Origin of the sequence: Tritonibacter scottomollicae (assembly GCF_003003215.1) — a bacterium.
Taxonomy (GTDB): Bacteria; Pseudomonadota; Alphaproteobacteria; order Rhodobacterales; family Rhodobacteraceae; genus Epibacterium; species Epibacterium scottomollicae.
Window position 1 is genome coordinate 621,402 of sequence record NZ_PVUF01000001.1, and the last position, 55,947, is coordinate 677,348.

56 protein-coding genes and 1 tRNA gene (2 of these 57 running past the window's edge) are annotated in these 55,947 nt (G+C 62.2%); 36 read left to right on the plus strand and 21 right to left on the minus strand.

The window, feature by feature from the left end:
- Positions 1-810: the 3' portion of a phosphoglucosamine mutase gene (gene glmM, locus CLV89_RS02905; RefSeq protein ID WP_106162109.1), read on the plus strand. The gene continues 534 nt to the left of window position 1, outside the view; only the last 810 of its 1,344 coding nucleotides appear in the window; the start codon falls outside the window, past its left edge; it ends in the stop codon at positions 808-810.
- Between the two features lie 218 nt (positions 811-1,028).
- Here glmM and CLV89_RS02910 read toward each other — a convergent pair whose 3' ends face one another.
- Both CLV89_RS02910 and ilvC read right to left on the minus strand, forming a co-directional pair.
- Positions 1,029-1,949 carry a DMT family transporter gene (locus tag CLV89_RS02910; RefSeq protein ID WP_106162110.1) on the minus strand — a complete coding sequence of 307 codons (921 nt, stop codon included), beginning with the start codon at positions 1,947-1,949 and terminating at the stop codon, positions 1,029-1,031.
- Between the two features lie 188 nt (positions 1,950-2,137).
- Positions 2,138-3,160, minus strand: a complete 1,023-nt coding sequence (gene ilvC, locus CLV89_RS02915) for a ketol-acid reductoisomerase (RefSeq protein WP_106162111.1) — start codon at positions 3,158-3,160, stop codon at positions 2,138-2,140.
- A 135-nt stretch (positions 3,161-3,295) separates the two neighbouring features.
- On the opposite strand from ilvC, the gene CLV89_RS02920 reads away from it, so the two are divergent.
- The 3 genes from CLV89_RS02920 to CLV89_RS02930 all read left to right on the plus strand — a co-directional run bounded on the left by CLV89_RS02920 (position 3,296) and on the right by CLV89_RS02930 (position 5,462).
- Complete coding sequence (locus tag CLV89_RS02920) at positions 3,296-3,751, plus strand: Lrp/AsnC family transcriptional regulator (RefSeq protein WP_106162112.1); 456 nt, start codon at positions 3,296-3,298, stop codon at positions 3,749-3,751.
- Positions 3,748-4,206, plus strand: a complete 459-nt coding sequence (locus CLV89_RS02925; protein ID WP_106162113.1) for an Lrp/AsnC family transcriptional regulator — start codon at positions 3,748-3,750, stop codon at positions 4,204-4,206. Before CLV89_RS02920 ends, CLV89_RS02925 begins: the two co-directional genes overlap by 4 nt.
- Positions 4,207-4,337: 131 nt before the next feature.
- On the plus strand, positions 4,338-5,462 hold the full coding sequence (locus CLV89_RS02930) for an aminotransferase class V-fold PLP-dependent enzyme (RefSeq protein WP_106162114.1): 1,125 nt from the start codon (positions 4,338-4,340) through the stop codon (positions 5,460-5,462).
- Positions 5,463-5,534: 72 nt separating this feature from the next.
- Here CLV89_RS02930 and CLV89_RS02935 read toward each other — a convergent pair whose 3' ends face one another.
- From CLV89_RS02935 to CLV89_RS02945, 3 genes are all read right to left on the minus strand, one after another.
- Positions 5,535-6,731, minus strand: a complete 1,197-nt coding sequence (locus tag CLV89_RS02935; protein WP_106162115.1) for a UbiH/UbiF family hydroxylase — start codon at positions 6,729-6,731, stop codon at positions 5,535-5,537.
- Positions 6,732-6,815: 84 nt separating this feature from the next.
- Complete coding sequence (locus CLV89_RS02940; RefSeq protein ID WP_106162116.1) at positions 6,816-7,064, minus strand: hypothetical protein; 249 nt, start codon at positions 7,062-7,064, stop codon at positions 6,816-6,818.
- Positions 7,065-7,147: 83 nt separating this feature from the next.
- Positions 7,148-7,792, minus strand: coding sequence for a pyrimidine 5'-nucleotidase (locus CLV89_RS02945; protein ID WP_106162117.1), 645 nt, complete (start codon positions 7,790-7,792; stop codon positions 7,148-7,150).
- Between the two features lie 123 nt (positions 7,793-7,915).
- Here CLV89_RS02945 and CLV89_RS02950 point away from each other — a divergent pair, with 123 nt between their 5' ends.
- Entirely contained in the window at positions 7,916-8,566 is a 651-nt protein-coding gene (locus CLV89_RS02950) for a GntR family transcriptional regulator (protein ID WP_106162327.1), read from the plus strand.
- Here CLV89_RS02950 and CLV89_RS02955 read toward each other — a convergent pair.
- Positions 8,563-10,335, minus strand: a complete 1,773-nt coding sequence (locus CLV89_RS02955) for a glycosyltransferase (RefSeq protein WP_243394915.1) — start codon at positions 10,333-10,335, stop codon at positions 8,563-8,565. The two genes, CLV89_RS02950 and CLV89_RS02955, sit on opposite strands and share 4 nt — an antisense overlap.
- 147 nt (positions 10,336-10,482) lie before the next feature.
- Positions 10,483-11,643, minus strand: a complete 1,161-nt coding sequence (gene carA / locus CLV89_RS02960; RefSeq protein ID WP_106162119.1) for a glutamine-hydrolyzing carbamoyl-phosphate synthase small subunit — start codon at positions 11,641-11,643, stop codon at positions 10,483-10,485.
- A 186-nt stretch (positions 11,644-11,829) separates the two neighbouring features.
- On the opposite strand from carA, the gene CLV89_RS02965 reads away from it, so the two are divergent.
- Positions 11,830-12,303, plus strand: coding sequence for a GatB/YqeY domain-containing protein (locus tag CLV89_RS02965; protein ID WP_106162120.1), 474 nt, complete (start codon positions 11,830-11,832; stop codon positions 12,301-12,303).
- A gap of 66 nt (positions 12,304-12,369) precedes the next feature.
- On the opposite strand, the gene CLV89_RS02970 is transcribed toward CLV89_RS02965, so the two are convergent.
- Complete coding sequence (locus tag CLV89_RS02970) at positions 12,370-12,894, minus strand: DUF2244 domain-containing protein (protein ID WP_106162121.1); 525 nt, start codon at positions 12,892-12,894, stop codon at positions 12,370-12,372.
- 164 nt (positions 12,895-13,058) lie between these two features.
- Positions 13,059-14,717 (minus strand): cytochrome c oxidase subunit I, encoded by a 1,659-nt coding sequence (locus CLV89_RS02975; RefSeq protein WP_106162122.1) that lies wholly within the window; start codon positions 14,715-14,717, stop codon positions 13,059-13,061.
- A 290-nt stretch (positions 14,718-15,007) separates the two neighbouring features.
- Between CLV89_RS02975 and CLV89_RS02980 the strand changes: the two genes are divergently transcribed.
- Positions 15,008-15,424 carry an HIT family protein gene (locus CLV89_RS02980; RefSeq protein ID WP_106162123.1) on the plus strand — a complete coding sequence of 139 codons (417 nt, stop codon included), beginning with the start codon at positions 15,008-15,010 and terminating at the stop codon, positions 15,422-15,424.
- Between the two features lie 53 nt (positions 15,425-15,477).
- On the opposite strand, the gene CLV89_RS02985 is transcribed toward CLV89_RS02980, so the two are convergent.
- Entirely contained in the window at positions 15,478-16,275 is a 798-nt protein-coding gene (locus CLV89_RS02985; protein ID WP_165798080.1) for a LytTR family DNA-binding domain-containing protein, read from the minus strand.
- 141 nt (positions 16,276-16,416) lie between these two features.
- On the opposite strand from CLV89_RS02985, the gene CLV89_RS02990 reads away from it, so the two are divergent.
- Complete coding sequence (locus CLV89_RS02990) at positions 16,417-16,950, plus strand: DUF2306 domain-containing protein (protein ID WP_165798081.1); 534 nt, start codon at positions 16,417-16,419, stop codon at positions 16,948-16,950.
- A gap of 23 nt (positions 16,951-16,973) precedes the next feature.
- Here CLV89_RS02990 and lipB read toward each other — a convergent pair whose 3' ends face one another.
- The gene (gene lipB / locus CLV89_RS02995) at positions 16,974-17,660 is read right to left on the minus strand and encodes a lipoyl(octanoyl) transferase LipB (protein WP_106162126.1); all 687 of its coding nucleotides are present in this window, start codon (positions 17,658-17,660) and stop codon (positions 16,974-16,976) included.
- A gap of 124 nt (positions 17,661-17,784) precedes the next feature.
- Between lipB and CLV89_RS03000 the strand changes: the two genes are divergently transcribed.
- Positions 17,785-19,407: a peptidoglycan-binding domain-containing protein gene (locus tag CLV89_RS03000; protein WP_106162127.1), complete on the plus strand. Its 1,623-nt coding sequence runs from the start codon at positions 17,785-17,787 to the stop codon at positions 19,405-19,407.
- Positions 19,408-19,561: 154 nt separating this feature from the next.
- Positions 19,562-19,648: transfer RNA gene (locus CLV89_RS03005), tRNA-Leu, on the plus strand.
- Between the two features lie 86 nt (positions 19,649-19,734).
- Here the strand turns inward: CLV89_RS03005 and CLV89_RS03010 are convergent.
- From CLV89_RS03010 to CLV89_RS03020, 3 genes are read right to left on the minus strand one after another with little or no spacing between them, the layout of a single operon-like run.
- Positions 19,735-20,379, minus strand: coding sequence for an ATP-binding cassette domain-containing protein (locus CLV89_RS03010; protein ID WP_106162128.1), 645 nt, complete (start codon positions 20,377-20,379; stop codon positions 19,735-19,737).
- Positions 20,372-22,057 carry an ABC transporter permease gene (locus tag CLV89_RS03015; protein ID WP_106162129.1) on the minus strand — a complete coding sequence of 562 codons (1,686 nt, stop codon included), beginning with the start codon at positions 22,055-22,057 and terminating at the stop codon, positions 20,372-20,374. The genes CLV89_RS03010 and CLV89_RS03015 overlap by 8 nt, the downstream gene beginning before the upstream one ends.
- A gap of 24 nt (positions 22,058-22,081) precedes the next feature.
- Entirely contained in the window at positions 22,082-23,281 is a 1,200-nt protein-coding gene (locus CLV89_RS03020) for an ABC transporter substrate-binding protein (protein WP_106162130.1), read from the minus strand.
- Positions 23,282-23,595: 314 nt separating this feature from the next.
- Here CLV89_RS03020 and nadA point away from each other — a divergent pair, with 314 nt between their 5' ends.
- The 3 genes from nadA to nadC are packed head-to-tail and all read left to right on the plus strand — an operon-like array spanning position 23,596 to position 27,099.
- Positions 23,596-24,651 (plus strand): quinolinate synthase NadA, encoded by a 1,056-nt coding sequence (nadA, locus tag CLV89_RS03025; RefSeq protein ID WP_106162131.1) that lies wholly within the window; start codon positions 23,596-23,598, stop codon positions 24,649-24,651.
- Positions 24,652-24,658: 7 nt separating this feature from the next.
- Complete coding sequence (locus tag CLV89_RS03030) at positions 24,659-26,254, plus strand: L-aspartate oxidase (RefSeq protein WP_106162132.1); 1,596 nt, start codon at positions 24,659-24,661, stop codon at positions 26,252-26,254.
- Entirely contained in the window at positions 26,251-27,099 is an 849-nt protein-coding gene (gene nadC, locus CLV89_RS03035; protein ID WP_106162133.1) for a carboxylating nicotinate-nucleotide diphosphorylase, read from the plus strand. Before CLV89_RS03030 ends, nadC begins: the two co-directional genes overlap by 4 nt.
- A gap of 4 nt (positions 27,100-27,103) precedes the next feature.
- Here nadC and CLV89_RS03040 read toward each other — a convergent pair whose 3' ends face one another.
- Entirely contained in the window at positions 27,104-28,030 is a 927-nt protein-coding gene (locus tag CLV89_RS03040; protein WP_106162134.1) for a LysR family transcriptional regulator, read from the minus strand.
- A gap of 128 nt (positions 28,031-28,158) precedes the next feature.
- Here CLV89_RS03040 and CLV89_RS03045 point away from each other — a divergent pair, with 128 nt between their 5' ends.
- From CLV89_RS03045 to CLV89_RS03120, 16 genes are all read left to right on the plus strand, one after another.
- Positions 28,159-28,632 carry a nuclear transport factor 2 family protein gene (locus CLV89_RS03045; protein ID WP_106162135.1) on the plus strand — a complete coding sequence of 158 codons (474 nt, stop codon included), beginning with the start codon at positions 28,159-28,161 and terminating at the stop codon, positions 28,630-28,632.
- Positions 28,633-28,652: 20 nt separating this feature from the next.
- Entirely contained in the window at positions 28,653-29,306 is a 654-nt protein-coding gene (locus CLV89_RS03050; protein ID WP_106162328.1) for a glutathione S-transferase family protein, read from the plus strand.
- A 48-nt stretch (positions 29,307-29,354) separates the two neighbouring features.
- Complete coding sequence (locus CLV89_RS03055; protein WP_106162136.1) at positions 29,355-30,296, plus strand: pyridoxamine 5'-phosphate oxidase family protein; 942 nt, start codon at positions 29,355-29,357, stop codon at positions 30,294-30,296.
- Between the two features lie 330 nt (positions 30,297-30,626).
- Positions 30,627-32,921, plus strand: a complete 2,295-nt coding sequence (locus CLV89_RS03060) for a bifunctional salicylyl-CoA 5-hydroxylase/oxidoreductase (protein ID WP_106162137.1) — start codon at positions 30,627-30,629, stop codon at positions 32,919-32,921.
- Entirely contained in the window at positions 32,918-33,667 is a 750-nt protein-coding gene (locus tag CLV89_RS03065; protein ID WP_106162138.1) for an SDR family NAD(P)-dependent oxidoreductase, read from the plus strand. Before CLV89_RS03060 ends, CLV89_RS03065 begins: the two co-directional genes overlap by 4 nt.
- Complete coding sequence (locus CLV89_RS03070; protein WP_106162139.1) at positions 33,664-34,158, plus strand: MarR family winged helix-turn-helix transcriptional regulator; 495 nt, start codon at positions 33,664-33,666, stop codon at positions 34,156-34,158. Before CLV89_RS03065 ends, CLV89_RS03070 begins: the two co-directional genes overlap by 4 nt.
- Positions 34,155-34,958: an enoyl-CoA hydratase family protein gene (locus CLV89_RS03075; RefSeq protein ID WP_106162140.1), complete on the plus strand. Its 804-nt coding sequence runs from the start codon at positions 34,155-34,157 to the stop codon at positions 34,956-34,958. Before CLV89_RS03070 ends, CLV89_RS03075 begins: the two co-directional genes overlap by 4 nt.
- Before the next feature lie 64 nt (positions 34,959-35,022).
- Positions 35,023-36,180, plus strand: coding sequence for an acyl-CoA dehydrogenase family protein (locus tag CLV89_RS03080; protein ID WP_106162329.1), 1,158 nt, complete (start codon positions 35,023-35,025; stop codon positions 36,178-36,180).
- On the plus strand, positions 36,177-37,790 hold the full coding sequence (locus CLV89_RS03085; protein ID WP_106162141.1) for an AMP-binding protein: 1,614 nt from the start codon (positions 36,177-36,179) through the stop codon (positions 37,788-37,790). Before CLV89_RS03080 ends, CLV89_RS03085 begins: the two co-directional genes overlap by 4 nt.
- 37 nt (positions 37,791-37,827) lie before the next feature.
- Positions 37,828-38,958, plus strand: a complete 1,131-nt coding sequence (locus tag CLV89_RS03090; RefSeq protein ID WP_106162142.1) for an ABC transporter substrate-binding protein — start codon at positions 37,828-37,830, stop codon at positions 38,956-38,958.
- A 57-nt stretch (positions 38,959-39,015) separates the two neighbouring features.
- Positions 39,016-39,936, plus strand: coding sequence for a branched-chain amino acid ABC transporter permease (locus tag CLV89_RS03095; RefSeq protein WP_009176962.1), 921 nt, complete (start codon positions 39,016-39,018; stop codon positions 39,934-39,936).
- Complete coding sequence (locus CLV89_RS03100) at positions 39,933-40,916, plus strand: branched-chain amino acid ABC transporter permease (protein WP_106162143.1); 984 nt, start codon at positions 39,933-39,935, stop codon at positions 40,914-40,916. The genes CLV89_RS03095 and CLV89_RS03100 overlap by 4 nt, the downstream gene beginning before the upstream one ends.
- The gene (locus CLV89_RS03105) at positions 40,909-41,658 is read left to right on the plus strand and encodes an ABC transporter ATP-binding protein (protein ID WP_106162144.1); all 750 of its coding nucleotides are present in this window, start codon (positions 40,909-40,911) and stop codon (positions 41,656-41,658) included. Before CLV89_RS03100 ends, CLV89_RS03105 begins: the two co-directional genes overlap by 8 nt.
- Positions 41,655-42,341, plus strand: coding sequence for an ABC transporter ATP-binding protein (locus tag CLV89_RS03110; protein WP_106162145.1), 687 nt, complete (start codon positions 41,655-41,657; stop codon positions 42,339-42,341). The genes CLV89_RS03105 and CLV89_RS03110 overlap by 4 nt, the downstream gene beginning before the upstream one ends.
- Before the next feature lie 3 nt (positions 42,342-42,344).
- Complete coding sequence (locus CLV89_RS03115; protein WP_106162146.1) at positions 42,345-42,749, plus strand: acyl-CoA thioesterase; 405 nt, start codon at positions 42,345-42,347, stop codon at positions 42,747-42,749.
- Positions 42,746-43,141 carry a RidA family protein gene (locus tag CLV89_RS03120; protein WP_106162147.1) on the plus strand — a complete coding sequence of 132 codons (396 nt, stop codon included), beginning with the start codon at positions 42,746-42,748 and terminating at the stop codon, positions 43,139-43,141. The genes CLV89_RS03115 and CLV89_RS03120 overlap by 4 nt, the downstream gene beginning before the upstream one ends.
- A 102-nt stretch (positions 43,142-43,243) precedes the next feature.
- Here CLV89_RS03120 and CLV89_RS03125 read toward each other — a convergent pair whose 3' ends face one another.
- Positions 43,244-44,242 (minus strand): NADPH:quinone reductase, encoded by a 999-nt coding sequence (locus CLV89_RS03125; RefSeq protein ID WP_106162148.1) that lies wholly within the window; start codon positions 44,240-44,242, stop codon positions 43,244-43,246.
- 211 nt (positions 44,243-44,453) lie between these two features.
- Here CLV89_RS03125 and CLV89_RS03130 point away from each other — a divergent pair, with 211 nt between their 5' ends.
- Positions 44,454-46,796, plus strand: coding sequence for a putative bifunctional diguanylate cyclase/phosphodiesterase (locus tag CLV89_RS03130; RefSeq protein ID WP_106162330.1), 2,343 nt, complete (start codon positions 44,454-44,456; stop codon positions 46,794-46,796).
- 102 nt (positions 46,797-46,898) lie between these two features.
- On the opposite strand, the gene CLV89_RS03135 is transcribed toward CLV89_RS03130, so the two are convergent.
- From CLV89_RS03135 to CLV89_RS03155, 5 genes are all read right to left on the minus strand, one after another.
- Complete coding sequence (locus CLV89_RS03135; protein WP_106162149.1) at positions 46,899-47,696, minus strand: dimethylarginine dimethylaminohydrolase family protein; 798 nt, start codon at positions 47,694-47,696, stop codon at positions 46,899-46,901.
- A 37-nt stretch (positions 47,697-47,733) separates the two neighbouring features.
- On the minus strand, positions 47,734-48,426 hold the full coding sequence (locus tag CLV89_RS03140) for an ABC transporter permease (RefSeq protein ID WP_106162150.1): 693 nt from the start codon (positions 48,424-48,426) through the stop codon (positions 47,734-47,736).
- 12 nt (positions 48,427-48,438) lie between these two features.
- Positions 48,439-49,152, minus strand: a complete 714-nt coding sequence (locus CLV89_RS03145; RefSeq protein ID WP_106162151.1) for an ABC transporter permease — start codon at positions 49,150-49,152, stop codon at positions 48,439-48,441.
- Positions 49,153-49,224: 72 nt separating this feature from the next.
- Positions 49,225-49,995, minus strand: coding sequence for a transporter substrate-binding domain-containing protein (locus CLV89_RS03150; RefSeq protein ID WP_106162152.1), 771 nt, complete (start codon positions 49,993-49,995; stop codon positions 49,225-49,227).
- A 44-nt stretch (positions 49,996-50,039) separates the two neighbouring features.
- Positions 50,040-50,822 (minus strand): ABC transporter ATP-binding protein, encoded by a 783-nt coding sequence (locus CLV89_RS03155; RefSeq protein ID WP_106162153.1) that lies wholly within the window; start codon positions 50,820-50,822, stop codon positions 50,040-50,042.
- Between the two features lie 213 nt (positions 50,823-51,035).
- Here CLV89_RS03155 and CLV89_RS22560 point away from each other — a divergent pair, with 213 nt between their 5' ends.
- The 6 genes from CLV89_RS22560 to CLV89_RS03185 form a co-directional block, all read left to right on the plus strand.
- Positions 51,036-51,203: a hypothetical protein gene (locus CLV89_RS22560; RefSeq protein ID WP_165798082.1), complete on the plus strand. Its 168-nt coding sequence runs from the start codon at positions 51,036-51,038 to the stop codon at positions 51,201-51,203.
- A 337-nt stretch (positions 51,204-51,540) separates the two neighbouring features.
- Positions 51,541-52,380 carry a tryptophan 2,3-dioxygenase gene (locus CLV89_RS03165; protein ID WP_106162155.1) on the plus strand — a complete coding sequence of 280 codons (840 nt, stop codon included), beginning with the start codon at positions 51,541-51,543 and terminating at the stop codon, positions 52,378-52,380.
- Position 52,381: 1 nt separating this feature from the next.
- Positions 52,382-53,572: a kynureninase gene (gene kynU, locus CLV89_RS03170; RefSeq protein ID WP_106162156.1), complete on the plus strand. Its 1,191-nt coding sequence runs from the start codon at positions 52,382-52,384 to the stop codon at positions 53,570-53,572.
- 212 nt (positions 53,573-53,784) lie between these two features.
- Complete coding sequence (locus CLV89_RS03175) at positions 53,785-53,964, plus strand: ribbon-helix-helix protein, CopG family (RefSeq protein ID WP_106162157.1); 180 nt, start codon at positions 53,785-53,787, stop codon at positions 53,962-53,964.
- Positions 53,961-55,487 (plus strand): CHAD domain-containing protein, encoded by a 1,527-nt coding sequence (locus CLV89_RS03180; RefSeq protein WP_106162158.1) that lies wholly within the window; start codon positions 53,961-53,963, stop codon positions 55,485-55,487. The genes CLV89_RS03175 and CLV89_RS03180 overlap by 4 nt, the downstream gene beginning before the upstream one ends.
- A protein-coding gene (locus tag CLV89_RS03185; protein WP_106162159.1) for a ParA family protein crosses the window boundary here: on the plus strand, positions 55,484-55,947 show its 5' portion. 319 nt of this gene lie beyond the right edge of the window; 464 of the gene's 783 nt are visible here — the first part of the coding sequence; it begins with the start codon at positions 55,484-55,486; its stop codon lies beyond the right edge, outside the window. The genes CLV89_RS03180 and CLV89_RS03185 overlap by 4 nt, the downstream gene beginning before the upstream one ends.

The window sequence follows — 55,947 nt, forward strand, 5'->3', positions numbered from 1 at the left end:
ATCGATTGCGCCAATGGCGCGGCGCACCGGACGGCGCCGGAAATCCTGTGGGAGCTGGGTGCGGATGTGATCCCGGTCGGCGTCTCTCCCGACGGCAAGAATATCAACCGAGGTTGTGGCTCGACACAACCTGGCGTTGCTGCAGAAACTGTTGTGGCGCATGGCGCGCATGTGGGGATTTGCCTGGACGGGGATGCGGATCGGGTGATCCTCATCGATGAGACCGGTACCGTGGCGGATGGCGATCAGCTGATGGCGCTGTTGGCCTCGGCCTGGGCGGCGGACGGACGTCTGACGGGCGGGGCGCTGGTTGCGACGGTGATGTCGAACCTAGGCCTGGAGCGGTTCCTGCAGGATCGCGGTATTGGTCTTGAACGCACAGGCGTCGGGGACCGCTATGTGGTCGAGCGCATGCGGCAGGGTGGTTTCAACCTCGGCGGCGAGCAGTCGGGCCATATCGTGATGAGCGACTATGCCACCACCGGGGATGGTCTGATGGCGGGCTTGCATTTTCTCGCCGAGATGGTGCGGAGTGGTCAGAAAGCGTCCGAACTGGCGCGTCAGTTTGAGCCAGTGCCGCAGTTGCTGAAGAACGTGCGGTTTGAGGCCGGACAAGTTCCTTTGGAAGCCGGGTCTGTTCAGGACGCGATCGCCCGGGCGGAAGGACAGCTGAACGGGCAGGGGCGCTTGCTGATCCGCAAGTCCGGGACCGAACCGCTGATCCGGGTGATGGCAGAGAGCGAAGACCCCGAGTTGTTGAACCGGACCGTCAGCGATGTGGTTTCTGCGGTAGAAGCGGCAACAGTCTGATCCGTTTCTGTTTCCGCCCGGTTTGTCCGGGCGGACCCGCGCGCCGGGCCTATGGCCCGGCGCGCGTTAGGGGCGCTGCCCCCTCGGGCGGACGCCCTCACCCCCGAGATATTTGTGAAAAGATGAAGCGCATGCGGAGGCGCCGTGCGTCAGAGCGGCGCCGTGCCAAACTGGATTGCCTGCATATGTGTTTCAGACAAAATCGGCGAGCGCTTCGGCTATTGCCGTGCTGCCGCGGGCCGGGCCAGGCCGAACAGCCTCTTGAGGGCGCCGAACTGGCTGAGCGCCACACCGGCGAGGATCAGCGCCAGCGCCCAGATCAGCGTTCCGGGCAGCGGTTCGCCGAGGATCAGCGCGCCGAAAAACACCGCGCAGACCGGCACCAGGTAGTTGGTGAGGCTCATGAAAGTCGGGCCGGCGCCGCGGATCAACAGCACACGCAGCAGGTTTGCCCCCGCCGTCGGGATCAGTCCGAGGATCGCGAGCCACATCCAGGTCTCCTGCGAGATGGCGGGCGGCGGGCCCTCGACAAGCCAGGCCGCAGGGATGATCCCCACCGCGCCGATCAGCAGCAGCACCGCCGCCAGTCCCACCGGGTCCACCTCCGGCAGGCGGCGCACCGATATTGAGGAAACCGAGTAGCAGGCGGCCGCCCCGAGGCAGGCCAGACGCCCGGCCCATTCCAGATCGGTGCCGATGCTCTCGAAGGCCTGGCCGCCGATCAGCAGCGCCACGCCGAAAAAGCCGATCACCACGCCGATGAGGCGACGCAGGGTCAGCGGCTCGGAGGCGAAGAAATGCGCCAGCGGCAGCACCATCAGCGGGATTGCCGACATGCTGACCCCGGCAAAGCCCGAGGTTACATGCTGGAGCCCCCAGCTGATCAGAATGAAGGGCAGGGTGGAGCTGAGGATGCCGACCATCACCACAACGGGCCAGTTGCTTGTGCCGGTAAATAGGCGAAAGCCGCGCAGCCCCCAGACCGCCGTCAACAGAACCGCCGCAAAGCCGATGCGCCCGGCGGCAAGCCAGAATGGGGTGATGCCCTGCAACGCCAGTTCCACCACCATGAAAGTGGCGCCCCAGGTCAGGCCGAGGGCTGCGACCATGGCCCAGTAGCGGGGTGCAATTTCGGGCATGACAGCTTCCTTCTGATCGGTAATGGCGCGTGCTGAAGCAGGCGCTGACAGTTGCGCTCCGGCGGGGCTGGCGCGACCCGTTCGCTACGGATGTGACGCAATTGGCCGGACAGCAATAAGGCGCCCCGGTGGTCCGGAGCGCCTTTCCAAGGTCCGGCCTGCGGCTGTGACAGCCGCAGGCGGGAAGCTTAGTTCTTGGACTTGTCGACCATCTTGCCAGCAGAGATCCAGGGCATCATTTCACGCAGCTTGGCACCGGTGGCCTCGATCGCATGCTCGTCATTGGCACGGCGGGATGCCTTGATGGTCGGCTGACCCACGGCGTTCTCCAGCATGAAGTCGCGCACGAACTTGCCCTGCTGGATGTCGGCGAGGACTTCCTTCATGCGGGCTTTGGTTTCGTCGTACTTCAGAATGCGCGGGCCGGTGACGTACTGGCCGTATTCTGCAGTGTTGGAGATCGAGTAATCCATGTTGGCGATGCCGCCTTCATAGATCAGGTCCACGATCAGCTTCACTTCGTGCAGGCACTCGAAGTAGGCCATTTCCGGCGCGTAGCCGGCTTCCACCAGAGTCTCAAAGCCGCAGCGGATCAGCTCGACCAGACCGCCGCAGAGAACGGCTTGCTCGCCGAACAGGTCGGTTTCGCATTCTTCGCGGAAGTTGGTTTCGATGATGCCCGAGCGACCACCACCGATGGCGGAGCAATAGGACAGTGCGGTTTCCAGCGCGGTGCCGGAGGCGTCGTTGTGAACCGCCACGAGGCAGGGCACACCGCCGCCTTTGGTGTATTCGCCGCGCACGGTGTGGCCGGGGCCCTTGGGCGCCATCATGATGACGTCAACGCCTTCTTTCGGCTCGATCAGGCCGAAGTGCACGTTCAGACCGTGGGCAAATGCGATCGCCGCGCCGGGTTTGATGTTGTCGTGCACGTATTTCTTGTAGGTCTCGGCCTGCAGCTCGTCGGGCATGGTGAACATGATCACGTCACACCAAGCCGCGGCTTCGGCGATGCCCATCACGGTCAGGCCTTCGCCTTCGGCTTTCTTGGCGGAGGCGGAGCCTTCGCGCAGGGCCACGACGAGGTTCTTGGCACCGGAATCGCGCAGGTTCAGCGCATGGGCGTGACCTTGCGAGCCATAGCCCAGGATCGCCACTTTCTTTTCCTTGATGAGGTTCACGTCGCAGTCGCGATCATAATACACACGCATCGGATCTATCCTTCGTCGAGTTTCTGTCTGACTGCGATCATAGGTGACGCGATGATGGATGCGAGGCAGCTATGCGCATGAAGTGAAGAGATTTCGCGATGGATATTCGCGTAGAGAGACAATAATGTGGTTTTCATGCTTGATGATCTCGACCGACGCATATTGCGCAACCTTCAGGGCGACCCCGGCCAATCGCTGCCGGATCTTGCCGACCGTCTGGGGCTCACGGCCTCACGCCTGTCGCGGCGGCTGGAGAAGCTGCGCGAGGGTGGCGTGCTGAAAGGCACCCGGGCCGTGATCGACTGGGCGGCGCTTGGGTATGCGGTGGAGGTCTCGTTGCGGGTGACGCTGGACAAGACCAACCCACGCGCCTTTGACGAATTCATCCCGGCGGCGCGCGAAATCCCGGAGGTGCTGGAGATCCAGACGTTCCTCGGTCAGGTTGATGTGCGCCTGAGTGTGATCGCACGGGACATGCCGCATTATCAGGCGATCTATCGCGACCGCATCCTACAGCTGCCCAATATCGCCGATATCGAGGCCTTGATGCATGTGGCGAAGATCAAGACCAGCATGGGGCTGCCGCTATGAACGCGCTGGATCAGATCGATCTCGCGCTGCTCCGAGCGCTGTCGCAGGACGCAGCCCAGACAGCCGGGGCCTTGGGGCGCGCGCTTGGCCTCAGCCAGCCGGCCACATGGCGGCGGATAAAGCGGCTGGAGGCGGCGGGCATTCTGTCGCATCGGGTGCTGGATCTGGACACCGAAAAGCTGGGCTTTGGCGTCACCGTCTTCCTTGGTATCAAGCTGGCCACCAAGGGGCGCGTCAGCCTGGATGATTTCGAACGCGCGGTCTCTGCCATCCCCGAGGTGCAGACGGTGGAACATGTGCTCGGCCTATATGACTATCGCCTAAGGGTGGTGGCGCGTGACATCGCGGATTTTGAACGGGTGCTGCGCCGCCGGATCATGACGCTACCGGGCGTGGGCAACGTGGATGCCAATGTGCTCCTGTCCGAGGAACGGCGTCCCGGCCCGCTGGGCTAGCATCTTTCGGCTTTTGCATCAGATCCTGTAGCAACGCGGTGCTTGAGCCTGCGGGGCGGCTCTGCCATGACAATGGGCAACCGGCTGCGGTCTTGCCGTATGCAGCCTCAGACTCAGTAAGGAGATTTTGCATGGCCCTCTTGGATACGGTCGACCCCGATGGTCTTGATGAGTTTTCCGTGGTCTTCACCGACCGGTCGCTGAACCACATGTCAAAGGAGTTCCAGCAGGTCATGCTGGACATCAACGGCATGCTGAAGGACGTCTATAAGGCCGAGGCCACCGCCCTGATCCCCGGTGGTGGCACCTACGCGATGGAGGCGGTGGCCCGCCAGTTCGCCCGCGATCAGGACGCATTGGTGGTCAGGAACGGCTGGTTTTCCTACCGCTGGAGCCAGATCTTCGAGACCGGCGGGCTGACCAGTTCCGCCACCGTGATGAAAGCGCGCCAGACCGGAAACGGCGCGCAGTCGCCCTTCGCACCCGCCCCCATCGAGGACGTCACCGCCGCGATCCGCGAACAGAAACCGTCGGTTGTCTTTGCGCCGCATGTGGAAACCGCCGCAGGCGTGATCCTGCCCGACGCCTATGTGACGGCCATGGCCGAGGCCGCCCATGAGATCGGCGCGCTGATGGTGCTTGATTGCATCGCCTCCGGCTGCGCCTGGGTCGACATGAAAGCCACCGGCGTCGATGTGCTGATCTCCGCGCCGCAAAAGGGCTGGAGCGCGGCGCCCTCCGCCGGTCTGGTGATGCTCTCCAAACGGGCGCTGGCGCGATTGGAGGAGACCACCTCCGACAGCTTTGCCATCGACCTGAAGAAATGGCGCGCCATCATGCAGGCCTATGAGGACGGCGGTCACGCCTATCATGCCACCATGCCGACCGACGCCCTGCGCGCCTTCCGCGATACCATGGTGGAGACCCGCGACTATGGCTTCAACCGCCTGCGCGAGGCGCAATGGCGGCTTGGCAATGGCGTGCGCGAGATGCTGGAGAAGAAAGGCGTGACCTCGGTCGCCGCCGAGGGGTTCGGCGCACCCGGCGTGGTGGTCAGCTACACCGATGATCCGCAGATCCAGAATGGCAAGAAGTTCGCCGCGCGGGGCATGCAGATCGCGGCCGGGGTGCCGCTGGCCGTGGACGAGCCCGAAGGCTTCATGACCTTCCGGCTTGGTCTCTTTGGTCTCGACAAGCTTTATGACGTGCACGGCACACTGTCGCGGCTGAAAACCGTGCTTGATCAGGTGCTCTGAGGCCTTTCATCTTTTCCGAAATACCTCCGCCGGAGGCACGGGCTTGTCCATCAGGGCAAGCCCGTCTCTACGTCAGCGCACGCCAAGCCCCATCTGCATGAGCATCTTGCGCACCTGCGGCAGGGAATAAAGCGCATTGAGCCCACCGGCCCGCAAATCCCGCAGGGGCCGTGCCTCGATCATCGAGGCACGGTTGAGCAGATCAATGCCGCTGACCCGCAGCTTGATGTCGCCATGGCGGGCCTTGTCATAGGCATCAAGCATCGCCTGATCGCCCAGCCCCTCGGGACGGGCTTCGGCGAGATCGACAAGCGTGCGCAGATCGGTGAGCGACATGTTCAACCCCTGCGCCCCGATCGGCGGCACCACATGCGCGGCTTCGGCCATCAGCGCGATGCGTTCGCCGGCCAGCCGCTCCGCCCGCTGGCTGATGATCGGCCAGAGCGTGCGGCGCGAGGCCAGTTTCAACTGCCCCAATACACCACAGGACCGGGTGTTCATATCGATCTCAAAAGCCGTCTCATCCAATGCGGCCAAACGGTCGGCATTGGCGCTGGTTTCCATCCAGACGATGGCCGAGGACGGGCGTCCGTCGCGATCCGGCAGCGGCACCAGCGTGAAAGGGCCGCCGGTGCGGTGGATTTCGGTGGAGACATTCTGATGCGGCAAATCATGACTGACGGCAAAGGCCAGCGCCTTTTGCCCGTAGCGGGTGGTGTGCACGTTGATCCCGGCCGCCTCCCGCATCGGTGAGGCACGACCGTCGCAGGCCAGCACCAGCTTGCAGCTCACGCGGCTGCCATCGCTCAGCGTGACACGGGCCTCGTTGGTGCGGGTGAACAGGGCGCTTGTGCCGACGCCGGGGCGGAAATCCGCATTGGCCAGCTCACCGATGCGGCCCAGCATTTCGCGCCGCAGCAGCCAGTTGGGCAGGTTCCAGCCAAAGGGCAGGTCGGAGATCTCAGCAGCGTTGAATTCACGCACCACACGCGGCTCCGGTGCCTCGCCGCCTGCGTCAATGATGCGCATGATCTGCAAGGGCGCGGCATGGGGTGCAAGCCGGGACCAGAGCCCGGCGTCGTCCAGCAGCGACTTTGCCGGTTGCAGAAAGGCGGTGGTGCGCAGGTCGGCGCCTACGTCCTCGCGCGCGGTCACCGGCGCCGTTGGATCAACGCAGATCACCGAAAAGCCCCGCGCGGCAAAGGTGGCCGCCGCGGTCAACCCGGCGATACCGCCGCCGGAAATCAGGATGTCACATGTCTCGCTCATCGCCACGGCCCCGCGCTGTTCCATTGACAGGAGACATAGGGCGCGGGGCGGGCGGATGACAAGCGGCTCTGTGCCGCAGGGGGCTTAGCCGCGCGAGATCAGGATCAGGATCACAAACATGATCGGCACCAAGGCGACCGCAGGCAGGTAAAGACCGGGCAGGCCAAACAGCATCACCAGGATGCCCCATAGGCTGAAGAAGGTGGCAAGCGCATAGTAGATGTTGCCCTCGTCGCCATAGCTCACCTCTTTCCAGATCCGGCCAAGGACCGGCAGTCGAAAGACAATGCGCTCAAATGTGGTGAGTTTGGGCGGTAGGGTATAGGCGGTCATGTCAGGCTCCGTCATGCGTATTACCCGCATGATATAGGAGCGATAACATGCGTCTGACATGCGCATTTGGTCGCTGCGACAGGCTACCGCAGGTGGCCGAGGAACGCGGTCAGATCCATCGTGTGGTGATGGATGTGCTCGCCCGCAAAGACCTCGGGGGCCACGTGGACAGTGCGCATGCCCATGGCGTGCGGTGCGCTGAGGTTGCGCGGATCGTCCTCGAACATGGCAGCCTTGCTGGTGTCCACTCCGGCCTGCGCAAACACCCGTTCAAAGGCGCTGCGTTCCGGTTTGGGACGATAGCCCGCGTGTTCGACGCCATAGATGCCATCAAACAACCCCGACAATCCGCGCGCCGCCAGAACCCGTTCTGCATAGGGGGCGGAGCCGTTTGTATAGACGATCTTGCGTCCGGGCAGGGCGGTGATGTGATCCGCCAGCACCTGATCCGGTTCCAGATGGTCGAGCGAGATGTCGTGCACCGCCACCAGGAACGGGTCCGGATCGATGTCATGATCCGCCATCAGCCCCGCCAGCGTGGTGCCGTGGTTGCGCCAGTAATCGCCGCGCATTTTGTCTGCAGCGCCGTGATCGACCCCGAGCGTCTCCATCACATAGGCAATCATCTTCGCCTCGATCTGATCGAACAGCCGGGCGGAGGGGTGATAGAGCGTATTGTCGAGATCGAACACCCAGTGTTCAACGTGAGAGAAAGACTGTTTGACCATGGCCCGAGACCTAGGGCGCTGTGCGCAAATTTGCAATGGTGGAAAGGGCTTTGGCCGCCGCAGGCTTGATCGGCGGCGGGTGGGGGCGTAGACAGTTGCGATGCGAGGGAGGTCATGATCGCAATGAACCAGACGAAGAGCAGCACGCAGAAAGATGCCTACGGGCTGATCCTGGACGCGATCGACGTGGGGGTGTTCAAGCCCGGTGATCGTCTGGTGGAAAGCGATCTGGCGGAGCGTTTCGGGGTCTCGCGCACCCCGATCCGTGAGGCGCTGCAGCGGCTGGAAACCCAGAGCCTGCTGGAGCGCGACGGGCGGTCGCTGATCGTGGCCTCGCTGGATCACAACCAGATGGCAGAGCTGTATGTGGTCCGGCGGGAACTGGAGGGGCTGGCGGCGGCGCTGGCTGCGCGCCATGCCACCGACGAGGAAGTCCAAGTGCTGAGCGACATGGTCGCGGCGGACGATGCCCTTGTTGATCAGCCGGTGGAGTTGTCCAAGGCCAACCGGCGCTTTCATCAGCAAATTCACCTGGCCTCCCACAACCGCTATCTGGTGCAGCAGTTGGATCTGGTGCATCGCTCAATGGCGTTGATGGCAACCACGTCGCTGGCTGCCGAGGGACGTGGACGTATCGCGCAGACCGAGCACAAGGCAATCGTCGCGGCGATCAAGAACCGCGATGAGGCTGCGGCGAGCCAGGCGCTGAAGGATCATATCTCCGTGGCTTTCACCACCCGGCTGAAACAGGATGCGGGCAAGCGGGGCGGCTAGCCCTCACTTGTTCCGCCATGGTCGCCATGAGCGGTCTTGTCCCAGAAAAACGGCGCGGCGAAGACCTCCCACAGCGCCTTGTAGGCGGCGAAACACCCCATCGCGAAGTAGAACGGCATGACCACGGCCCAAAGCGCAAGCAGCGGCCGGCCCGACGCGCGTGCGCCACAGATCCAGACGCAGATATTGAGCGCTTCGAACAGAATCAGGCTGGAGGCCACCGCGATCAGAAAGCCTGGCGCCAGCACCGTTTCGGCGGGATGCGGCAGGCCAAGGGCCACCAGCCAAAAGCTCCACAGCACGGGGGCCAGCAGAAATTGCCCCAGTGTGCCGAGGAAAAACGCCTGAAACCCCAGGAAACGCGCCCAGCCCAGTTGGGATAGCAGCAGGCGCGGGGATCGCATGTGAACCAGGTAGGTCATCATGAACCCTTTCAGCCAGCGGGAGCGTTGCTTGATCCAGGGCACCACGCGGCTGTTGGCCTCCTCAAAGGTCGTGGTGGGGAGCATTTCGGTCCGGTATCCGGCGCGGACCAGTCGCACCCCGAGGTCCGCATCTTCGGTCACATTATGGGCGTCCCAGGCGCCGAGCTGTTCCAGCGCGGCGCGTCGGATGAACACTGTTGTCCCGCCCAGAGGCACCACCAGTTGCAGGCCCGCGATGCCCTGTAGCAGCACCCGGAACCAGCCCGCATATTCCAGCGTGAAGCAGCGTGAGATCCAGTTCCGGTTTGTATTGTAGAAATCGAGCACGCCTTGCAGGCAGACAACATCTGGTGCGGCCTGTTCAAAGGCGCTGGCGACCACATCGAGCTGGTTCGGTTCTGGCGCATCCTCCGCATCCCAGACGCCGATGATATCCCCGCGACAGAAGTTGAGCGCGTAGTTCATCGCCCGCGGCTTGGTGGTGAGGGAGCCATCTCCGGGCACTTCCACCACGCGGAACCAATCGGGCAGGTCGGCACATTTCACCGCCTGTTGTGTCACCGCGTCCCCGTCTTCCAGCACCAGAACAACCTCCATCCGGTTGCGTGGATAGGTGAGGCGACAAAGACGGCGCAGCAGGTGTCGTCCGATTTCGGCCTCACGATAAAGCGGCACCATGACGGAGATCATCGGTACTGAGTGGAGGCTGGTATTCGGTCCGGCGCCTGCAGACTGGCGCAGAGCTGCCCACATCCCTGTCAGGCGCAGCCCAGTGAACAGGAGAAGTGTCAGCATCGCCAGCGCGGCAACACCGGCGAACATCAGCCCCGGCGCAACAAGCGCGCAGAGCAGGAGCAGTGCTGCGACGCCGACGGCGGGTGCCTTGGCCCGCTCTGCATCAAAGCTGCGACAGCTGTGGCGGGCGGGGACGCCAGTCGAGGCTGCCTGCGTCATTTGCCTGCGAAAATATGCAGTCAGGCTGGCCTCGATCCCCGCAGCAGGGGCGGGAACCGGGATGATGTCGTCGAAATGCTCCGACAGCTCATCGCGCAGGATGGCGACGTTACCGGGGTCGGCCACCAGCATCATCACGGTGCGGCCCAACGTGTCGAGTGGAACGACCCGGTGGCGCAGCCAGAAGCTGGCCGAACGCAAGGCGAGTACACCCACATGCGGTTCATGCGATGCGGCAAGGCGAGTCGGTCTCGCGCGGATCTCTTCCAGCCGTGCCAGATTGTTCAGGTGATCGCGGTGAATATCACGGAGGTCCGGATCACGACGCAGGGGCCATCCCGACGTGCGGCGGGACGGGCGGCGAAACAGAACACGGCTGTGCCTGTGCAAGTCCTGTTGATCCTTGCCCATCGTCTACGGCTAGCAGGGCAGGGCGATTGGACAAAGTAAATCGCGCGCAATCAACCGTAAACACAAAGAAAAACACCCGACAGAGAGGCTCTGCCGGGTGGTGCATGTCGTCTCATGCTGTGCTGGTCAGGCCTTCCGCGCGGCCATCGCCTCTGCGAACCGTTCGAACAGATAGAAGCTGTCCTGCGGGCCTGGGCTTGCCTCGGGGTGGTGCTGCACGGAATAGACCGGGCGGTCCTTCATGCGGATGCCGCAGTTGGAGCCATCAAACAGCGAGATATGAGTTTCTTCCACACCGTCGGGCAGGGACTGCGCATCCACCGCAAACCCGTGGTTCATCGAGGTGATTTCAACCTTGCCAGTGCCGCTTTCCTTGACCGGATGGTTGGCGCCGTGATGCCCGTGGTTCATCTTGATGGTCTTGGCGCCAAGTGCCAGCGCCAGCATCTGGTGGCCGAGGCAGATGCCAAACACAGGCAGGTCGGTCTGGTCGAGGATATCCTTGATCATCGGCACAGCGTAGCTGCCGGTGGCGGCCGGATCACCGGGGCCGTTGGACAGGAACACGCCATCGGGCTGATGCGCCAGCACCTCTTCCGAGGTGGCGGTGGCGGGCAATACGGTGACGTCACAGCCAGCAGAGGCCAGACAGCGCAGGATGTTGCGCTTGGCGCCATAGTCAATGGCGACGACTTTGTGCTTGGGGTCTTCCTGCCGGGTATAGCCGTCCGGCCAGGCCCACCGCATCTCGTCCCAGCGGTAGGATTGCGCGCAGGTCACGTCCTTGGCGAGGTCCATACCCTCAAGGCCCGGCCAGCCGCGCGCTTGCGCCACCAGCGCCTCGACATCAAAGATGCCGTCTGGATTGTGCTCCAGTGCCACATGCGGCGCGCCTTGCTGGCGGATCGCGCGGGTCAGGCGGCGGGTGTCGATGCCGCCGATTGCGATGCGCCCGGTGCGGGTGAGCCAGGATTTCAGCTCCTCGGTGGTGCGCCAGTTCGACGCCAGCGTCGGGTCCCATTTCACCACCATTCCGGCGGCCACCGGATCTGCGGTCTCGTCGTCTTCGGGCGTGACGCCGGTGTTGCCGATATGGGGGAAGGTGAAGGTGACGATCTGGCCAGCGTAGGAGGGATCAGTCATGATCTCCTGATAGCCGGTCATGGCGGTGTTGAAACACAGTTCGGCCACGCATCGTCCAGTGGCGCCGAACCCGTGTCCGTAGAACACGGTGCCATCTGCAAGGGCCAGGCAGGCGGTTGGCTTCGGCGAAACGGTATCGACCATGACTCGACTCTCCATGCGGGCAAAATTCGCGCATGAATATGACCCGCGTGGGCCGGGGTCAAGCACTGAACGGGGCAACGGACAATTGGTTTTGCCGACGGATCACGCCACGGAGGCGGCGCTTGAATGTGGTGTTGTCTTTGATTAATACTGTGCCTTCTTGTTCCACATGGACGAAGAGAGCACATGGATACGCGTACCCGGGTCAACGAGGCCCTCAAGCAGGCAATGAAGGACAAGGCGTCGGATCGTCTCTGTACCCTTCGTCTGATCAATGCCGCCATAAAGGACCGCGAGATCGCGGCCCGAGGTGACGGTGAAGAGGGTGGGATCAGCGATGACGAAGTCCTGGCCATCCTTGGCAAGATGACCAAGCAACGGAACGAGAGCGTGCGTGCCTACGAAGAGGGTGGGCGTCTGGACCTCGCAGAGCGCGAGATGGGCGAGATTGCCATCATCGAGGAGTTTCTGCCCAAGCAGTTGTCCGAAGGTGAGATCTCCACCGCAGTCAAGGCTGCCGTGAACGAAACCGGTGCCGATTCCATTCGCGACATGGGCAAGGTGATGGGCGTGTTGAAGTCCAAATATACCGGCCAGATGGATTTTGGTAAGGTCGGTCCGATGGTTAAGGATCAGCTCTGTACAGCTGGCGGTTGCTGAACCGACGCTGACGGGCCGGTCCTGCGGCGCGGATGCTGCTGAGAGATTAAGACCCCCGGTGCTCTGTCAGAGGCCGGGGTTTTCTTTTGGTGCTGTTTGCGTGGATGTCGTCTGGCGCAGCACTCGGCTCAGGTCATCATATAGCGCCTTGCGCTCAGCTTCTGACAGGAACGCACCGATCTCCACTTCGCGACCGGCACCGCGCAGGGTGACGTAGTTTGGAACGGGGCCCTTGTCGGCATGCAGCTCCACCTGTGTCCAGTGGCGGTTGCAGCGCCAGGATTGCTCCTGCCCGCGTCCGTCGCGACGAGTCAGCTCCGCCTCCTGTGGGCCGAGGTGCAGGATCTCCAACACCTGTGCATTGCGTCGATTCTGATCGAGTGCGTATTTCATGCCAAACAGGGCGAGCAGCAGAAATGGAATCAGCCCCCAGAAGACCGCCGACCCCATCAGCGGCAGCAGCGGGACCGTGATCAATGCAGCGGTGACCCCGATAAAGCGAACGTAGCCTTCGGGGTTGAGCGACTGATGTGGCCAGAGGTGCAGCTCGCCATCCTCGTCGCTGGGCGGTTGGATCCAGTTGTATGGCATGGGGCCATATTATCCCGACGCCCCGCCAAGTCGAGAGCGGACTGTGCACAATCCCGAGACACCGCAAAATTCGCGGATCGGTTCGCGTCACCCGCACCTTGGATACAGAAAACGCCCCGAAGCCTGGGCTCCGGGGCGTTTTATTTTCTCAGATCAAGCGTCGCTTAGTGCGAGTGGCTTTTGTCCCAGTCTTCCTGCTTGGGCAGGATCTCGAAGGTGTGCTCCGGCGGTGGGCAGGGCAGGGTCCATTCGAGTGTGTCGGCGTATTCATTCCAGTAGTTGTTCTGGGTGATGCGTGCGCCGCGCAGCAGCGAGTAGATCACCACGCCGAAGAACAGGATGAAGGACGCAAAGGACAGGAACGCGCCATAGGACGAGATCTTGTTCCAGTAGGCAAAGCCTTCGGGATAGTCGATGTAGCGACGCGGCATGCCCTGACGACCCAGGAAGTGCTGGGGGAAGAAGGTCAGGTTCGCGCCGATGAAGAACATCCAGAAGTGAATCTGTGCGCCCAGCTCATTGTACTGACGGCCGGTCATCTTGCCGAAGTAGAAGTAGATGCCCGAGAAGATCGCAAACACGGCGCCCAGCGACATCACGTAGTGGAAGTGTGCCACCACGTAGTAAGTGTCGTGATAGGCGCGGTCCACGGCAGCCTGGGACAGAACCACACCGGTCACACCACCAACGGTGAACAGGAAGAGGAAGCCGAAGGCAAACATCATGGGCGCTTCAAAGGAGATGGAGCCGCCCCACATGGTTGCGATCCAGGAGAACACCTTCACGCCGGTTGGAACCGCAATGACCATCGTGGCCAGCATGAAGTAGGCCTGCTGGTTTAGGCTCATGCCGACGGTGTACATGTGGTGCGCCCAGACGACGAAGCCCAGAACACCGATCGCGATGATCGCCCAGACCATCGGCAGGTAGCCGAACACCGGCTTGCGCGCGAAGGTGGCGATCACGTGGGAGATGATGCCGAAACCCGGCAGGATCACAATGTACACTTCCGGGTGGCCGAAGAACCACAGGATGTGCTGATACAGGATCGGGTCACCACCGCCTGCGGGATCAAAGAAGGTGAACCCGAAGTTGCGGTCCATCAGGAGCATGGTGATGGCGCCGGCCAGAACCGGCAGCGACAGAAGGATCAGCCAGGAGGTGACGAAGATCGACCAGGAGAACAGCGGCACCTTGAACAGGGTCATGCCCGGGGCACGCATGTTCAGGAAGGTTGTGATCATGTTGATCGCGCCGAGGATCGAGGAAGCACCGGAGACGTGCACGGCGAAGATCGCCAGATCCATCGAGAAGCCGCCTTCCTTCACCGAAAGCGGCGGGTAGAGCACCCAGCCCACACCGGAGCCGAGCTGGTTGTTACCACCGGGCGCAAAGACGGAGGAGACCGCCAGTGCGGTACCAGCAACATACATCCAGAAGGACAGGTTGTTCATCCGCGGGAACGCCATGTCCGGCGCACCGATCTGCAACGGCATGAAGTAGTTGCCAAACCCGCCGAACAGCGCCGGGATGACCACAAAGAACATCATCAAGATACCGTGGCCGGTGATCAGCACGTTCCAGAGATGGCCGTTCGGGGTACAGGGGTCGGAGGCAAAGCCTTCCAGACACATGTACTGAACACCGGGATCCATAAGTTCCAGTCGCATGTAGACGGTGAATGCGACGGAAATGAAGCCGGTGAGCGCCGAAACGATCAGGTAAAGGATACCAATATCCTTGTGGTTCGTGCTCATGAACCAGCGGGTAAAGAAACTCCGCTCGTCCTCGTGGCCGTGACCTTGAATGGCTGCGTCTGCCATTTGGGTGCCTCCTGTTAATACCTCTCAGTGACCGCACGGGGATTCCCAGCGGTCCTGATCTCGATTTGTTTTTAGAGCGGCATGCCGTGCCCTTCAATGGCCGAGTTTGATCTGGATCAAGATTAATTGTCGCGCCCCCTTGCGTTTTTTGCGCGTCTCACGGGGTTTGGTGACAAGGCGACAGGCAAGCGATCCGGACGCAGACATGTGGCGCGGCCCAGGTGGCTTGACCACGGCATGGTTGCCTGCAACACCTCTGGAACCTGCCCGGCATACGGAGATTGCCCAAAATGAGCGCTTATGATCCAGAAAATATCTTTGCGAAGATTCTGCGCGGTGAGATTCCGTCGACCCAAGTCTATGAGGACGACGAGACCCTCGCGTTCATGGATATCATGCCACGTGTTGATGGGCATTTGCTGGTGATCCCGAAAACCCCTTGCCGCAATGTGCTCGATGCCAGCCCCGCGCAGTTGGAGGCAGTGATCCGCACGGTTCAGAAACTGGCGCAGGCCAGCAAGGTGGCCTTTGAGGCCGATGGGGTGACGATCCAGCAATTCAATGAGGCCGCTGGCGGGCAGGAGGTCTTTCACCTGCATTTCCACGTGCTGCCCCGCCATGAGGGTGTTGCGCCCCGCGCCCCCGGTCAGATGGGCGACATGGAGGCAATTGCCGCACATGCGGAGAAGATCCGGGCGGCGCTCTGAGCGATCTGTCTCAACCCGGGGACCGCACCCTCACGGCTCTGCGCGGGAGGGGATCAGGACAAGAGCCCACGCTTGCGCAGGTCCGGCAGATAGCGGCGTGAGACCGGAAGGTCGCGCCCATCTGCTGTGGTCAGCCGGGCCGCCGATCCGCTGCGTTCGGCTTTGACCACCGCATTTTCGGCCACCCAATGTGATCGGTGAACCTGCAATCCGGCGCCGGCCTCCTGCATCGCATCGCTGAAGCGCATCAAGAGCATTTCGGTGCCGGATGTGGTGGTCACCTCTACGTAATGATCCTGAACTGTCATCGACAGCAGTGTTCCGCGCTTGTCAAAGGGCAGGCGGGCGAGCAGGGCTGGCCCTTCCACGGTGCTGTCCTTCGGTGTCGACCCTTCGCTGCCGGTGTCGCCTGTCCCAACTGACGGAGACAGCCATGACGCCGCGAGGTTCACGATGATCGAAATTGCCAGCGCGTTCACAGTGAGCGATACCGTGTAGGCGGGCCTGAAGGGGGAGAGGCCGAAGCTGAGCCAATTCAAGGCCAGAACCTCCAGACTAACACAGATGCCGATCACGCCGCCCACACCGGCAATGCCGAGCCATCGGTAGTGCGGCAGGCGATCCGCGCCCGGGTTGAGCAGGCTTGCGATCAGCGTTCCCGTCATCAGCGTCACCTGCACCACAACCGTCCAGTAGATCAGGCGCGGCAATAGGCTGATATCGTCATGGGTGCCAAATGGGGCGGCGAACCCGAGCACAAGACCGGTGGCGGTGGCGCCGACCCATATGCTGCGATTGGTCAGGACCGCGTGCAGTTCACGCTTCGCGAGTTGCCAGGGGCTGTTTTCCACGAAGTTCGGGCTCCGTCTGCGAATGCAATATGGCCCATCGCTACCTTGCGCGGGCAGGGAGGGGGCGGGCCTGTCTGGCAGGTCCATCGTCTTGGACCCTATTGGCCGCTGCGCGGTCAGAAAACAGGAAAGCTGCGCGTCTTGGCAAGTATTTCTCTCTTTTCCGATGCCCCTCTCGTCCTGATGATCCACGTTACCGCGGCGCTGAGCGCGCTGGCGCTGACGCCGATGGTGCTCTGGCGCCAACGCCGGGGGCGTCTGCACAAGGTCTGCGGCTACTTTTGGGTCACGTTCATGGCGGTGACGGCGCTGTCGGCCTTTGGGATTTCCAATATTTCCGGCACCGGCTGGTTCAGCCCCCTGCACGCGTTGGCGGTGCTGACGCTCTGGTCGCTTTGGTATGCGATCCGCGCGATCCGGCGGGGCGATATCGAGGCGCATCGCAAGGCGCTGCGCAATCTGGCGACCGGTGGTCTTGGCGTGCCGATGGTGTTGATTTTCCTGCCGGGGCGGCGATTTTCCAATACCTTCTTCGCCGACACGCCCTGGCTTGGGCTGGTGTTGGCGGGGGCCGTGTTGACCGCAATCGCCATGTGGCGGTTCAGACGCTCAGGCCAGCAGTCAGGCCAGCGCGCGGACCAACGATCAGACCGGGGGCAGGCGACGACCCAGTAGCACAGGCCGCTCTGGGCATCTGCTCAGGCGTTGGCGTTGACGGGGCAGGTTGGCATGGTGTCGGTTTCAAAGGCCACCTCGAACGTCCGACGCAGGGCCACATCGACATCGTCCATTGTGACCGGCAGGCCAAGGTCGACCAGACTGGTGACGCCATGCTCGGTGATGCCGCACGGTACAATGCCGTCGAAATGGCTTAGCTCTGGTTCCACGTTGATCGATATGCCGTGAAAGCTGACCCATTTGCGCAGGCGAATGCCGATGGCTGCGATCTTGTCCTCAGTCACGTTGCCGCGGGCACTCAGCGGCTTGTCCGGGCGTTCCACCCAGACACCAACCCGGCCATCGCGGATGTGGCCAGTGATGTTGAATTCCTCCAGCGCCAGGATCACCCAGCGTTCCAGCTGGCGCACGAAACAGCGCACGTCCTTGCCGCGTTCGGCGACGTTCAGCATCACATAGACCACCCGCTGGCCGGGGCCGTGATAGGTGTACTGGCCGCCGCGCTTGGTGGTGTGCACGGGAAAGCGGTCAGGGTCGGTCAGATCCTCGATCCGGGCCGAGGTGCCAGCGGTATAAAGCGGCGGATGTTCCAGCAACCAGATGCATTCCTCCGCCTCGCCACGGGCGATCGCCTCGGCGCGCGCTTCCATGAACGCGGTTGCCTCTTCGTATGACACCAGCGCGTCCGAGGTTATCCACTGGACCATCTTGTCCGCTCCTCATTCATCTTTTCTTTGTCTTGCTGAAAATACCCGACTCGAAAAGAGCAAAGTGTGTGGTATTCTGGTTTCCACATAAGTGCCCTTGGGGTTGTTTGCGAGGTATTATTCCATGAGATCCAGTTTCCTGCGAGCCATTACTGCGGCTTCACTCCTGACAACCACTGCAGCGGCCCCCGCTGTGGCAGACAACCTTGGCGCGGCGCTGGTCGGCGGCCTGCTTGGGGGCGTCATCGTCAATGAGGTCAACAAGAACAAAAGGCGCACAGTCGTGCGTTCGTCCTCGGTCAGCAGCGCGACGCGCGCGCACAACCGAGAAACCCAGACTGCCCTGAATTACTTTGGTTTTTCGGCGGGCACACCGGATGGCGTCCTGGGCCGTCGTTCTCGCGAGGCGACGCGACAGTATCAGATGTTCATGGGGTTCCCGCAAAGTGGCAATCTGACCCAGTATGAGCGCGACTATCTTGTGACATCCTACAACCGGGCACTGACCGGGGGCACGCAGGTCGCCAAAGCGATGCAGAGCCCGCAGGGCATTCGTTCGATTCTCAAGGTCTGGCACGGGGCACCGGCTGGCAATAGTGGGGGATTCGGCTACGCGGGCCTGCCGATTGAGGTTTCCAATGCGGTTGATGAGATCGCTGCCGCCGGGGACCCAACCGGCGACCAGCTGTTGCAGCGCACCGGGTTCATGCAGCTGGCGGATTTGAACGACGATGGTCGCAACGACTACCTGATCGACACGTCGGCCGCCGGGATCCCCTATTGGTGCAACAGCGGCGGCGCGTCCTGTACCGTGATGGTCTTTGCCTCCACGCCGCAGGGCTACGAGCGGAATGACTTCACCGCGGGCAATATCACCACCGCAGATTTCACCTGTACCCGTGGCGAGTGTGATCGCACCGAGGCCCAAGGCACGACGCTTGCCGCGGCACCTGCACCGCAGCCGGTCCCAACCGCACCGGTCCCGCAGGGTGGTACGGTGCTGGCCTCCGGCGGCAGCCAGAGCGGCCTCGGCGGCATCCAACTGTTCGCGACGCCCGCCGCGCCGGTGGCCTCGCTGACCAGTCACTGCAGCAAGGTCAGCCTGCTGACCAGCTCCAATGGCGGTTACATGACCGTGTCCAGCATCACCGACCCGGAATTGGCTTTGGGCGAACAGTTCTGCCTGGCCCGGTCCTATGCCATCAACAATGGCGAGACACTTGTGGCCTCCCTGCAGGGGGTGACCTCGGCGCAGGTGGATGCGCAATGTGATCAGTTTGGTCCGGCGCTGAAGCCCTATGTGGCGCAGCTGTCCAGCGGCGACAGCTCTGCCGTGGCGGCGAGCATGCAGAAGTTTGTTCTGCAGTCGAACATGTCGGTCGAGCAGTTGAAGAACACCGCTCAGATCTGCCTGTTCTCCGGCTACCGTCGTGACAATATGGATGTGGCCCTTGGCGCAAGCCTGTTGTTGGTCGGCCTTGGTCAGCAACCCTATGCGGAGCTGATTGGTCACCATCTGGCGCTTGGTTTCGGCTCTTCGGTCGATTTCAATCGCGCGCAGGGCTGGTATCAGGCTGCTGTGACCGCCTTGGAAAGCGGCGCCGAGCCGGTATTCGCGCCCGGCCAACCGGAGCGGGTGGCGCTGGTAAAGGCCGCATCGACGGGTCTGACGCAACCTGGCTTGCCCAAACCGGTTCAGGCGTCGAGCGGTGGTGCGGCGTTGCCGACCTTTGGCAGCAACAACTGAGAATAAGCCCCTGCTTCAACGTGTTAGGAATGCTCCGGTGCCGCGCGCCGGAGCATTTTTGTTGAGAGAGAAGAAAACTCGCGAAATTTGTGTTTTACCTCTTCACATCCCTGGGGGGCTGTTTTATACGCCCCTTCACCAAGTCATAGACAGTGCGGTCGTGGCGGAATTGGTAGACGCGCAGCGTTGAGGTCGCTGTGGGGTAACACCCGTGGAAGTTCGAGTCTTCTCGACCGCACCATTTTTCAACAGACAATGTTGAAAAATTCTACCTTCTCAAAATCCAAATCATGAGACGCTAGGCTGAATTTTGTCTTTGACCTTCCCCTATCGGTTGATCTGAGTCAGTTGGATAACTGGGCCCCCAGCGGCCTGCGCATCTTCCGCGTCATGGGTGACAAGCAGCACTGGCAGATCACGATCTCGGGCGACGGCGAAGACCAGTTGGCGCATCTGGTCCCGTAGCGTCTTGTCGAGTCGCGAAAAAGGCTCGTCCAGCAGCAAGAGGTCCGGGTTCGAAAGCAGCGTGCGCATCATCGCAACCCGCGCCTTCTGGCCGCCTGAAAGCGTCTCTGGATCGCGGTCGTGATAGCCGTCGAGACCAATATCGTGCAAGGCAGCCTCGACCCGGTCACGGCGCAATTTCCGTGGGACATCCGGCGATAGGCCGAACGCCAGATTGCCCCCGACACTGAGATGAGGAAACAGCAGGTGATCCTGATAGAGGATGCCGACGCGACGCAGCTGCGCGGGCAGGGGGCGCAGGTGGCGCCCGTTCAGCTGGATATCGCCACTGAGCGTAAAATCTGCCGACAATTGGCCCGTAATCGCCGCAAGCAGCGTGGACTTTCCCACGCCTGACGGGCCCATGAGGCTGACGATGGCCGCCGGTGGCACATGCAGGTCCAGCTCCAACATGGGCGCAGCACCCCGCAGGATCCGCAGGTCCGTTAACCGAAGTCCGTCATCCATGCTGCAGCCCCTTTCGGTTGCGCCAAACGAGTGGTGGCAGAATCACCGCCATCATAAAAGGCAGCAGGGCCGCCGCAGTCTGCAGCAGGCCATAGACCCCGATGGCGCGTCGATCCCCGCCGGCCGCCAGCGCCACGGCCTCGGTTGTCAGGGTCTGCACGCGGCCTCCGCCGACAAGCAGTGTCGGCAGATATTGTCCGACTGACACGGCCATTCCCACAGCAAAAGCGGTTAGCACTGGGGCCAGCAGGATCGGCAGCCGCAGTCTGAAGAATATACGGTTGGCCGAGGCGCCCATGGCGGCGGCGATTGTACCCTGACGGGCATCCCATGCTTTGTACGGGCCTTCGAGCGACAGCCGCAGATAGGGCAGTACAAACACCATATGCGCCAGAACCACCGCCCAGAGGGTGCGGTCCACTCCGATCTGCAGGAGCAGGGTCTGCATGCCCGGCAGAAAGGCCGTTTGCGGGATCAACAGCGGTAAATACAGGAGCCACAGGCCTTTCTCTGTCAGGCGCCAATGGTGTCGCTCTTCGGTTTCCAGGCAGCCGAGTGTCAGGACCAGCCCCGATAGCGTCGCTGCGAGGGCAATGACAAAAGTGGTCCCGAGGGTCTGCCATGCGGCTGGGCCATTGCGCTGCCAGTTGCGCAGGCTGAGCCCGTCGGGAAGCACATCTGGAAAGCTCCACCGGGCGGCAAACGACCAGACCAGAAGTCCGGCAAGCCCGGCCAACACTGCACCGACGGAGAGTGTCCCGAAGCTGAGGCCGATCACGCGCAGGCCAGCCTCACGCTGCCCGCGTGCGCCGGAATAGGCGATGCGGCGGGCGGTGATCGCAATCATCTGCTCGGCTCCGCGCCACAGCAGCAGGGCCAGAACGACCAGTCCCAACTGCAGGATCGCAGCCGCGGAGGCGGTGGTGCGCTGAACGAGATCGGGCTCGGCCATCCAGCGGACGATCTGTACCGACAGCGAGGGCGGCGTATTGGGACCGAGGATGACGGCAACATCGACGACGGACATCGAATAGGCCAGCACCACGTAGACCGGCAGCCGGATGCGGGCATAGAGCGCCGGAAAGACACCCAGGATCCAGCCTCGAATGCGTCCGTAGCCCAGCGCGGTTGCCACCTGCATGCGTCCGGTGCTGTCGATTTGACCCAGAGCCGCCAGGCTGATCAGCAGCAGGAACGGCACTTCCTTCACCACCAGTCCGATCATCAGGGCCAGCCCCAGTGGGTCCTGCACCAGCAGCACGTCGGGCGGGCGATCCCACCCACTCAGCCAGGGGCTGACCGCCCGCACCAACCAGCCGGAGGGTTGGATCAGGAACAGAAGGCCAAAGGCGGCGGCAGCGTGTGGCACTGAAAGCAGTGGTGAGAGCATGCGCAGGAGCGCCCGAAAGGGGCGCGTTCCGGTCCAGCCTGCCAGCAAAAGCACGGTGATCGCCAAGGAGACCACAGTTGCCAAGATGCCGGTTGCCAGGCTGAGGCGGACCGAGGTCTGCAATCCGGGCCAGGCCCAGAGGGTTTGGAAAGGCGCGAGGGATGGGCCGTTCAGGCCAGCGACCGGAAAGTGACCAAATCCAGCGCTGAAGGTCCCCCAGAGACCTGCCGCGACCGGGCCCAGAAGGGCAAGGACCGTCAGCAGCGGCAGGGCAGGAGGCAGGCGCATTGTAAGGTCAGGTCCGGCGCGGCATCAGTTGCCGACACCGTAGCGGGCCACCCAGTCTTCTGCGATCCGGGTCATCCAGCTTGGGTGCGGTTCGGCCTGCACAACGCCAAGATCTTCGGGCGAGAGGGTGGCGACACCCAGGTCCAGCGTACGGAAGGCGGCGCGATCGTGAACCGAGAGGGCATTGATATCAAGCACGGTGCCGTAGCCCAGAACCGCCGGATCCTGCGCCTTGAGTTGAGCTTCGGGCAACATCAGGAAGTTTGCCACCACCATGGCCGCCGCTTTAGAGCCAGAGTTGTAGGGGATCGCCACGAAGGACGCATTGCCGATGGTGCCCTTGTCCAAAACAAAGGTGCGCACGCTTTCCGGCAGCTGGAAATTGGCGATGGCCGTGCTGGCCTCGCCGGGGCTGAAGGAAATCGCCAAGTCGATTTCATCATCGTTCATCAGTTGCAGCTGGCGAGGTCCGCTCTGCGGATAGGCCCGTCCCTCACGCCACAACAGCGGCGTCAGCTCCTCGAGGAACTCCCACAGCGGGGCAGTCACCTCGGTGTAGCTTTCCTCGCTCACGGGCTGCGATAGGGCCTTCGGGTCCGTGCTCAGATCCACCAGCGCCTGTTTCAGGAAGGTGGTGCCGAGGAAATCCGGCGGCTGCGGATAGGTGAAGCGGCCGGGATGCGCGCGCGCCCAATCCAAAAGTTCCGGCATCGAGCCAAGGCGCTCGGGCAGGTCGGCCGTATCGTGCATGAACACCACTTGCGCCATCGCCCAGGGGGACTCGTACCCTTCGGTCGCCACGGTGAAGTCATGTTGCAGGGTCTTGCCATCGGTATCGGCGAATTTCCAGTTCGGCAGCGCTTCGGCGTAGGGGCCGAACAACAGGTCTGCGTCTTTCATCGCCGCAAAATTCGCGCCATTGATCCAGATCAGATCCACCGCGCCGTCCGTGTCCTGTCCGGCGGATTTCTCCGTCAAAACACGGGTGACAGCATCAGCGGTGTTTTCCAGTTTCACATGGGTCAGGGTGACGTCATAGTCCTCGGCCAGGCGTGTTCCGACCCAGCTGATGAAGTCATTGGTCGCGGTGGAGCCTCCCCACGCATGCCAGTGCACGGTCTGTCCCTCAGCCTGCGCAACAACGGCATCCCAGTCCGTCGGGTCCGGGGTGGCCCAGGCCGTCAGCGGAGCCAAGGCAAGGGCAAGTGACAACATGCGTTTCATGACAGTCCTCTTCTGAGACAAACGTGGGGCAAGAATGGCTGAACACGGGTGTCGCAGCCATCGCAGTCTTGCTCTGATTGCGCGATCCGCGCCGTCGCGTCCATGGGTATGACGGAAATGTGACGTCAGGTGTATCGGTACGGGGTGTGACGCTTGCACGCCACTGCCCCTGACGCTATGCACGGTCGCACATACTCGCGCTGCGACCTGCGAGGCCTGATTGGACGCGTATGCTCCCGGCGTGCGGCGTCCTCCTTTTCGGTGCCGCCACGGTCTGCAGGCGGCCCGCGACCAGACGAGGGGAAAACCCAGCCATGTCGCTCGATATTCCCGTGCTGCGGAACGAATTGTCCCAGCACTACGATCTCACTCCGAACCCCGAACTCGCCGAGTCCATGTCTGATATCTATCAGAGCATGTCCCGCGTTGTCTCGCCCGTCGACTGGGTGCTCTACGCGCCTTATGTCAAGGCGATCAACGAGCTGAAGGCGAAACGCAATGCTGTGATCCTCGGCCATAATTACATGACGCCGGAGATCTATCACGGGATCTCCGATTTTGTCGGTGACAGCCTGCAGCTGGCGATCAAGGCCACCGAGGTGGAGGCCGATGTGATCGTGCAATGCGGCGTGCATTTCATGGCCGAGACGTCGAAGATCCTCAGCCCCTCAAAGACGGTGCTGATCCCCGACATGGAAGCCGGCTGCAGCCTTGCGGAGTCGATCACCGCCGAAGGGGTCGAGGAGATGCGCCGCCGCTATCCCGGCGCGCCGGTGGTCACCTATGTGAACACCACCGCTGAGGTGAAAGCCGCCTCCGACATCTGCTGCACGTCGTCCAACGCGGCGCAGATCGTTGGCGCGATGGAGAGCGACACGGTCATCATGACGCCGGACCAGTATTTGGCGCAGAACGTGGCCCGTGATGTGCCGCACAAGAAGGTGGTCTGGTGGGAAGGCTCCTGCATCGTACACGAGCAGTACTCTGCTCAGGACCTGCGCGATTTCCGCGAATGGAACCCGGGCACCCGGCTGATCGCTCACCCGGAATGCCCGCCGGATGTGGTGGCAGAGGCCGATTTCTCCGGCTCCACCAGCGGCATCCTGAAATATGTCACCGAGGAAAAGCCGGAAAAGGCGCTGCTGATTACCGAATGTTCGATGGCGTCCAACATCGCCGACGAACTGCCTGAGGTCGAGTTTGTCGGCCCCTGCAACATGTGCCCCTTCATGAAGAAGATCACGCTAGAGAAGGTGCTCTGGTCGCTGCACTCCATGGAGGGTCAGGTCGAGGTCGAGCCGGTCATGGCTGCAAAGGCCCGCCACGCGGTGCAGGCGATGATCGACCTGTCGCGCAAGCTGGGCATCTGAGAGGCGCATGGAGGGCTTGGAAGCAGTCCACAGCGATCGCATCGTCATCATCGGCGCCGGGCTGGGGGCGCTTTACGCGGCATTGACGCTGGCACCGCGTCCGGTGGTGATGATCTCGCCTGATCCGTTGGGGCAGGGGGCAAGCTCGGCTTGGGCGCAGGGCGGCGTGGCGGCGGCAATGGATGCGGGCGACAGTCCCGAGGCGCATGCCATTGATACCACCCGCGCCGGTGCTGGCACCGTGGATGCCGAGGTCGCCGCATTGGTCACCCGTGAGGCACGCGAGCATATCCTCGATCTCACCACGCTTGGCGCGCCTTTTGATCGTACCGAGGACGGCGGCTATGTGATGTCGCGCGAGGCGGCGCATAGTTTTGCCCGCGTGGTGCGGGTCAAGGGCGATCAGGCCGGGGCCGAGATCATGCGCGCCCTCATCGAACGGGTCCGCGCGACGCCCTCGATCCAGGTGATCGAAGGGGTGATGGCCGAAGGGCTGGAGGTCCGCGATGGCACCGTCACCGGCGTGCGGCTTGTTTCGTCAGCGCCAGAAGGATCAGCTGCGGTGCTGCTACGTGGCAGTGCTGTCTTGATGGCTGGCGGCGGCAGCGCCGGGCTTTATGCGATCACAACCAACCCGCCCCGCATCCGAGGGCAGGCGCTTGGTATGGCCGCCCGCGCCGGTGCCGAGATTGCCGATGCGGAATTCGTACAGTTCCACCCCACGGCGATGGATGTGGGCGAGGACCCGGCCCCGCTGGCCACCGAGGCGTTGCGCGGTGAGGGCGCGATCCTTGTGAATGCCGCCGGCGCGCGGTTCATGCTGGACGAACATCCCGACGCGGAGCTTGCGCCGCGCGATGTGGTCGCGCGGGCGATCTTTGCGCAGTCGCAGGCGGGCAAGCGCCCACTTCTGGATACGCGGGCTGCAATCGGCGCGGACATCACCACGCTGTTCCCGGCGGTCAGCAGTGCCTGCGCACGCAATGGCATCGACCCGACGCAGGAGCCGATCCCGGTGGCCGCCGCCGCGCATTACCACATGGGCGGCATCGCCACAGATCTGGACGGGCGCAGTTCGCTGGCGGGGCTTTGGGCCTGTGGCGAATGTGCCTCGACGGGGCTGCATGGTGCTAATCGTCTGGCCTCCAATGGTCTTTTGGAGGCGCTGGTCTATGCCCGTCGCGCGGCGGAAGATATTGCACGAGCGCAGGGGACACCCCAAGAGGTCGCGCCGGTTCATCTTGAGTTGAACCCCGGCGGCGAGGGGGCTGATACCGCGCTTGTGGCATCCCTGCGCCAATGCATGACCCGCAATGTTGGTGTTGTGCGCAACGCGGATGGGCTGCGCACAGCACTGCACGAGATTGCGGCCCTTTGCGCCAAACAGCCCACCTGCGAGAGCTTTCAAAACATCTGCACTGCCGCCACCATGATCGCCGCCGCCGCATTGCTGCGCGAAGAAAGCCGTGGCGCGCATGAGCGGTCTGATTTCCCCGAAACCTTGCTCGCGCTCGCGCACCGCTCCCGCCTGACGTGGGATGCGGCCAAGACGCGGCGCGACAGCTTGCTTGAAGCGCCTTTACCCCACCCGGAGACCCCATGAGCTTTGCCACTTTGCCTGACCTGATCCTCGAGCCCCTGGTCAAATCCGCCCTGATGGAGGACCTCGGCTCTTATGGCGATGTGACCACCCGTGCGGTGATCCCGGACGATGTGACCTATTCCGCCCGCCTGCGCGCCCGCGAAGAGGCCGTGGTCTCTGGCATGCAGGTGGCGGCGCTGGCGTTCCGGCTGGTCGATGCAAACCTGCGGGTGAACACCCTCGTTGCAGATGGGGCCGCTTGTCAGCCCGGCGATGTGCTGATGGAGATCGAGGGCAAGGCAGCCTCGATCCTGATGGGCGAACGTGTGGCGTTGAACTTTGCGGGCCGCTTGACTGGGATCGCAACCCTGACAGCGGCGATGGTGGCTGAGACGCGCGGCACCGAGGCGCGCATCACCTGCACCCGCAAAACAACGCCCGGCCTGCGCATGGTAGAAAAGCTCGCAGTGCTGCATGGCGGTGGGTTCAACCACCGCTATTCGCTCTCGGATGCGATCCTCATCAAGGACAACCACATCGCTGCTGCGGGCGGTATTCGTGCCGTGTTGGACGCCACCAAGGCGCATGCCAGCCATATGATGGCGGTGGAAATCGAAGTGGACACGCTGGATCAGCTGCGCGAGGTCCTAGAAGTCGGCGGTGCCTCCGTTGTGCTCCTGGACAATATGACGCCGGACCAGCTGCGCGAGGCAGTCCAGATCAACGCCGGACGTCTGGCGCTGGAGGCCAGCGGCAACGTCAAACGCGACACGGTGGCGGCGATTGCGGCCACGGGTGTGAACTATATTTCCTCGGGGGCGCTTACGCATTCGGCGCGCACGGTCGATCTGGGGCTGGATTTCTAAGAGATCAGCCGCCGCATCCGTTGCTGGACGACAAGGCCTGAAGCACCGGGTCCGCGCGCAGCCGGTCGCGGGCAAAATCAATAAAGCTGCGCACCTTGGCCGGTGCGCGCCGCCCTTCCGTGTGAACCAGATGGATCGGCATGCTCTCAGGCTCATAGTCCTCCAGTAGACACGCAAGGCGCCCCGCCGCCACATCGCGCCCGGCCTGATAGGACAGCATTCGGCAGATGCCCCAGCCCGCCCGCGCCGCGTCCAGCCCGGCCGCAACAGTGCTGACACAGAGCTGTGGCGTGATACGTACGACCTGTTGTTGGTCGGTGCCAAACCTCCATTCCGTCGCCGATGAGACCGCACTGATCGCGACAATCCGATGCGCGCTAAGGTCCGCCGGGGTCGTTGGGGTGCCGTATTTGTCCAGATATGCGGGCGCGGTGCAGACCACCCGCCGCACGGCACCGACTTTGACCGCTGACAGCGTCGAGGACGGCAGGTGCCCGATCCGCAGGGCCACATCAAACCCCTCTTCGACGATATTCACCACGCGGTCCAAGAGCACCAGATCGGCCCGCATCTCCGGGTACTCATTCAGATAATCCAGCAGGATCGGCAGGATATAGATGCGCCCGAACTCATTGGGGCAAGTCAGCCGCAGCAGCCCAACAGGCGCGCTAGCCGCCCCGCGCGCCGCATCATCGGCGGCCTGCAAGGAGGTCAGGATGTGGCGCACGTCGTCCAGATAGCGCCGTCCCACATCCGTCAGATGCAAGCGCCGGGTGGTGCGGGTGAAAAGCCGCGTCCCCAGTTGTGCCTCCAGCCCGTTGATCGCCCGCGTCGCCGATGGCGCACTCAGGCCCACCCGGCGGGCCCCTGCGGCAAAGCCCTCTTCTTCCGCCACGGCGACAAATACCTGCATGCTTTGAACGCGGTCCATGGATCTGCCCTGATTGCTGTCGAAATGTGAAATTATCTCTTTCTCACACGCTGTATTATTTTACGCAACGGGGTGATTTATCTCTGTCACCAGAGGCGCTGACCACCGCGCCACAACTGGAGACGAAAATGACCCTCACGCCCCGCCCACCGCTGCCGCCCTTCACCCGTGAAAGCGCAATCGAGAAAGTGCGCCTTGCCGAGGACGGCTGGAACAGCCGGGACGCGGCCAAGGTGACGCTGGCCTATACGCCCGACAGCCGCTGGCGCAATCGCGCCGAGTTTCCCGTGGGCCGGACCGAGATCGAGGCCTTCCTGACCCGCAAATGGGCACGCGAGCTGGAGTATCGGCTGATCAAAGAGCTTTGGGCCTTTGACGGCAACCGGATCGCGGTGCGCTACGCCTATGAATATCGCGACGACAGCGGCAATTGGTTCCGCGCCTATGGCAACGAGAACTGGCAGTTTGATGAAAACGGCCTGATGGAAGAACGCCATGCCTCCATCAACGAACATCCAATCACTGAAGCAGATCGCAAATTCCATTGGCCACTGGGCCGTCGCCCCGACGACCACCCGGGCCTGAGCGACCTCGGCCTATGACCTCTTGCAAGGAGACCAAGATGAACCCCGATTTCCCCGCCAACGCCGCCCCGATCAAATTCTACCGCCACCCGCTGTCTGGTCACTGCCACCGGGTGGAGATGATGCTGTCGATCCTTGATCTGCCGTATGAGCTGATTGAGGTCGACCTGCTGAAGGGCGCACATAAAGCGCCGGAGTTTCTTGAACTCAATCTGTTCGGTCAGGTGCCGGTGATTGATGACAACGGCACACTGATTGCAGATTCCAATGCGATCCTCGTCTATCTGGTGCAGTCCTATGGTGCGGACACCGACTGGCTGCCGACAACGCCCAAGGATGCCGCAGAGGTGCAGCGCTGGTTGTCGCTCACGGTGTCGCATGTGGCGACGGGCCCCTCGCGGGCACGGTGGCGCACCCTCATTGGCGCCGGCGATACGCCAGAGACCGAGGCGGCGCGCGAGGTCTCGCATGATTTTCTCAGCCAAATGGAAGGGTTGATTGCTGGGCGGGACTATTTGGTCGGGGACAGGCCCACCATCGCCGATGTGGCAAGCTACGCATACATCGCCCACGCGCCTGAGGGGGGCGTCAGCCTTGACTGCTATCCGCTGGTACGCGCGTGGATTGAACGCGTCGCGGCCCTGCCGAGGTTCGTGCCCATGGTGGCCTCGCCGGTTCCGGAACCGGCCTGAGACGGCGCGCGATCCCACGTAGAAACCAGCATAGAAGGGAGATCAGCCATGACCCGTGCGATACAAGTCTTTCATACCGGCGAGCTGGCGCTGCAGCACCGTGCCGGGGTGCCCGCAAGCTATCGCGACAGGGTTGCCCACGCCATCCGACATGAAATGCCGCAACAACATCGCGATTTCTTCGAGAGCCTGGCAGTGCTGTTTCTTGGCTTGCTGGATGCACGCGGACAGGTCTGGGCCACGCCCGCAGTTGGCGAAGTCGGGTTCCTGCGTTCGCGTGATCCCGGTCATTTGTCGGTGGGCGCGCGCCCTCAGCTGGGGGAAAGCCTTTGGCTTGATGTGCGTCCCGGGGCAAAGGTTGGCGTTGTTGGCATGGAGCTGTCGAGCCGCCGCCGCAACCGGATGAATGGCACCATTCATGCGGTGAATGGCGAGGGGTTTGAGATCGCAGTCGACCTGAGTTTCGGCAACTGTCCGCAGTATATCCAGACCCGCGATCTGCTCTGGCCCGCCAATCCGCCTGCGCCGGAGGCAACGGCACTGGCCGACTGGGACGCACGCAGCCGCGCCTTGGTGGCGCGGGCCGATACCTTCTTCATCGCCTCCCGCGCGGCGGAGATGTCGGACAATCCGACCGATGGCATCGACGCCTCGCATCGGGGCGGGCGGCCTGGGTTTCTGACCATCAATGCCGACAGTTCGCTGTCGTTTCCGGATTTTTCGGGCAATCGTTTCTTCAACACGCTTGGCAATATCGAGGCTGACGGCCGCGTGGGGCTGTTTATCCCCGATTTCAACAGTGGTGCGGGGATCTTTGTCACCGGCTTGGCCACGGTCGATTGGCACCCCGATCGGGTTGCGGGGTTCAAGGGCGCGGAGCGGATCGTGGACGTGCAGCCCGAAGAAATCTGGTACTGCGAACACGCCTTGCCGGGGCCTGCGCCGCTTGTGAGTTCATGGCCGATGCTTGCGGAAACCGGTGTCTGGTAACCGCAGTCGTTGCGGAGAAAACCGTCAACATTGAGCGACTCAGACGGGCGAACGCGTTGCTGCGTTTGCCCGTTTCTCATGCAAGCTCTCTGAATGCATCGCCAGGCGGTTCATTCAGAGAGGCCGCGTGCCAACTGTCCGCCGGTTGGGCAATCCCCTAAATTATGGTATCAAAACATTACCTTGCAATCCTTGTATTGAGCGCAAGAGGCCTTGGTATGTCTCATGCTGCGGCAGAGAAGCTTCAGAAATGGAAATTTTAAGCTTGAAATTGTTTTGGAATGCGGAGAGCCTTTGACCTGACAATAATCTAATGGGGATGAGGATCATATGCGCATTGCATGTCTGGGAGGCGGCCCGGCTGGCCTGTACTTCGCGATCTCGATGAAGCTGCGCGATCCCGGTCACGACATCACCGTGATCGAACGGAATCGCGCCGATGATACCTTCGGCTGGGGCGTGGTGTTGTCGGATGAGACGCTCGACAACCTTGCAGCCAACGATGCCAAAAGCGCCGAGACGATCCGCGCGCATTTTGCCTATTGGGACGACGTTGCGCTGCTCTTCAAGGGCACGCGGCAGGTGTCCTCTGGCCATGGGTTCTGCGGCATCGGGCGCAAGCAGCTGCTGATCCTGTTGCAGGAACGGGCGCGCGAACTGGGCGTCAATCTGCAGTTTGAGACCAATGTGCCGAGCGCGGAGGCCTTGCGCCAGGACTATGATCTGGTGGTTGCCAGCGACGGGCTGAACTCCAGCACCCGCAGCCTCTATTCCGATACGTTCAAGCCGGATGTCGACACGCGCCTGTGCAACTTCGTCTGGCTCGGGACACGTCAGACCTTCAAAGATGCCTTCACCTTCATCTTTGAGGAAACCGAGCACGGCTGGGTCTGGGCGCATGCCTACCAGTTTGACGACGACACCGCGACCTTCATCGTGGAATGTACGCAAGAGACCTTTGACGCCTTTGGTTTTGCCTCCATGAACCAGCAGGAAAGCATCAAGGTCTGCGAAGAGATCTTCAAGGATCATCTGGGCGGCCATGCACTGATGACCAACGCCAACCACATTCGCGGCTCCGCCTGGATCCGGTTCCCGCGTGTCCTGTGCGAAAAATGGAGCCACGAGAATGTGGTGCTGATGGGCGATGCGGCGGCGACGGCGCATTTCTCGATCGGATCAGGGACCAAGCTGGCGCTGGAATCTGCCATTTCTCTGGCTGAACTGCTGCAGGATAAACCGGATCTGCAAAGCGCCTTTGACGACTATGAGGATCAGCGCCGCCTTGAGGTGCTGCGCCTGCAATCGGCGGCGCGCAACTCGATGGAATGGTTCGAGCGGGTGGAGCGCTACCTCGATTTGGACCCGGTGCAGCTCAATTATTCCATGCTGACCCGCAGCCAGCGCATCAGCCACGAAAACCTGCGTGCCCGCGACAAGGACTGGCTCGAAGGCGCGGAGCGCTGGTTCATGACCCAGGCCGGGGCGCCCAAGGATGCACCGCTGCGCGCGCCGATGTTTGCGCCCTTCCGCCTGCGCGAGATGGACCTCAAGAGCCGCATCGTCGTCTCTCCCATGGCACAGTACAAAGCCGTGGACGGCTGCCCCACCGACTGGCATCTGGTTCATTATGGCGAGCGCGCCAAGGGTGGCGCCGGGCTGGTCTACACGGAAATGACCTGCGTTTCGCCAGAGGGGCGTATCACACCCGGCTGTCCCGGTCTCTATGCGCCTGAACATGAGGCTGCTTGGTCCCGCCTCACCGATTTTGTACATGCCGAGACCGATGCCAAGGTTTGCTGCCAGATCGGCCATTCGGGGCGCAAGGGCTCCACTCAGCTCGGCTGGGACGAGATGGATGCGCCCTTGCCGGACGGCAATTGGGACACCGTCAGCGCCTCCGCCATTCCATGGTCGGGCCAGAACGCCACCCCGCGCGAAATCACCCGCGCCGAGATGGACGAGGTTCGCGACCAGTTCGTGAGCGCTGCTGAGATGGCGGATCGTGCTGGGTTCGACATGATCGAGCTGCACGCGGCCCATGGCTATCTGATCTCCTCCTTCCTGTCGCCGGTCTCCAACCAGCGCGGCGATGAGTATGGCGGCAGCCTTGAAAACCGCCTGCGCTATCCGCTGGAGGTCTTTGCCGCCATGCGCGCGGTCTGGCCCGACGGCAAACCGATGTCGGTGCGCATCTCCGCCAATGACTGGGTGGGCGAGGATGGCGTCACCCCGGATGACGCGGTGCAGATTGCCCGCGCCTTCTGGGAGGCGGGCGCCGACCTGATCGACGTCTCTGCCGGTCAGACCACCACCGATGCAAAGCCGGTCTATGGTCGCATGTTCCAGACGCCGTTCTCTGACCAGATCCGCAACGAGGCGGGCATCTGTACCATGGCGGTGGGCAATATCTTTGAGGCCGATCATGCCAACTCGATCCTGATGGCGGGCCGGGCTGATCTGGTGGCCGTGGGCCGCCCGCATCTGGCCGATCCCTACTGGACCCTGCGTGAAGGCACCAAGATTGGCGACCGCGCCGCGCCTGACTGGCCGCTGCCCTATCAGCCGGGCCGTGACCAAAGCTGGCGGCTGGCGGACAAAGAAGCGGAGAGCTTGCGCGCATGAGTAGAGATCTGAGCCAAGAGCATGTCCTGATCACCGGTGGCGGCACCGGTGTCGGCGCCGCCTGCGCGCAGGCCTTTGCCACGGCGGGGGCCACCGTGACCCTGATCGGGCGAACGGAGAAGACCCTGATCGAACAGGGGCTTCCCTATGAGATCTGCGATGTTACCGACGCCGCAAGCGTTACCTCCGCCGTGGCGCGCGCCGCCGCTGCGCGCGGCCCCGTCACCGTGGCCTTGGCCAACGCGGGGGCCGCAGAGAGCGTTCCTTTCGCCAAGATGCAGTCGGAGATGCTGAATGCCATGATGGCGGTGAACCTCAACGGCGTGGTGAACCTCTGGCAGGCGGTGCTGCCGGGCATGAAAGAGGCAGGGCGCGGCCGGATGATCGCCGTGGCCTCAACCGCGGGGCTCAAAGGCTACCCTTATGTCAGCGCCTATTGTGCGGCAAAACACGCGGTGGTCGGTCTGACCCGTGGTTTGGCCAAGGAACTCGCCCGCACCGGCATCACCGTGAATGCGATCTGTCCGGGCTTTGTGGAAACGCCGATGCTTCAACGCAGCATCGACAATATCCGCGCCAAGACGGGCATGAGCACCGAGGACGCGGCCGGCGCGCTCAAGGCGGACAACCCGCAGGGGCGTTTTGTACAGCCGGAAGAAGTGGCCGATGCGGCGCTGTGGTTGGCGTCGAGCGGCGCGGCCTCGGTCAACGGCCATGCCTTGGCCCTGACGGGGGGCGAAATATGAGCAGCGCCAAACCGGAAACCTTGCCCGCAGAGGCCTCCTCGAAGGCCCGTCTGCGCCTGTGGCTGAAACTGCTGAAGACGTCCGGCAGTATTGAGGCCGCGCTGCGCCGCCGTCTGCGCGACCGCCACAACACCACTCTGCCACGGTTCGACGTGATGTCGGCGCTTTCGCGCAATCCGGACGGGTTGAAGATGAGCCAGCTGTCGCAGTTCTTGCGGGTCTCCAACGGCAATGTAACCGGCATTGTCGACCGGCTGACCGAAGACGGGCTTGCACTGCGCGTCGCGGTGCCCGGAGATCGGCGCGCGCAGGTGGCCCGGCTCACCCCGGCGGGCGAGGCGGAGTTTGCCCGGCTTGCGAGCGAACACGAGGCCTGGATCAACGAGATGATGGCCGGCCTTGGTGCCGATGACATCCATGAGATGAGCGCGCTGCTGGACCATATCCAGCCCGCGACCTCCAGTGAGACTTCCAAGGATACCCCGACATGAGCCTGCATGAGACCACGCATTTCAACTGCACCATCGAGGGCGGCATCGCCCGCATTTCGCTCAATCGTCCCGAGCGCAAGAACCCGCTGACCTTCGACAGCTATGCCGAGCTGCGCGACTGGTTCCGGGCGCTGCCCTACTCGGACGAGGTGCATGCGGTGGTGATCGTGCCCAATGGCGGTAATTTCTCCTCTGGCGGCGATGTGCATGACATCATTGGCCCGCTCACAAAGATGAACATGAAGGAGCTTTTGGCCTTCACCCGCATGACCGGGGATCTTGTGAAGGCGATGATCAACTGCACCAAGCCGGTGATTGCGGCGGTGGATGGTATCTGTGCCGGGGCCGGTGCGATCATGGCCATGGCCAGCGATCTGCGCATTGCCGCACCCGAGGCCAAGGTGGCCTTTCTGTTCAACCGTGTGGGGCTGGCGGGCTGCGACATGGGGGCCTGCGCCATGCTGCCTCGGATCATCGGTCAGGGCCGCGCGGCGGAGCTGTTGTATATGGGCCGGTCGCTGGGCGCCGAGGAAGGCGAACGCTGGGGGTTTTTCAACCGTCTGGTGGCGGCAGAGGCACTGGAGGCCGAGGCCATGAAGATGGCAGAGCGCATCGCACAGGGGCCGACCTTCGCCAATGGCATGACCAAGACCATGCTGGCACAGGAATGGTCCATGAGCCTTGAACAGGCGATCGAGGCCGAGGCGCAGGCGCAGGCGATCTGCATGCAGGGCAATGATTTCCGCCGCGCCTATGAGGCTTTTGTCGCGAAAGAGCGACCAGTGTTTGAAGGCGACTGAGAGCGCCGGATTTCGCCTTCGGCGAAGGTATTTGGAAAAAGATGAAAACAACGGGGATGATAACGTGGCGGACCAGAGTTTTCTGAATTGGCCCTTTTTTGACCAAGAGCACCGCGATTGGGCGGCGCAGGTCGAGGCGGTGGCGGCTGGGCTCAATGTGGATCACAGTGACACCGATGCGGCCTGTCGCAAACTGGTAGCCGATCTGGGGCGGGCAGGTATCCTGCAACCGACCGGCGCATGCGACAGCGGTGAGAGCCTTGATGTCCGCAAGCTCTGTCTGTCACGTGAGATCCTTGCGCGCCACGACGGGCTGGCGGATTTTGCCTTTGCCATGCAGGGGCTTGGCACCGGGGCGATCTCGCTATTCGGGACGGATGCGCAGAAGGCGGCCTGGTTGCCCAAGACTCGCAGCGGTGCGGCGATCGCCGCCTTTGCACTCACTGAGCCGCAATCGGGATCGGATGTGGCAAACTCCACCATGACGGCGGTGCGCGATGGCGATGACTATGTGCTCAATGGTGAAAAGACCTGGATCTCCAATGGCGGGATTGCCGATGTCTACACGCTGATTGCCCGCACGGGTGAGGCGCCGGGGGCCAAGGGACTGTCGGCCTTTATCGTGACGCCGGATCTGGCTGGATTTGAGGTGGTGGAGCGGCTGGAGACCATCGCGCCGCACCCGCTGGCAACCTTGCGCTTCACCGATGTGCGTATCCCCGCAAGCGCCATGATCGGCGCGCCGGGGCAGGGGTTCCGCATCGCCATGTCGGTGCTGGATGTGTTCCGCTCCACGGTGGCGGCGGCGGCGCTGGGTTTTGCGCGTCGCGCATTGGACGAGGCTCTGGTGCGTGTCACAGAGCGTCACGTGCAGGGCGCGCCGCTGTTTGATTTGCAGATGGTGCAGGGGCATATCGCCGATATGGCGATGGATGTGGATGCCGCGGCCCTATTGGTCTACCGCGCCGCATGGACCAAGGACAGTGGTGCTGCGCGGGTCACGCGCGAGGCGGCGATGGCCAAGCTGTTCTCGACCGAGGCGGCGCAGGTTGTGATCGACAAGGCGGTGCAGCTCTTTGGCGGCGAGGGCGTGCGTTCCGGTGCGATGGTCGAAAAACTCTATCGCGAAATCAGAGCCTTGCGGATTTATGAAGGGGCCAGTGACGTGCAGCGCGTGGTGATCGCGCGGCAAGCCATGATGGCGATGGAGGGCAAGTCATGAAACTGGGCGCAACCGCACATACCGACACATTCACGCGCGACGCGCTGCCGCCGCTGGAACAATGGCCGGATTTCCTGCTGGATGGGTTTGACTACCCGGATCATCTGAATGCGGGCGTGGAACTGACGGACGCCATGGTGGAGCGGGGCTTTGGCGACCGCACCGCACTGATCGGCAACGGGCGGCAGCGCACCTACAAGGAGCTTGCCGACTGGACCAACCGGCTGGCGCATGCGCTGGTGGAGGATCTGGGCGTCAAGCCGGGCAACCGCATCCTGATCCGTTCCGCCAATAATCCGGCGATGGTGGCCTGCTGGCTGGCCGCGACCAAGGTGGGCGCGGTTGTGGTCAACACCATGCCGATGCTACGCGCCGCAGAGCTGAAGAAATATGTCGAGAAGGCACAGATCCAGTTTGCCCTCTGCGATACCCGGCTGATGGAGGAAATGGAGACCTGCGCGGCAGAGTGTAACGTGCTTGAGCGCGTCGTCGGCTTTGACGGGACCTCCAACCACGACGCCGAACTCGACAGGCTGGCGCTGGAAAAACCGGTGCGCTTTGAGGCGGTGCAGACCGGGCGCGATGATGTGGCGCTTCTGGGGTTCACCTCCGGGTCTACCGGAGAGCCTAAGGCGACCATGCATTTCCACCGCGATCTGTTGATCATTGCCGATGGCTATGCGCGCGATGTGCTGAATGTGGTGCCTGAGGATATTTTTGTTGGCTCTCCGCCACTTGCCTTTACCTTCGGGCTTGGCGGATTGGCGATTTTCCCGCTACGGTTCGGGGCAACCGCGACGCTTTTGGAACAGGCCACCCCGCCCAATATGATCGAGATCATCGAGAAATACCGCGCGACCGTGTGCTTTACCGCGCCGACCGCCTATCGGGTGATGCTTGCCGCAATGGAAGAGGGGGCGGATCTCAGCAGCCTGCGCGCCGCCGTCTCCGCCGGGGAGACCCTGCCGAAACCCGTCTACGACGATTGGATGGCCAAGACCGGCAAGCCGATGCTGGATGGGATCGGCGCGACCGAGATGCTGCATATCTTCATCTCCAACCGCTTTGATGACCACCGCCCGGCCTGCACCGGCAAACCCGTGGGGGGCTATGAGGCGAAGGTGGTCGATGACGAGGGCCGCGAGGTGCCCGATGGCGAGGTTGGTCGCCTTGCGGTGCGTGGGCCGACCGGGTGCCGCTATCTGAACGACGACCGTCAGGCGGGCTATGTCACGGATGGGTGGAACATCACTGGCGACAGTTTTATCCGCGACGCGGAGGGCTATTTCCACTTTGCCGCGCGTAACGATGATATGATCGTCTCGGCTGGCTACAATATCGCAGGCCCCGAGGTGGAGGCGGCATTGCTGGCGCATAACGCCGTGTCTGAATGCGCAGTGATCGGTGCCCCCGATGAGGAGCGCGGCCATATCGTGCAGGCCCATGTGGTCCTGAATGCGGAATTTACGCCCTCAGACGCGCTCATCAAAGACTTGCAGACCCATGTGAAGGCGACCATCGCCCCCTACAAATATCCCCGCAGCATCATCTTTGCCGACAGCCTGCCCAAGACGCAGACCGGCAAGATCCAGCGGTTCCGGCTTCGATAATCAACAACAAACCAACCATAAAACAGGGAGTTTGATCATGAAGAAGCTAATGTTGGCCACAGCGGCCGCGGCGCTGGCCGCGGGCGGAGCGATGGCGGATGTCAAAGTCGGGATGATCACCACGCTTTCGGGCGGCGGTGCGAGCCTCGGCATCGACACCCGCGATGGGTTCATGCTGGCGATGGAAGATGCCAACCGCGATGATGTCGAGGTGGTCATCGAAGACGACCAGCGCAAGCCCGATATCGCGGTGCAGCTCGCGGATAAGATGATCCAATCGGAAAAGGTCGACGTGCTGACCGGTATCGTCTGGTCAAACCTCGCCATGGCCGTGGTGCCTGCTGCCACTGCGCAAGGTCTGTTCTACCTTTCGACCAACGCCGCGCCTGCGCAACTGGCGGGCAAGGGCTGTAACTCCAACTATTTCTCCGTGTCTTATCAGAACGATAACCTCCATGAAGGTGCGGGTGCTTACGCAACCCAAGCCGGGTTCAAAAACACCTTCATCCTTGCGCCGAACTATCCGGCGGGCATCGACAGCCTCACCGGGTTCAAGCGGTTCTACGAGGGCGAACTGGCAGGTGAGGTCTACACCAAGCTGGGGCAGACGGATTACGCGGCTGAAATCGCGCAGATCCGCGCGTCTGGCGCAGACAGCGTGTTCTTCTTCCTGCCCGGCGGCATGGGGATTTCCTTCTTGAAGCAATATGCCGACAGCGGCGTGGATCTGCCCGTGGTTGGCCCGGCCTTCAGCTTTGATCAGGGCATCCTGCAAGCGGTGGGCGAGGCGGCTGTTGGGGTCAAGAACTCCTCCACATGGTCCAAGGATCTGGACAATGAGGCCAACGCGGCTTTTGTCGCGGCCTTCCAGCAGAAATACGACCGCCTGCCGTCGATCTACGCGGCGCAGGGCTATGACACTGCAAATCTGCTGTTGTCGGCCATCGACAAGGCGGATGTGAATGATGACGCGGCCTTTGCTGCGGCCCTGAAGGAGGCGGATTTTGCCTCTGTGCGGGGGGAGTTCTCCTTTGCCGCCAATAATCACCCGATCCAGAACGTCTATGTGCGTGAGGTCATCAAGGAAGGCGACGTCTTTACCAACAAGATCGTCGGCACCGCCCTTGAGGATCATGCAAACGCCTATGTGGACGCGTGCAAGATGTAAGTGAGGCGCGCCCGGCCCGCATCTCTCGCGGGTCGGGGCACACCTGAAAGAAGACATATGTCAACGATACTTATCATCGAGCAGGTGCTGAACGGGCTGCAATCCGGCGTCATGCTCTTTCTCATGGCGGCAGGGCTGACGCTGATCTTTGGCGTCATGGGGCTTATCAACCTCGCCCATGGCTCGCTCTATATGGTTGGGGCCTTTGCGGCGGCGGCTGTGGCGGGCGTCACGGGGTCGTTTGTATTGGCGCTGGTCGCGGCCCTTGCGGCAGCGGCCCTTGCGGGGGCTGTGATCGAGGTCGCGGTGATCCGCAGGCTCTATGACAGTGACCATCTCGATCAGGTCTTGGCGACCTTTGCGCTCATTCTGATCTTTTCCGAGGGCACACGCTGGGTCTTTGGGTCTTTTCCGCTGTTCCTGGACATTCCCGATGCCTTGTCTGGGCCGGTGACCTTGCCCGGCGGCATCCAGTACCCTTTGTATCGTTTGGCGCTGATTGGCGTGGGGCTGCTGGTGGCGTTTGGCCTGTGGCTCTTGATTGAGCGCACACGTATCGGCATCCAGATCCGCGCGGGTGAAAACGACCGCGAGATGATCGCGGCGCTGGGCGTCGATATCTCGAAACTTTACACGCTGGTCTTTGCGCTGGGGGCGGCCCTGGCTGGTCTCGCGGGCGCATTGGTGGGCGCAATCCAGTCGGTGCAGGTGGGCATGGGCGAGCCGGTGCTGATCCTGGCCTTCGTGGTGATCGTCATCGGCGGGATCGGGTCCATCAAGGGCGCGTTTATCGGCGCATTGCTGGTGGGGCTTACGGACACATTGGTCGGGATCTTCCTGCCCGAAGTACTGAAACTCTTTATGGACGCCGCCCCTGCAACCTCTGCCGGATCCTCGATTGCCTCGATGTCGATCTACATCCTGATGAGTCTTGTCTTGATCTGGCGTCCCTCTGGCCTGTTCGGAGCACGCGCATGAGCCGAGAAACACTCTTTAACGCAGCCCTGCTGCTGGGTCTGATTGCCGTGCCTGCATGGGCGGTGATGATGGATGAACCCTTTACGATCACGCTGGCGACCCGTGCAGTGATCCTTGCGCTTGCGGCGGCGGGGCTGAATATCGCGCTGGGCATCGGCGGGCTGGTGAGCCTTGGCCACGCGGTGTTTTTCGGGATTGGCGGCTACGCCATGGGCATCCTTGCCCATCACGCCCAAAGCTATACACCGCTGATGGAATGGCCTTTCCTGATCGAAGGCACCAAGTTCATGCCGGTGATCTGGCTTCTGGCCGTTGTGGTCTCGGCCGTTGCGGCCTTCCTGATCGGATTGATGTCGCTGCGTACCACCGGGGCCTATTTCATCATGATCACGCTCGCCTTTGGTCAGATGTTTTACTACTTCGCCATCTCCTGGAGCACCTATGGCGGCGAAGATGGCATGTCGATCTACATCAGGAACGACTTTCCCGGCCTCAACACGCTTGTTCCGATCCAGTTCTACGGGCTGTGCCTCGCAATCCTCGTTGTGGTGCTGATCTTCACCGCCCGCTTGCGCCGCTCGCCCTTTGGGTTGGCGCTGAACGCGGCGCGTCAGGTGCCCGCACGCGTGGAGGCCGTGGGCATGGATCCGATGCGCCTGAAACTGGTGGCCTTTGTCATCTCCGGTGTCATCACCGGTCTGGCTGGCGCGCTATTTGCCGATCTCAACCGCTTTGTCAGCCCGACCATGTTTAGCTGGCAGTTCTCGGGCGAGATCATGATCCTTGTGATCCTCGGCGGGGTGGGGCGGCTGTTTGGGCCTGTTGCGGGGGCTGTGACCTTTGTGGCGCTGGAACATTTCCTCGGTGGCATCACCGAATTCTGGCACATCTTCCTCGGGCTGATCCTTCTGGCGGTCGTGCTCTTTGCGCGCGGTGGCATCACCGGGCTGGTGGCAGGCAAGGAGGCGACCCATGACTGAGACCATTCTTGCAACTCACGGCATCACCAAATCCTTCGGCGCGCTGAAGGCCAGCAACGATATCTCGATTGATCTGCGCCCCGGCGAAATTCACGCCATCATCGGTCCCAATGGGGCAGGTAAATCCACGCTGATCGGCCAGATTTGCGGCTCACTTGCGCCGGATGCAGGTCGCGTAGAGCTGATGGGCCAGGATGTGACCGGCCTCAGTACCGATCAGCGGGCGCGAGCCGGGCTTGGGCGGACCTTTCAGATCTCGGCGCTGGCGATGGAGGACACGGTGCTGGAGAACGCCATCCTCGGCGCCATGGGCGCCAGCGGCAGGTCGTGGCGGTTTTGGTCGGCAGCGCTTGGCGACAGGTCTTTGCGCACCCGCGCCGAGGCGGCGCTGGAACGGGTTGGCCTCGCGGAGAGCATGACGAAACGCTGCGCCGACCTGAGCCATGGTCAGCGCCGCCAGCTGGAGGTCGCCGTGGCGTTGACGCTCGCGCCAAAGGCCTTCGTGATGGATGAACCGATGGCGGGCCTTGGCGCAGAAGGGTCCAAGAACCTCACCGGGTTCCTCGACAGCCTGCGCCAAGAGGCTCCGATCCTTTTGGTGGAACATGACATGGACGCGGTCTTTGCGCTCGCGGACCGGATCAGCGTGCTGGTCTACGGCGAGGTCATCGCCACCGGCAGCGTCGATCAGATCCGCAGCGATCCGCGCGTGCGCGAAGCCTATCTGGGAGAAAGCGCATGAGTCTTTTGTCCGTCAAATCCCTCACGGCCTCCTACGGCGTGAGCCAGGCCCTGTTTGGTGTCGACCTTGATATCAATCCGGGCGAGGTGGTGGCGCTTATGGGCCGCAACGGCATGGGCAAATCCACCACGGTCAAGGCGATCTGCCGCATGATCACCGCGGGCGGCACGCTGGAGTTTGCAGGCCAGAACCTGCACGCATTGCCCAGCCACAAGGCCGCACGTCTGGGCCTTGGTCTGGTGCCTGAAGGGCGGCGCTGTTTTTGCGACCTCACGGTGGCCGAGAACCTCCTCGCGACCAGCCGCCCCGGTGACTGGGACATGGGCCGGGTGACTCAGCTTTTCCCGCGTTTGGGCGAACGTCACAGCCAGCTTTCGGCGTCGCTCTCGGGCGGTGAGCAACAGATGCTCGCCATCGGTCGCGCCCTGATGACCAACCCGCGCCTGCTGATCCTGGACGAAGCCACGGAAGGCCTCGCACCGATCATCCGTCAGGAAATCTGGTCTGCGATCAACCGGCTGAAACAGGACACCGATATGGCGATCCTGGTGATCGACAAGACACTGGCGGAGCTGGAACAGGTCTGTGATCGCGCTGTGATGCTGGAGCGTGGCAAGACCGTCTGGAGTGGTGCCATGACGGCGCTGACCCCGGACATCACTGAACGCTATGTAGGGGTTTGAGCCATGTATGAAATGCCGCAAAAAGTGCTGTTCAAGCACTGTGACCCTGCGGGGATTGTCTTCTACCCGCGTTATTTCGAGATGATGAACGATTGCGTCGAGAGCTGGTTTGCGGACGTCTTGGAATGGCCGTTTGAGGACATCCACAAGACCGCTGGCGTGCCGACGGCCAACATCCAAACGCGCTTTTCCGCGCCCAGCCGCCATGGCGAGCAGCTGGTGCTGAAATTGCGGGTGATAAAGCTGGGTCGGAGCTCTCTGACCTACGAGATGACCGCCACATGCAACGATGAGCTTCGCTTTGAGACAGAAGCGACGCTGGTGCATGTGGCAGCAAGCGGGCGGCCTGACCTCTGGCCTGCGCCCATTAGAACAAAAATTGAATATGACATGAAAGGGCAGACATGACCCATCAAACCATTCACCCCGAAGGTTGGGCTCCGGCGAAGGGCTATGCCAACGGCATGTTGACACAGGATGGCGTTTTGCACATCGGCGGCCAGATCGGCTGGGACGAGAAGCAGGAATTTGCCTCCGACAGCTTTGTCGACCAGATGCGCCAGGCGTTGAAAAACATCAGATCGATCGTAGAGGCAGCGGGCGGCAAAGCTTCGGATGTCACCCGCCTGACGTGGTTCGTGATCGACAAGCAGGAATATCTGGCGCACCAGGCCGAGGTTGGTGCCGCCTATCGGGAGGTCTTTGGCAAGCACTTCCCGGCGATGTCGATGCTGATCGTGGCGGGTCTTGTTGAGGATCGCGCGCTGGTTGAGATCGAGGCCACGGCGCATATCAGCTGAGTGCGGGGCGCGACCACTAGCAATCGCACAGCCTATCTGACTGGAAAAAAGGGCCCCGCACCGGGGCCCTTTGCTGTTGGAGAAACCCGCAATCCGGTGGGGTCAGAGGGTCACGACCGCATTGCCCAACAGGCTTCCCTCTTCCACGGTTTCATGCGCGCCGGCGATGTCTTCCAGCGCAAAGCGACGATCAATCCGGGGCAACAACTGGCCGGAGGTGAGCAAAGCATTGATATCCTTGATCGCCTCTGCTTTGGCGGCATCGCTCATTGAGTAGACAAAGACCGGCTGCAGCTGAATGTTGCGGAATGCCAGCGGATAGAAGGGCAGGGCCGGCGTCAGATTGGAGGCCGAAGCATAGGCGCCGACGGAGCCGTTGATCTTCAGGATCTGGGGGTAGATCTCCATATGAGCGGCAATATCCACATCGACCACATGGTCGATGCCACCATTGCCAACCAGATCCAGCAGTTGATCGAGCAGCGGCGTTGCCTTGTAGTTCAGGACCTCATCCGCACCGGCTTCGCGCGCGATCTCTGCCTTGATGTCATTGGAGACGGTCGCGATAACCCGTGCGCCCTTCGCCTTGGCGATCTGGATGGCGCTGTGGCCGACCGCACCGGCGCCGCCGGTCACCAGAACGGTGCGTCCTGCGACGGGACCGGCCCACATCAGCGCGCGGTGTGCGGTCATGGCCGGTACGCCGAGGCACGCCCCGGCCTCAAAGGACGCCTCCTCGGGCAATTCAACAGCCAGATGGGCGGGTATGATCGCATATTGGGTTGCTGTGCCAAGCGGCCCCTGTCCCAGGCCATCGGCAGAGCGGTTGATGTTGTACATCCAGACGCGCTGACCGACGCGGGCAGGGCCGACGCCTTCGCCAACTGCCTCGATCACGCCTGCGCCGTCATTATGGACCAGAACCTGATCGGCAATCATGGGGCCCTGTGCGCCCGAGCGCAATTTGACATCCGAAGGGTTCACGCCGGATGCGCGCATGGCCACCAGGACCTCGCCCGCGCCGGGGGATGGCAGGTCGACCTCCTTGAGTGCCAGGGTGTCCCGCGCCGTACCTCGGGCCGTGTTGAATACCGCTTTCATGATCACTCCTGTCGTTTGATCGGGAATTGGATTGACGCGCATGAGCCCTGAAATATGACCCGAACGCAAGGGCGAGAAGGCCGATTTATAAGCACTGTAACAAGGTGTTAACCAAGAATGATGAACGCCGCCGTGGATTAGGCTTTGTGAAAACGAATCTGTTTAGTGTCGTCTCAGTGTGGTGTGTGATTTCGGTCCGGAGGGCCTGTTCATGAGATTGGGACAGACACTTGTTCTGTTTGCTCTTATTCTGGCGATGCTGACCGGACTGTCGTTCTTGGGCTATCACTATTTGACCCTTGCGAGCGAGTATCGTGCCCGGAATCTGATCCACCTCGATCTGATGCACGATGCGCGCGATATTCTACACAACAACCCGATCTTGCGACCGGAATCCGCGCGGCACCTGAATGAGGTGTTGCAAGCGGCAGACGTTCAGCCCCGCTGGTGCATTAGCAACCTCTCTGCGATGGAGCACAAGGGATTTGTCCTACTCGGCGCAGAACCAGCACTTGCGATATGCGAGCGTGGGATCCGAGAGGGGCGGCGTGCTGAGGCGTTGTTGAAGCCGTTGATGGGGCCGCAGGCGGTCTTGGGAGATGATCCCAATAGCCTGTCTGATCATACCCTTAAGGTCAGGAAGCAGGTGCAAATCCTGCACGATCTCAGCTTTTCATTCCGCCCGACCCTGGATGTGATCGAGGCGCGGCTCGTGATGGTGGTCAAAACCGGCACCGGGATAGTGAGTTTCTGCCTTGCTCTGGTGTTCATTTTTCTAGCCCGCCAGATGGTCAGGTCGTGGCGGACGTTGTCCGAACAATCTCAGCAACTGAAACGGATGTCTCAACGCGTCTCCGCAGCGATGAGCGCCTCCACCGACGGGTTTGCGATCTTTGATGAGGAAAATCGCCTCGTCACCTGCAATGAGACCTATCGCGAGTTGAGCCATGTTGACCCGAAAGCAGTCAAGGTGGGTATGGCCCTGCCGGAAATCCTGGCGGATGCGGTACATGCAGGGCACTACGCGCTGCACGGTCAGTCGCCAGAAGACTACGTGATGAGTTACAACAGCCGCATTGAAAGTCACGCCTATCGCGCTGAAACGCAGCTGGAGCTTTCGGGGGATCGCCATATCGTCTCGCGTGTGAACGAAACCGATTCTGGCGACAAGGTCGTGACGCGGGTAGATATTACGGATCTCGTGCGCGGTGAGCGTGAGCAACGTCATGTGGCCGAGGTCTTGCAGGAGGCCAAGGACCGGGTTGAAAAACAGTCGTTGAGCGACCCGCTGACGGACCTTGCAAACCGGCGGCATCTGGACCGCGAACTGGCGCGGCGGCTCGATGAGGCACCGGTGACATTGGTGCGTATCGACCTGGACCGCTTCAAGAAAATCAACGACATCCTTGGGCATGAAGCGGGCGATTTCGTGCTGTGCCATGTTGCGGATGTGTTGCGCCTACACTCGAAGGCCGGAGATCTCATCGCACGGGTGGGCGGGGATGAATTTGTCGTCCTGTGCCAGCAGGGCACATCGCTGGCGCAGGGAGAGGTGCTGGCGAAGCGGGTTCTGGATGCGGTGCTGCAGCCGGTGGCGTGGGGGAACAAGCGCTGCAACTTCGGTGCCAGCTTCGGCGTTGCCCATGGCAAGCCGGGCGAAATGTCTGCAAGTGAGCTGCTCAGCAATGCCGATGCTGCTCTGTACCGTGCGAAAGCCTCAGGCCGCGCCATGGTCGAGGTGTTTACCGCCGAGATGCGAGCAGAAACCCTGGCGGAACGGGCTCTTGCAGACCGCATGCAGCATGCGCTCGAGGTTGGGGAAATCGTGCCCTATTATCACACCCAACATGACGCCCGCAGTTGGCAGCTTGCCGGTGTCGAAGTGCTGGCGCGCTGGGAACATCCCGAATTGGGCGTGTTGCCGCCGGTAAAGTTCCTCGGCATTGCCAAGCAATTGGGCCTTGAGGCGGAGCTTGACGGGCGCATTTTCGAGGCTGCGGTCAAGCAAATGGCCGAATTGGAGGCGCGGTCGATAGAGGTGCCGCGCGTGGCCTTCAACGTCAGTGCGCCGCGGATCATGGAGCCGGGGTTTCTTGATACCGTGCGCAGCCACATCCCGGATCGCCGCGACCGCTTTGCCTTCGAAATACTGGAATCCATTTCTTGCGAGGAAGAAGGCGATGCGTTGATCTTCTGTATCGACGCCCTGAAGGACATGGGCTTCAAGATCGACGTGGATGATTTCGGCTCGGGGCATGCCTCGATCAACGGGGTGCTGAATATCGAGCCAGATGCCCTGAAGATCGACCGCAACATCATCTTCCCGCTTGGTCAGAGCGAGCGGGCGGAGCGCATGGTCGCCTCGATCGTCGACCTTGCCCATACGCTCGATGTGAAAATCATCGCCGAAGGCGTCGATTCACTTGAGAAAGCGCGGCTGCTGCGTGAAATCGGCTGCGACATCCTGCAGGGGTTCTATTTCTCCGAGCCTCGCAGCTTCGCAGAGCTGAAGCTGAACCTGCTTGGGGTCGATCAGGATCGCAGCGCGATCTAGCTCTTGCGTGATCTTGGGGGTGGTCGTGACTTAGAACACGGGCGCTTGCCGGGGGTGTCCCGATGGCGCCCGTGCTGGGGATTGTCCTAGACGGCGCGCGGCTCAGCGCGTCGGCGTGAACCGCAGCGACAGGCAGGACATGCCGCCGTCCAGTTTGGCAGCTTCGGAATTGCCGATTTCGCGCACAGTGTATCCTGCTTCGATCAACCGATCCCGGGTGGCGGGGAAGCCCGCGGGCATCAGGACGAGATCGTTGAACCGGATGGTGTTTGCGGCGGCCTCTTCACCAGGGGCGGTGTAGATGACCTTATATCCTTCAAAGCAGCCCGACGCGGCGAGACGCTCGGTCGCCAGCACGGTTTCGCCGTCCAGCAGCGAGCAATCGGTCTTGAAGTGCAAGACACCTTCGGGGGTGATGACCTCGCGCACGGTGTAGCCCCAGTCGGCGACCAGCCCGCGCAGCTCTTCTATGCCGGCGGCATTTGTACGCGCCGAACGCCCAACGAGGATTTCGGTTTCCGTGGTCAGGATATCACCGCCCTCGATATAGCTGTCGGCGCCCGAAATCGCGCGCACATCGCCGTAGAGCGCCTTCAGATGTGGTGCCATCTCTGCCGCTTCGCCCAGACGGGACGGGGCGCCGGGCCGCATGACAATCGCCCCTTCACGCAGGCAGAGCGCGGTGTCTTCGACAAAAACCGCATCCGGATAGGCGTCCAAGGCGTCGAGCACGGTGACCTCCGCGCCGGTGTCCTTCAGCGCCTGTACATAGTCGGCATGGTGGCTGTGGAACAGATCCAGATCCGGGGTGCCGACGTCCACGGCGCGCAGACCGTCAATGATGCTGGCGCTGGGTTTGCGGGAAATCGCGTGGGTGAAGCGGAAGGAGCGGTCCGTCATGAGGTAGTCCTTGTGTGTCGTCAGAGAAACAGATGTGTCAGGCGCTGCGCTGTGGCATCCGGCGTTCCATCAGCCGGAAGGCAATCACCAGCACAAACGTGAGGCAAAGGTAGATGAGCGCCACGAACAGCAATGGTTCGTAGATGCGATAGGTTTCCTGACGCACGATGCTGCCGACGCCATAGACCTCGAAGACGGTGATGGTGGCGGCCAGCGGTGTGGCTTTCAGTGTCAGGATGAATTCCCCGGCCAGGGTGGGGAAGACGTTCTGCAAGGCGCGTGGCAACCAGATCCGGCGCAGCACTTTGAACGGGCTCATCCCCATGGCGCGTGCGGCTTCCAGCTCGCCGCGCGGAACGCTGCGGAAGGCACCGCGCATTACTTCGCCTTCATACCCCGCCACGCTCAGTGAAAAGGCCACGACAGCGTAGGGGAAAGCCTCGCGCAGAAGCGGCCAGATCATCGACTCGCGAATGCCCGGAATGAAGGGAAACAGCGATCCGAGGCCGTAGTAGATCAGCCAGAGCTGGATCAGCAGCGGCGTGCCCCGGATCACGGTGCAGAAGGCGCGCGCCGTCCAGGCCAGCGGCCAGGGGCCAGTGACTTGTGCAAGCCCGATCGGGATCGCCAGGGACATGCCGAAAAAGATCGAGAGACCCAGCAACTGCAACGTCAGCCACAGACCTTCCAGGAAGCGGGGCGCGTATTCAGGTAGCCAATACCATTCCATCACGGGGCCTCCTTATGTCTGCGACGGCTGGCCGCGCCGCAGACGACGCTCCAGCAGGCCAAAACCGAGTGTTGAGACCAGCGTCACCGCCAGATACAGGCCGCCAGCCACCATGTAGAACATGAAATACTCTCGTGTCGCGCCAGCCGCCTGTCGGGTTTCCAGCGCCAATTCGCTAAAGCCCACAACGGCCAGAAGCGCGGTGTCCTTGGTGGTGATCAGCCAGAGGTTCGACAGTCCCGGCAGCGCATAGGGCAGCATGATCGGCAGGGTGATCCGGCGCAGCACAGTGAGGGGCCGCAACCCCATGGCGCGCCCGGCCTCGACCTGTCCGTGCGGCACGGACTGAAAGGCGCCACGAAACACTTCGGTTGAATAGGCGCCCTGCACCAGTCCGATCACGTAGATCCCGGCCCAGAGGCCGCTGATGTCCATGCGCTCCAGCCCCATGCTTTCGCGGACGATATTCAGCAGATCGGTGCCCGCGTAGTACAGCAGCAGGATCAGCACCAGCTCCGGGATCGCGCGGATCACGGTGGTGTAAAACTCGAGCCCCCAGCGCAGCACCGGCCCGCCGTGCAGCTTTCCAAGCGCACCAAGCAATCCGATCACCAGCCCGAGCGCATAGGCCCCGACCGCGATCTGGAGTGTACGCAGGAGGCCCATCAGAAGGTTGCCCCCCCAGCCGGGCGGGCTCAGGGCGAGAAGATCGAATGCGCTGTCCATTGGGGATTTGGTCTTTCGTCAGTAAAAATGCCGGGCCACCCGGATGAGGTGGCCCGGCCAGTGCAGCGGGGATCAGCCGCCGTAGATGTCGAAGTCGAAGTATTTGTCCGAAATCGCCTTGTAGGTGCCGTCGGCGCGGATCTTTTCGATTGCCGCGTTCATCTTGGCGTGCAGGTCGGTGTCGTCCTTGCGCATGCCTGCGCCCACACCGGGACCAAAGATGGCGACGTCGTTCAGCTCGGCCTTGACCTCGTAAGGCGCGCCTGCATCGCTTTTCAGAAAGTCCTGAAAGGCGAGACTGTCACCCACAACCGCGTCGATGCGACCCGCAACCAGATCCTGGTTGTGCTCGTCAAAGGTGTTGTAGGTCTTCACGTCCGCGGTTTCGGCGAAATGCGCATCCACGTAGTTGGCATGGGTGGTGGAGACCTGAACACCGACATATTTGCCGTCCAGGCTGGCCGGATCGCCGGTCATCTCCATGGACTTGGCACCCACCAGAACCGCCGGTGTGTTGTAGTACTTGTCGGAGAAGTCGATGGTTTTCAGCCGTTCTTCGGTGATCGACATGGACGCCATGATCACGTCGATCTTTTTCGACATCAGGGCAGGGATGATGCCGTCCCATGCGATGGGCGCGATCGTGCAGGTCTCTTCCATGGCCTCACACAGCGCGCCGATCATCTCGACTTCCCAGCCGGTCCAGCTGCCGTCTGCGGTTTTTTCCGCAAACGGCGGATAGGGCTCTGCCGCGATGCCGATGGTGACATCGGCGCTGGCAATCCCGGTCGACAGCATAAGGGTGGCGGTCGCGGTTGCAGCGAATGTGGTCAATGTTTTCATTGTGTTGAACTCCCGGTTTGGTGGTTTTGTTTTATGGTTTGGTCTTAGTGAACGGAGGCCACGAAGGCCCGGCAGCGATCACTGAGCGGGTCGCCGAAGACCTGCGCGGGCGGGCCTTCCTCTTCGATCTGCCCCTGATGCAGGTACAGAACGCGGCTTGAGACATCGCGGGCAAAGCGCATTTCATGCGTGACCAGCAGCATGGTGCGGCCTTCGTCGGCCAGCTCGCGAATGACCTTCAGAACCTCGCCCACGAGCTCCGGATCAAGCGCCGATGTGGGCTCATCAAACAGCATGACGCGCGGATCCATCGCCAACGCACGGGCAATCGCCACCCGCTGCTGTTGTCCGCCGGATAGATAGGCGGGATAGGCGTCGCGCTTTTCCCAAAGGCCCACGCGGGCCAGATGTGCCTCGGCCCGGTCGGTGGCCTCGGCACGGCTGAGGCCGAGAATCTGCACCGGCCCCTCGATCACGTTTTGCAGCACCGTCATGTGCTGCCACAGGTTGAACGATTGAAACACCATGCCGAGGCGGGAGCGGAACCCTTCAAGCTGACGGCGATTCTTCGGGACCAGACCGGTTCGCCCGGGTTTCAGGTCCAGTTCTTCGCCCCCGAGAAAGATCTGCCCACTCGAGGGGGTCTCCAACATGTTGATGCACCGCAGAAACGTGCTCTTGCCAGAGCCGCTGGAGCCGATCAGTGACACGACATCGCCGTCCTCTGCCCGCACGCCCACCCCGCGCAGCACATGCGCAGTGCCAAAATACTTGTGCAAATCACGCACTTCGATGGCGGGCGGTTGAGGGGGGGTGTCGTCTGGCATCGGCTGGGTCCGTTGTTATGATCTGTTGGCGACAGACTAGGTGCGTTACCGCCTGAAGGTCAACACTGTTGCACGATTGTGCAGCCCGTAGTTTTGCAGATCGCCCTTGGGTTGCGCCGGATGCCTATGATGTCAGCAGTCTGGGAAAGGTCAGGATCTGGAGCCATAGGGCGGGCAGTTTTCGTCGTGGAGCAGGCGCAGGGGCGTTTCTGTATGGCTGATATCGGCAGGGGTGGCAGCCAGAAAGGCGCCGCTGCATGCGTGGTGGTTATACTGGAACGTGCCCGGATGCTGGCTTCAATGCAAAACGTAGGCCTGGGCGCGCACTCAATCTCTGCCGGTGTCGCGGTGCGGCGCATGGGCTTCGATGCCGCACAGTGACTGGTGGAGGTGGCTCGCTCCTGCGTGCAATCGTCTGCAAACCGGCCCGCCAAAGTTTCGAAATCTGCTATGATCGCTCGTGTCACGCCTTGATGACAACGAGGGCTGCCCGCACCGTCGATGCCTTGATCGCGCGCCGCTGTCCGAAGGTGCTCCAGCCGGCGAGGAGGCGATGTTCAGGCAAGCGAATCCCTGTGGCGAGGGCGCGAAAAAGGAGTGACGAAAATGTATTTTATGCTTGAAGCTTTTGTCTTGCGCTGAGGCAGTCAGGACAATACCGTTGCGCCAAACCGGCCCCAGGGGCGGCGATGGATCTCCGTATGAAAGGTGCGCCAAGATGACCAACACACCCTATAATCCGGGGCAGGAGGGGGCAAAGATGGGCTTTGCCGATGCCATGTCCTATGGCGACTACCTGCATCTGGACGCGCTCCTGGACCAGCAGCATTGCAAGAGCGACGCTCATGACGAGATGCTGTTCATCATTCAGCACCAGACGAGCGAACTGTGGATGAAGCTGGCGCTGCACGAATTGCAGGCGGCGCGCGATGCGCTGCAGCAGGGTCAGACGGCCGAGATGTTCAAGATGCTCGCCCGCGTCAGCCGCATCTTCGAGCAGCTCAACAGTGCTTGGGACGTGCTGCGCACCATGACCCCCGCCGACTACACCCGCTTTCGCGAGGCGCTGGGTCCGTCGTCGGGGTTCCAGTCGCATCAGTACCGGCTGATCGAATACGTGCTGGGCAACCGCAACCCCAACATGCTGCGCCCGCACGAACATGTCCCCGAGGTGCATGCACTGCTCGCGGATGAGCTGGCACGGCCCAGTTTCTATGACGAGGTGAACCGCTACCTCTACCAGACCCTCGACGGCCATACCGACAACATGCCGGAATTGCAGCTGGACGCGCCCCATGCGCTGAACGCCGAGATCCAGTCCCGCTGGCTGGAGGTCTATCAGGACATCGACAGCCATTGGACGCTCTATGAGATGGCCGAGAAACTGGTTGATCTCGAAGACTATTTCCGTCGCTGGCGCTTCAATCACGTCACCACGGTCGAACGCGTCATCGGCTTCAAACGCGGCACCGGCGGCACCTCCGGCGTGCAATACCTGCGCCGCATGCTGAGCGTCGAGCTGTTCCCCGAACTCTGGACCCTGAGAGGCGATCTCTGACATGACCCAACTGCCCAAGAAACATCTCTTCGACATTCCCGAGGGCATGATCTACCTCGATGGCAATTCCCTCGGCCCACTGCCAAAAGGCGCGGCGGAACGTGCGACCAAGACCCTCACGCAGGAATGGGGCACCCAGCTGATCAAGGCGTGGAACACCGCCGACTGGATGGCGCTGCCGCAGAAGGTGGGCGACCGGATCGCGGGCTTTATCGGCGCCGCACCGGGCAGCGTGGCCACCGGCGACACGCTGTCGATCAAGGTCTATCAGGCGCTGGCGGCGGCGCTGAAGATGCGCCCCGACCGTCGGGTGATCCTGTCCGACACCGGCAATTTTCCCTCCGATCTCTATATGGCGCAGGGGCTGATCTCCACCATCGGCAAGGACTACGAGCTGCGCACCGTTGCCCCCGAGGATGTCGCCAAGGCGATCACCGAGGATGTGGCCGTGGTGATGCTCACCGAGGTCGACTACCGCACCGGGCGCCGCCACGACATGACTGAGTTGACCGCACGCGCCCATCAGGCCGGGGCGGTTATGATCTGGGATCTGGCCCATAGTGCCGGTGCGCTGCCAGTGGACCTGACCGGCTGTAACGCGGAATTTGCGGTGGGCTGTACCTATAAATACTTCAACGGCGGTCCCGGTGCGCCGGCCTTTATCTATGCGCGTCCCGATATCCTGCTGGAGGTGGAACCGGCGTTGTCGGGCTGGCTCGGCCATGACGCGCCCTTCGCGATGGAGCCCGGCTACCGCCCCGCCATGACCACCGAACGGCTGCGCGTGGGCACCCCGCCGATCGTGCAGCTGTCGATCCTCGACGCGGCGCTTGACGTCTGGGATGGTGTGTCGATGGACGAAATCCGCGGGGCCTCCGTCGCGCTCTGCGAGAGTTTCATCACCGAGGTGGAGGCGCGTTGCCCGCAGCTGACGTTGGCCTCACCGCGCGATGCAGCGGTGCGTGGTTCGCAGGTGTCCTTCGCCTTTGAAGAGGGGTATCCCGTCATGCAGGCTCTGATCGAGCGCGGCGTGATCGGTGATTTCCGCGCGCCCAACATCCTGCGCTTTGGCTTCACGCCGCTCTATATTGATCAGGGTGACGTAATCGCCGCCGCAAAGGTGCTTGAGGACGTCATGACCAGTGAAAGCTGGAAGGATCCGAAATATCAGGTACGCTCTCGCGTGACCTGATCCCGCGTCAGATTACGAGCGGACAGGACCGCCCTCTGCGCATGCAGGGGGCGGTTTTCATTTTGGCGCCGTCGCGGCCCATGAAAACGCGGGCACAAGCTCTGCCGGCTGCCCCCATGTGTCTGTCGCGCAAGAGCCGGGATTGTATCGTACCTGTTTGACAAGAGCTTTGAAAAAGTGACATCATGACGTCAAATTGAAGGTTCGCTACTATGCCCAAAGATAAAGCCGATCTCAGCAAATCCGCGCGCAAGAACACCTCGCTGCGTCTGGATGGCAAAACGCTGAAAGCCCTGAAATTGCGGGCCATCGAAGAAGATACCAGCATTCAGCGCCTCATCGAGCGGCTCATTGATGACTACCTGAAGACAACAAAGAAAAAAGGCAAATGACAGCAGAAGTGTCCCATAGTTTCCTGCTCGACGGCGCTGTCGAGTGGTCCGAAATTGCAACTGCGCTGGGCGATCTGCGGCTGGAGTTCGATACGGAGGACACGTCACTGGCCTTCTGCATGCTGGATTGTCACGATCAACTGCTGCGAAAGTCCGGCCGCGTTTTGCTGGAGTTCGACGATAGTCTCACGATGTTGGCTGCCGGCACGCCACCACAGCGTCAGGCCACCGCCGAGGCCGCAAGGTTCCCCGCCGATCTGCCCGAGGGGCCGGTCAAGCGCCTGACGGAGGCGACATTCCCACTGCGCTGCTTCCTGGCGATGGCCAGCGGCACGCTCCACCGAAACAGCCTGCGGGTGGTGGATGAGGAGGCCAAGACCCATCTGCGCGGCGAGATCCTGACCGTCGGCAGTGACGCGGGCCACGTCACGCTGGTGACCTTGTCGCCCCTGCGCGGCTATACCCGTGCCCCGGTCCGGCTGGGTGCCGCGCTTTTGGCCCATGGGGCCGGGCCGCTGGAGGCCGAACACATCTTCACCACACTGGCGCCGAATGTGCCGCGCTATCTGGCTAAGCCCAAGATGAGGTTCAGCGGCCATGAGACCGCCTTTGACGTAGCGGTGGAGACGATCCGCAATTACATCGCCGTGGCCCGCGCCAATGAGGCCGGCGTGATCGGCGACCTCGACACCGAGTTTCTGCATGACTACCGGGTGGCCCTGCGCAAGGTGCGTTCGGTGCTGAGCCTGTTCAAAGGCGTCTTTGGCTCTGTGCAGACGGCAGAGCTGAAGGCGGCATTTTCGGACCTGATGGCGCCGACGGGGCGGGTGCGCGACCTAGATGTCTATCTGATGGACCGCGCCGCCTATGACGAGCTGGTGCCTGAGCAACTGCGCCCGGGTCTGTCGGTGATGTTCGACGCCTTTGCCGCGGAACGGGACGGGGCGCAGGCAAAGCTCGTCAAGCACCTGAAAAGCAAGGGCTATCAGAAAAAGATCTCGGCACTGGAAGAACAGTTCGCCCATCCCGATGGTTTTGTGCGTGGTGAGGCGGGCGGCCTCAGCGCGGAGGTTTACGCCCGCAAGTTGGTGTGGAAGAGCTATCGCAAGATCTGCAAGATCGCCGCCCATATTGGTGACGACACCGTGGATGAGGACGTTCACGAATTGCGCATCGCCTGCAAGAAATTCCGCTACCTGCTGGAGTTCTTCGCGCCGCTGTTCCCGGGCAAGAGTGCCAAGCGCCTGATCAAGCGGATGAAGGCGCTGCAGGATACCCTCGGGGTCTTCAATGATTGTTCTGTGCAGAAGGACTCTCTGGCCACATTCATGTCCACGCACCCTGCCGTCACCGGTGCCAGGGGGCTGGAGGCGGCGCAAAGCATCGGCGCGCTGATCGCCATCCTCGACCAGCGCCAGCGGGCAGAGCGGGCGCGGGTGATGACGTATTTCGATCAGTTCTACAGTGCCGAGACCCGCGCCGAGATCAAGACGCTGTGTCAGCGTAAGGGAGCCGCCGCATGAAGATTATCGCCTGCTACAGCAACAAGGGCGGTGTCGGCAAAACCGCCGCGGCCGTCAATCTTGCCTATGCCTATGCGCAGTCCGGCGCACGTACCCTGCTGTGCGATCTCGACCCGCAGGGCGCGTCGAGCTTTTATTTCCGGGTGAAGCCCTCGAAGAAGCTGAAGGACACGCAGTTCTTCGAGGATGTGGACCGCTTCGCCCGTGCGATCCGAGGCAGCGACTACGAGAACCTCGACATCCTGCCCGCCAACCTGACCTTCCGCGACTTTGACGTGTTCCTGTCGCGGATGAAGAACAGTCGCTCGCGCCTGAAAAAGGCGCTGAAAGCGGTGGATGGCGATTATGACGTGATCATTCTGGATTGCCCGCCCAACATCTCCTCGCTGTCGGAGGCCGTGTTCAAGGCCGCCGACAGGGTGGTGGTGCCGGTGATCCCGACCACCCTCTCCGAACGCAG

Coding starts and splice junctions, on each gene's coding strand:
- CLV89_RS02910 (WP_106162110.1), bottom strand. CDS start 1,949: ATGCCCGAAATTGCACCCCGCTACTGGGCCATGGTCGCAGCCCTCGGC.
- ilvC (WP_106162111.1), bottom strand. CDS start 3,160: ATGCGTGTGTATTATGATCGCGACTGCGACGTGAACCTCATCAAGGAA.
- CLV89_RS02920 (WP_106162112.1), top strand. CDS start 3,296: ATGCTTGATGATCTCGACCGACGCATATTGCGCAACCTTCAGGGCGAC.
- CLV89_RS02925 (WP_106162113.1), top strand. CDS start 3,748: ATGAACGCGCTGGATCAGATCGATCTCGCGCTGCTCCGAGCGCTGTCG.
- CLV89_RS02930 (WP_106162114.1), top strand. CDS start 4,338: ATGGCCCTCTTGGATACGGTCGACCCCGATGGTCTTGATGAGTTTTCC.
- CLV89_RS02935 (WP_106162115.1), bottom strand. CDS start 6,731: ATGAGCGAGACATGTGACATCCTGATTTCCGGCGGCGGTATCGCCGGG.
- CLV89_RS02940 (WP_106162116.1), bottom strand. CDS start 7,064: ATGACCGCCTATACCCTACCGCCCAAACTCACCACATTTGAGCGCATT.
- CLV89_RS02945 (WP_106162117.1), bottom strand. CDS start 7,792: ATGGTCAAACAGTCTTTCTCTCACGTTGAACACTGGGTGTTCGATCTC.
- CLV89_RS02950 (WP_106162327.1), top strand. CDS start 7,916: ATGAACCAGACGAAGAGCAGCACGCAGAAAGATGCCTACGGGCTGATC.
- carA (WP_106162119.1), bottom strand. CDS start 11,643: ATGGTCGATACCGTTTCGCCGAAGCCAACCGCCTGCCTGGCCCTTGCA.
- CLV89_RS02965 (WP_106162120.1), top strand. CDS start 11,830: ATGGATACGCGTACCCGGGTCAACGAGGCCCTCAAGCAGGCAATGAAG.
- CLV89_RS02970 (WP_106162121.1), bottom strand. CDS start 12,894: ATGCCATACAACTGGATCCAACCGCCCAGCGACGAGGATGGCGAGCTG.
- CLV89_RS02975 (WP_106162122.1), bottom strand. CDS start 14,717: ATGGCAGACGCAGCCATTCAAGGTCACGGCCACGAGGACGAGCGGAGT.
- CLV89_RS02980 (WP_106162123.1), top strand. CDS start 15,008: ATGAGCGCTTATGATCCAGAAAATATCTTTGCGAAGATTCTGCGCGGT.
- lipB (WP_106162126.1), bottom strand. CDS start 17,660: ATGGTCCAGTGGATAACCTCGGACGCGCTGGTGTCATACGAAGAGGCA.
- CLV89_RS03000 (WP_106162127.1), top strand. CDS start 17,785: ATGAGATCCAGTTTCCTGCGAGCCATTACTGCGGCTTCACTCCTGACA.
- CLV89_RS03010 (WP_106162128.1), bottom strand. CDS start 20,379: ATGGATGACGGACTTCGGTTAACGGACCTGCGGATCCTGCGGGGTGCT.
- CLV89_RS03015 (WP_106162129.1), bottom strand. CDS start 22,057: ATGCGCCTGCCTCCTGCCCTGCCGCTGCTGACGGTCCTTGCCCTTCTG.
- CLV89_RS03020 (WP_106162130.1), bottom strand. CDS start 23,281: ATGAAACGCATGTTGTCACTTGCCCTTGCCTTGGCTCCGCTGACGGCC.
- nadA (WP_106162131.1), top strand. CDS start 23,596: ATGTCGCTCGATATTCCCGTGCTGCGGAACGAATTGTCCCAGCACTAC.
- CLV89_RS03030 (WP_106162132.1), top strand. CDS start 24,659: ATGGAGGGCTTGGAAGCAGTCCACAGCGATCGCATCGTCATCATCGGC.
- nadC (WP_106162133.1), top strand. CDS start 26,251: ATGAGCTTTGCCACTTTGCCTGACCTGATCCTCGAGCCCCTGGTCAAA.
- CLV89_RS03040 (WP_106162134.1), bottom strand. CDS start 28,030: ATGGACCGCGTTCAAAGCATGCAGGTATTTGTCGCCGTGGCGGAAGAA.
- CLV89_RS03045 (WP_106162135.1), top strand. CDS start 28,159: ATGACCCTCACGCCCCGCCCACCGCTGCCGCCCTTCACCCGTGAAAGC.
- CLV89_RS03050 (WP_106162328.1), top strand. CDS start 28,653: ATGAACCCCGATTTCCCCGCCAACGCCGCCCCGATCAAATTCTACCGC.
- CLV89_RS03055 (WP_106162136.1), top strand. CDS start 29,355: ATGACCCGTGCGATACAAGTCTTTCATACCGGCGAGCTGGCGCTGCAG.
- CLV89_RS03060 (WP_106162137.1), top strand. CDS start 30,627: ATGCGCATTGCATGTCTGGGAGGCGGCCCGGCTGGCCTGTACTTCGCG.
- CLV89_RS03065 (WP_106162138.1), top strand. CDS start 32,918: ATGAGTAGAGATCTGAGCCAAGAGCATGTCCTGATCACCGGTGGCGGC.
- CLV89_RS03070 (WP_106162139.1), top strand. CDS start 33,664: ATGAGCAGCGCCAAACCGGAAACCTTGCCCGCAGAGGCCTCCTCGAAG.
- CLV89_RS03075 (WP_106162140.1), top strand. CDS start 34,155: ATGAGCCTGCATGAGACCACGCATTTCAACTGCACCATCGAGGGCGGC.
- CLV89_RS03085 (WP_106162141.1), top strand. CDS start 36,177: ATGAAACTGGGCGCAACCGCACATACCGACACATTCACGCGCGACGCG.
- CLV89_RS03090 (WP_106162142.1), top strand. CDS start 37,828: ATGAAGAAGCTAATGTTGGCCACAGCGGCCGCGGCGCTGGCCGCGGGC.
- CLV89_RS03095 (WP_009176962.1), top strand. CDS start 39,016: ATGTCAACGATACTTATCATCGAGCAGGTGCTGAACGGGCTGCAATCC.
- CLV89_RS03100 (WP_106162143.1), top strand. CDS start 39,933: ATGAGCCGAGAAACACTCTTTAACGCAGCCCTGCTGCTGGGTCTGATT.
- CLV89_RS03105 (WP_106162144.1), top strand. CDS start 40,909: ATGACTGAGACCATTCTTGCAACTCACGGCATCACCAAATCCTTCGGC.
- CLV89_RS03110 (WP_106162145.1), top strand. CDS start 41,655: ATGAGTCTTTTGTCCGTCAAATCCCTCACGGCCTCCTACGGCGTGAGC.
- CLV89_RS03115 (WP_106162146.1), top strand. CDS start 42,345: ATGTATGAAATGCCGCAAAAAGTGCTGTTCAAGCACTGTGACCCTGCG.
- CLV89_RS03120 (WP_106162147.1), top strand. CDS start 42,746: ATGACCCATCAAACCATTCACCCCGAAGGTTGGGCTCCGGCGAAGGGC.
- CLV89_RS03125 (WP_106162148.1), bottom strand. CDS start 44,242: ATGAAAGCGGTATTCAACACGGCCCGAGGTACGGCGCGGGACACCCTG.
- CLV89_RS03130 (WP_106162330.1), top strand. CDS start 44,454: ATGAGATTGGGACAGACACTTGTTCTGTTTGCTCTTATTCTGGCGATG.
- CLV89_RS03135 (WP_106162149.1), bottom strand. CDS start 47,696: ATGACGGACCGCTCCTTCCGCTTCACCCACGCGATTTCCCGCAAACCC.
- CLV89_RS03140 (WP_106162150.1), bottom strand. CDS start 48,426: ATGGAATGGTATTGGCTACCTGAATACGCGCCCCGCTTCCTGGAAGGT.
- CLV89_RS03145 (WP_106162151.1), bottom strand. CDS start 49,152: ATGGACAGCGCATTCGATCTTCTCGCCCTGAGCCCGCCCGGCTGGGGG.
- CLV89_RS03150 (WP_106162152.1), bottom strand. CDS start 49,995: ATGAAAACATTGACCACATTCGCTGCAACCGCGACCGCCACCCTTATG.
- CLV89_RS03155 (WP_106162153.1), bottom strand. CDS start 50,822: ATGCCAGACGACACCCCCCCTCAACCGCCCGCCATCGAAGTGCGTGAT.
- CLV89_RS22560 (WP_165798082.1), top strand. CDS start 51,036: ATGGCTGATATCGGCAGGGGTGGCAGCCAGAAAGGCGCCGCTGCATGC.
- CLV89_RS03165 (WP_106162155.1), top strand. CDS start 51,541: ATGACCAACACACCCTATAATCCGGGGCAGGAGGGGGCAAAGATGGGC.
- kynU (WP_106162156.1), top strand. CDS start 52,382: ATGACCCAACTGCCCAAGAAACATCTCTTCGACATTCCCGAGGGCATG.
- CLV89_RS03175 (WP_106162157.1), top strand. CDS start 53,785: ATGCCCAAAGATAAAGCCGATCTCAGCAAATCCGCGCGCAAGAACACC.
- CLV89_RS03180 (WP_106162158.1), top strand. CDS start 53,961: ATGACAGCAGAAGTGTCCCATAGTTTCCTGCTCGACGGCGCTGTCGAG.